This is a genomic window from Halomonas sp. 3F2F (assembly GCF_014897805.1).
GTDB lineage: Bacteria > Pseudomonadota > Gammaproteobacteria > Pseudomonadales > Halomonadaceae > Vreelandella.
In genome coordinates this window covers 1-57,671 of sequence record NZ_JABUZE010000158.1, presented here as the reverse complement: position 1 = coordinate 57,671, position 57,671 = coordinate 1, and the positions used below count along the sequence as shown (strand labels likewise).

Below are 57,671 nucleotides of genomic sequence, written 5' to 3'. Positions count from 1 at the left end.
TTCATCCAGACCACACCAGTGTGCTCGCCGCCCTTGGCGTAAACAGGGAAGGCGGCGGAGCAGCCAGTGAGTGGCTGGGTCCCAACGGCGTGGTGCGTAAGAATCCTCGCGCCATCGGTTTTATCGGCCCCAATGGCGTCAAACGGATTGATCGTAGCGGCCTCCAGCAAGGTGGACAGGCCGCCGCGACCACTACGGCGGCCCGTGATAGCCGCCGCAGGGTGATCATTGATCAGCCCGCCTTTCTGGTAGCAGTAGTACCCGACCTGACCGGTGGCCGCCTTTCAAGCCATGATAAGGATCTGTTGGGATTAGCCAGACGCGTGGCGGATGCCGATGCCGAACAGCCTGGCGCTGTGGTGGCGGTCTTATTCGGCGAGCATAAGGAAGAAGCGCTTGGTGAAGCCGGGATCGATCGCGTCGTGCATCTTGATGATGAACTTTACGCAGGGTTTGCTCCCGAGGCACGGCTGGCGGTGTTAAGTGCCGTCGAACGGGAGATGACGCCGCGTTTCTGGCTGTTGCCGGACTCCCCCCTAGGCGGAGCTGATCTGGGGCGGCGGCTTGCCTTACGCCTGGGTGAACGCGCTGCCACGGGGGTGTGGCAGGTGGAAGTTGATAATGAGGCCTCCTTGGGTTGGCGCTGCACTGCCCGTGGCGCCGCTGGAAGCCTGGATATCCAGCGCCCTCTGCCGCGGGTTGCCCTGGCACTGGCCGAGTGCGCTGAGCCGGTGGATGAGACGCGGCATGCGGCTGAGCGCCAGACCTTGGCGGCGCCTATTCCCACCACTCTATCGCGCATTGAAGACCTGGGGCAGGTGGCAGTGGATCCCGCTGGTGTGGCGCTGGCCGAGGCTGAGTTCATCCTCTCTGCTGGCAATGGTGTTAAACAGTGGGACGCCTTCCACCATGCTGCGAAAGTGCTCGGTGCTACCGAAGGGGCCTCGCGTGTCGCGGTGGATGACGGCTTTATGGCTCGTGATCGGCAGGTAGGTGCAACCGGAACCTGGGTAACCGCCCGCGTCTATATGGCGGTGGGTATTTCAGGCGCTATCCAGCACCTACAGGGCATTCAACGCTGCGACAAGGTGGTGGCCATCAATCTCGATCCGGGGTGCGACATGATCAAACGCGCAGACCTGGCGGTGATAGGCGACAGCACGCAAATTCTTGCTGCGTTAGTGGCGATGGTGGAACAGCAGCGAGGAGGGCAGCGCGATGCGGCCTGAACAACAGCAAAAACAACAAAAAACGGGTATCGACGTAGCGGTGCTGGTCTCCATAGGCCGTCACCCCACAACCGGTCGTGCGAGGCGCGCCGAGCAGGATGCACGGGGTCTGGAGCTTGCCCTAGCCATGGAAGCAGAACTGCCGGGTAGTCGGATTGACGTACTGCACGCTGGTTCTCAGGATGTCGACAGCGAGGCAGCTCTGCGCAGTTACTTAGGTATGGCCACAGGCGTTGGTATGGGGCTTGAGTCCATGACTTTGCTGGAGCAGCCTGAAGGCAGCGATGCTATTCTGCCGCTGGTGGAACATTTAGCCGCTACCTCACCTCAGCTAGTGATCACCGGTACCCGGGCCGAGCGCGGAGAAGGTTCTGGGCTTTTGCCCTATGCGTTGGCGGAGCATCTCGGTTGGCCGTTAGTGAATAGCTTGGCGTCCATAGAGACAGTGGAAAATGGTGTGGTAACGCTGCTTCAGGCGCTGCCGCGGGGACAGCGTCGCCGTCTCAAGGTGCGCTTGCCCGCCATCATCAGCGTGGATGAAGCAGCGCCGGCGGCGCGTCAGAGCGCCTTCGGCCCGGCTCGTCGAGCCACCCTCTCGGTGGCGCCCACTACCTCTGAAGCCGACAGTGAGTTGGCCCAGTGGCACTTGAGCCCCGCACGTAAACGGCCTAAGCGTCTGAAAATCATCAAAGCCGCCTCTGCAAGAGACCGCTTCAAGGCGGCGGCTTCCAAAGCCGAGGGCAAGGGCGGGCAAGTGCTTACCGACGTTACCCCTGAGCAGGGCGCCGAGGCGATCTACAAGTTGCTCAAGGAAGAGGACGTGCTGCGCTGAAGTCTTTTGATCACGGCATGTTAGCACTCTTAAAGCCCGCCCTTTATTGGCGGGCTTCTTGTTATCTATTATTTAATCTCTGAGTCTTTATTTTCGAAGCCTTTACGTTTTAAGTCTTTACGTTCTCTGTCGTTATCTTCTTCTATGTTGTTATGACCTATTTGCCAGCAAAGCCAGGGTAAAGCCGCAGGCGCTGTCTTTCTAGATGTAACCCCATCCAGGCGTGTAGTACTAGCACCGTGATGACGATGACCCCGCCCAATAGTGTTGATGCCGTTGGCGTCTCGCCTAATAGCCACCACACCCATAGTGTGCCCAATGCGGTTTCCACCAGGTAAAACAGTGCCACCTCGGTAGACGGCAGGTAACGGGTGGCGCTATTGATCAGCACCGTGGCCAGAGGCATCTGCACTAGCCCCATCAGTGCCAGCACGCCATAACGCTCGGCATCAAGCGCCAGCGGCGAGGCCATGGGCAGAGCAATTGCTGCTGAGAGCAGTCCGCCACCAGCAATCACCGTCATGGGGTCAATGGCGGGATAGCGGCGTAGCAAGGTCAGGTTACCGCCGATGGCCGCCGCAGCCGTTAAGGCATACAGGTTACCCGCCAGCATTCCCATGGCGCCTTCGCCCAAGAACACCAAACCCATACCCAGCATGCAGACGGCAATGGCTACCAAGGTTCTTAGCGGCACCTTTTCATGTAGGAAAACCCGTGAAAACAGTGCGGCAAACAGTGGCGCTGTGCTCAGTATTACTACCACGTTGGCCACATTGGCGTTCATTACTGCGAGGACGAAGAGGCTCGACATTAGACCCAGCAGCAGCGCTGAGGCGAGTGACGAAAACGGATGGCTTCTCAGTGCCCCTAATCGATTACCCACACAGCACAGGACTCCCAGCACGCAGAACATCAAGAAACCGCGCCAGAATACGATGGTCCAGCCATCGGTGTTAGCTAGGCGGATCAGCAGACCGTCGAAACTGAGGAACACCACGCCCAGTATCACCATGGCCAGACCGCGCTGGTAAGAATTTGACTGCATTGTCTTGGTTCCTGGTCGGTAAAAGAGAGCAACCGCCCGCTGGTTGGGCGGGCGGTTGCGGGGGAGATTACTTGGCGGTTTTGGGTATTGCGTTAAGTTGTTGCCACTCCTTATTAAGGCCTATGTAAAGGCTGACGCACATCATTAATAGTACCAGTGTGAAGGGCAGCCCCGTGGCTACCGCGCCTGCCTGAAGCGCACTGAGCGCGGTGCTACCGCCGCCATACAGCAGCACTCCAGCAATGACGCCTTCAAGTGCGGCCCAGAAAACACGCTGGCCCTTAGGTGCATCGGTTTTGCCACCGGCGGTGATGTTATCGATTACCAACGAGCCGGAGTCTGATGAAGTGATGAAGAAAACCAGCACCAGGATAATGGCTAGTGTTGACGTTATGCTGGTGAGAGGCAACTGTTCCAGCATATGGAACATGGCGAGTGAGACATCACCAATGCCGTTGGCCAGTTCGCCTAATGCCGTTAGTCGCCTGAAAAAGAGCTGTACCGCCGAAGGCGCTCATCCAAACCAGCGTGACTAGCGTTGGTACCAGCAGTACGGCAATTAGAAACTCCCGAACGGTACGTCCACGCGAGACGCGAGCGATAAACATGCCGACAAACGGAGACCAGGAGATCCACCACGCCCAGTAAAAGATGGTCCAGCCGTGGTACCAGGTGTCGTCCTCGCGTCCGATCCAGTTCGACAGCGGCAAAAGGTGGCTTACATAGTCTAGCGTTGTGGTGCCAATCCCTGTCAATATCATCAGGGTCGGGCCTGCTATCACAACGAATAGCAGCAGTATCGCCGCGATGATCATATTAATGTTTGAGAATAGCTTTACGCCACCGTCGATACCCCGCCATACCGAGAATAGTGCAATCACCGTGACCACTAGGATGATCGCCAGCTGAGTGCCAATAGTGTTGGGGATGCCGAACAGATAGGCGAGCCCACCTGCCGCTTGGGTAGCGCCAAAGCCAAGCGAGGTGGCGAGGCCGAAAATGGTGGCGAGTACGGCAAGAATATCGATGATATGACCTGCCCAGCCGCGGGTATGCTCACCTAGAAGTGGATAAAAGGCGGAGCGAAGCGTGAGTGGCAAGCCCTTATTATAGGCAAAGAACGCCAGCGAGAGTGCGACAACTGCGTAGATTGCCCACGGGTGCAGCCCCCAATGAAACATGGTCGCGCCCATGGCAGCACTAGCGCCTTCCGGCGTGCCTGCGGGGGCGTTGAGGGGCGTACCGTACCAGTCGGTGTAATAGGCCACTGGCTCAGCAACGCTCCAGAACATTAGGCCGATACCCATACCCGCCGCAAAAAGCATGGCGAACCAGGACGTGCGCGAGTACTCCGGCTTGGCATCGCTGCCGCCCAAACGAATTCGCCCGAGGGGCAAGCAGATCAGTACGAGGCAGAACACCACAAAGGTATTGCCTGCAATCATAAACAGCCAGTCAAAGTGTTCAATTGACCAGTTCTTGGCAAGCCCTAGGTGCGTGTTAGCGGCATCCGGGTAAACCAGTGCGTAAAGAATGAATAGCAGAATGGCGAGAGCAGAGAGTGGGAATACGGGGTTATGAAAATCTAACCCCATTATCTGAGTATTGTCCTGTCCGGGCGACAGGACAGGATCGTCATTGTTCTTCATTAGATGTCCTTGGTGGCTATTGTTAGATATCGGCTATGCGCCCGCATCGCCGACACAACGGATTGTTGGGCCTGTTTCAGGGTAAGAGTGTCGTGAAAGCGACCTCTAGCTATTCGTCTTGGCTAGGATGTCTTGAATAGATATGTGAGTGCCTTTGTGGGGTAAGTCCTTAGGCACGGAGGGGATAGGGTGGGAAAGCGCAATCCACCATCAAGCGCACAACAATAAACAACAGGAGCTAGCCATGAATGCAGCCAACCGCGGAGTGGTCTATAAAGGGCCGGGTGAAGTCGCCGTCGAATCTATTGCCTATCCTGAGCTCGCCATCGGTAATCGAAAGTGTGAGCACGGCGTCATTCTTAAAGTCGTCACCACCAATATCTGTGGCAGCGACCAGCATATGGTGCGCGGCCGCACCACTGCGCCATCCGGCTTGGTGCTGGGTCACGAAATCACTGGTTTGGTGGTCGAGTGTGGTCGCGACGTCGAGTTTATCCAGCCCGGCGATCTCGTCTCGGTGCCGTTTAATATTGCCTGCGGTCGCTGCCGTAACTGTAAAGAAGGCCGTACCGGCATCTGTCTAAATGTGAACCCCTCTCGTCCAGGGGCTGCTTACGGCTATGTCGATATGGGTGGCTGGGTGGGTGGCCAGACCGAATATGTCATGGTTCCCTACGCGGACTTTAATCTGCTGAAGTTCCCGGACACCGATCAAGCGATGGAGAAAATCAAAGATTTAACCCTGCTGTCCGATATCTTCCCCACCGGCTTCCACGGTTGCGTTACTGCTGGTGTCGGCCCCGGTAGCACTGTTTACATTGCCGGTGCTGGCCCTGTGGGTCTGGCGGCGGCAGTTTCTGCGCAGTTGCTTGGCGCGGCTTGTGTGATTGTCGGCGATATGGTCGAAGACCGTTTAGCTCAAGCGCGAAGCTTTGGCTGCGAGACCATTGACCTGACCCAGGACGGCGACATGGCCGACAAGATTGAGGTGATTCTCGGCGAGCGTGAAGTCGATGCCTTTGTCGATTGTGTTGGTTTCGAGGCCCACGCCTGCGGCTGCAACCATGGTAAAGAAGCACCTGCGACCGTGCTGAACTCGGCGATGTCGCTAACTCGCGCGGGCGGCCAAATCGGTATTCCTGGCCTGTATGTGACCGAAGACCCAGGTGCCGCTGATGATGCCGCTAAGCAGGGTGCTTTGAGCATGCGCTTTGGCCTCGGCTGGGCCAAATCCCACAGTTTTCATACCGGACAGTGCCCGGTAATGAAGTACCACCGCCCGCTGATGCAGGCTATTCTATTCGGTAAAGTTAAGATCGCCGATGCGGTAAATGTACAGATGATCACTCTGGATCAGGCGCCCCAAGGATATGCCGACTTCGATGGCGGAGCCGCCAAGAAATTTGTCATCGATCCCCACGGCAGCGTGCCTGCATAAGCCGGAAGTAATTGCCCGTCCGTAGAGGAGACGAGATAGATAGTTCGAGGTAGATAGTTCGGTATAGATAGTTCAAGATTGATAGTAAGACCCTAGACGGCACCCCGCGGGGTGCCGTCTTCGTTCATTCGGCATCACGCCGATCAAAATAATAATGAGTGACCCATGACCGTCCAGACCGTGACCCCCAAGCGCCGCTTTCGCGGCAAGCCCCGCGGCCGTGAACTCGATCCCATTCGTCTTGAGGGATTGCGTGAACTGCTGGGCGATGAACGCAACGATGCCGCATTGCGCCGCCGCGATTTATTGATCGAGCATCTGCATGCTCTTCAGGATGCCCGAGGGCATTTGTTGTTGGCAGACCTGCGTGCCCTGGCAACTTATATGAACCTGCCTATGGCAGCGATCTATGAGACAGCAACCTTTTATGCTCACTTCGATGTCATCCATGAAGACCAGGAAGTGCCCCCGGCGTTGACCATCCGCGTTTGTGACTCTCTGGCTTGCCAGTTAGCTGGCGCTGAGGCGCTTAAAGCGCAGTTGGAAGCAAACGTCGATATCGAGCAAGTGCGGGTGTTGCGCGCGCCATGCATGGGGCGCTGCGACACAGCGCCCGTCGTGGAGGTCGGCCATCACCACTTGGGTCGAGCCGATGCGGCTCAAGTTCAGGCAGCTATCGATGGCGACGACACTCACCCTGCACCTATCGATTGGCAACGACTTGATAGCTATCGCGGCGAGGGTGGTTTTGCATTGCTCCAGGCCTGCCGCAACGGGGAAGTAACGGTCGAAGCACTGATGGAAGCGGTGCAGCAGGCCAACCTTCGCGGTTTAGGGGGCGCGGGTTTTCCTACTTTTAAGAAATGGCACTTTGTGCGTCAGGAGGCTGGTCCCCGCTACTGTGCCATCAATGCCGACGAGGGCGAACCCGGTACCTTTAAGGACCGTTATTATCTGGAGCGTTCGCCGCACCAGTTTCTTGAAGGTGCCTTGGTCAGTGCTTGGGCGGTAGACGCCGAGGCGCTGTATATCTACCTACGCGATGAGTATCCAGCGTTACATGTCGTGCTGCGCGAGGCAATTGGCGAGCTTGAAGGCGCTGGCCTAGTGGCGCCGGGATATATCGTGCTGCGCCGCGGAGCGGGTGCTTACATCTGCGGCGAAGAGTCGGCGATGATTGAGTCCCTGGAAGGCAAGCCGGGCAAGCCCCGCCATCGTCCTCCGTTTGTGGCTCAGAAAGGACTCTTTGACCGCCCAACGCTGGTCAATAACGTCGAGACCGTCTACTGGATTCCGATGATCTGGCAGCGCGGCGCTGAGTCTTTCTCCAGTCAGGGCCGCCATGGCCGCGTGGGGCTGCGCAGTTTCTCGGTTTCGGGGCGCGTTAAGCAGCCTGGCGTTTATCTGGCGCCTGCTGGCATCACGCTAAGCGAGTTAATTGACGAGTATTGTGGCGGCATGGCGGAAGGTCACCGCTTGGCGGCTTATCTGCCTGGTGGCGCCTCTGGCGGCATTCTGCCCGCCACTAAAGCCAATATTCCTCTCGACTTTGACACTCTCCAGGAGCACGGCTGTTTTATCGGTTCCGCTGCGGTGATCGTGCTTTCTGATCAGGACAATCTGCGCGGGGTTGCTACCAACCTACTAGCTTTCTTTGCCGATGAGTCCTGTGGCCAATGCACGCCGTGTCGGGTGGGAACCGAAAAAATGCTCACCCTGCTTGAGCGTAATGAATGGGATGCTGGGCTTATGACGCAGCTTTCCCAAGTGATGATAGATGCCTCTATTTGCGGGCTGGGACAGGCGGCACCTAACCCAGTATTGGGCTTGCTCAAGGATTTTCGCAGTGAACTGGCTGCCCAGAACGTTATCGTCAAGGGATAAGGGAGATCAGCATGAGTGAACAGAGCTTAAACCAAAGCTTTACCCTGACCCTGGATGGCGTTGACGTCAGCGCTTACCCCGGTGAAACCCTCTGGCAAGTCGCCAAGCGTGCCGGCGAGACCATTCCGCATCTGTGTTTCAAGGATGCCAGCGGCTATCGCGCCGACGGCAACTGCCGTGCTTGTATGGTGGAAATCGAGGGCGAGCGCACCTTGGCCGCAAGCTGTCTGCGCGAAGCGGCGCCCGGTATGGTGGTTAATAGTGCCAGCTCTGAACGCGCGCGCACGGCCCGCAAGATGGTCATGGAAATGCTGCTGGTCGACCAGCCTGAGCGCGAAGAGAGCCCCGACAGCTCAAGCCATTTCTGGGCCATGGCTGACCAGTTGGCCATTGATGCTACGGCGGTGCGCCGCAAGCTGCCCAAGCGCGAAGAGCGTGAGACGGCTACCGTGCACCATGTGTCGCCTAGGGTGGGTAGCCTGGAGCAAGACAGCAGCCACTCTGCCATGCGCGTTAACCTTGATGCCTGCATTGAGTGCAATCTGTGTGTGCGCGCCTGTCGTGAAGTACAGGTTAACGATGTTATTGGTATGGCTCACCGTGGGGCGGCGTCTAAGATCGTATTTGATTTCGACGACCCCATGGGAGACAGCACCTGTGTTGCTTGTGGCGAGTGTGTTCAAGCCTGCCCCACGGGGGCTTTAATGCCTGCCACCCTAGTGGATGAGCAAGGGCACGGAGACTCTGCTGTGGCTGACCGTAAGGTTGACTCAGTATGTCCCTACTGCGGGGTTGGCTGTCAGCTTACCTACCATATCAAAGACGATAAGATCCTTTATGTGGAGGGGCGCGACGGTCCTTCAAACGAGAACCGACTCTGTGTTAAAGGTCGCTTCGGCTATGACTATCCGCGCCATCCATCTCGGCTTGTTACCCCGCTGATTCGTCGTGAGGGTATCGCAAAGGGAATCGATCCAGATTTCGACCCCGCCCAGCCCCTGACACATTTCCGCAAGGCGAGCTGGGACGAAGCCCTTGAGGTGGCTGCCAGCGGGCTTGTGAACCTTAAAGTGAATCATGGCCCTGATGCCTTGGCGGGGTTCGGCAGTGCCAAGTGCTCCAACGAAGAGGCGTGGCTGTTCCAGAAGCTGGTGCGTACCGGATTTGGCTCCAACCATGTGGATCACTGTACCCGCTTGTGCCACGCCAGTTCGGTAGCAGCGCTCATGGAGTGTATCGGCTCCGGTTCGGTAACCGCTTCCTTTATGCAGGCCAGTCAGGCCGATGTAGTGATTCTTACCGGCTGTAATCCCGCGGTAAACCATCCGGTGGCGGCCACCTTCTTTAAACAGGCCGCCAAGCGCGGTACCAAGATAGTGATACTCGATCCCCGTGGTCAGGCGTTGGATGCCTACGCCCATCGCAGCGTTCGCTTTTCACTGGGTACGGATGTGGCGCTGTTTAATGCCATGCTCAATGTGATCATCAGCGAAGAACTTTATGACACGGCCTATATCGCCGAGCATACCGAAGGCTTTGAGGCGCTCAAAACGCATACGGTGGACATGACCCCAGAAGCGATGAGTGGTTTGTGCGGTGTTGAGCCAGAGACCATTCGCGAAGTGGCTAGGCTTTATGCCAACGCCGAGCGGGCAATGATTTTCTGGGGCATGGGCATTTCTCAGCATACCCATGGGACCGACAACGCCCGTTGTTTGATCTCGCTGGCGCTGGCTTGCGGCCAGACAGGTCGACCTGGGACTGGCTTGCACCCTCTGCGGGGGCAGAACAATGTTCAAGGGGCATCTGATGCCGGCCTGATTCCCATGGTGATGCCGGACTACCAGCCGGTTAGCGATGCGCAGGTACGCAGTGCTTTCGAAGAGCTGTGGAATACCAAGCTGGATCCCACGCCGGGTCTCACCGTGGTGGAAATTATGGATGCTATCGCTGCGGGCACCATTCGCGGCATGTATATCCAGGGTGAAAATCCGGCGATGTCCGATCCAGATCTGGCCCATGCCCGGGCCGCGTTGGCCAAGCTGGAACATCTGGTGGTACAGGATCTTTTTGTCACTGAAACCGCTCAGTTCGCCGATGTCATTCTGCCTGCCTCTGCTTGGCCTGAGAAGGACGGCACCGTCACCAACACCAATCGGCAAGTGCAGATGGGGCGTGCGGCGTTGCCGCTGCCGGGCCAGGCCAAGCCGGACTGGTGGATTATCCAGGAAATGGCTAAACGCTTCGGTCTCGACTGGAAATACCAGCACCCGCAGGACGTGTTCGCCGAGATGAAGCAAGGTATGGCCTCTCTCGACCATATTTCTTGGGAGCGTTTGGAGCGTGAGCAGTCAGTGACCTACCCATGCCCAGCGGAGGACGCACCGGGGCAAGACGTAGTCTTCAGCGAGGTCTTCCCTACGGCCAGTGGCCGGGCGAAGTTCGCGCCTACGCGTCCGCTGCCACCGGATGAGCCGGTAGATAACGACTATCCGACGGTGCTGACCACTGGTCGTCAGTTAGAACACTGGCATACCGGATCCATGACCCGCCGCGCCAAAGTGCTCGATGACCTGGAGCCAGAAGCCGTGGCGAGCTTGGCGCCCGCTGAGCTTATCCGGCTGGGGTTGGCGCCAGGCGATGACCTAACGATCACCACCCGGCGAGGGGCCATTACCCTCAAGGTCAGGACGGATCCGGGCATGCCCGAGGGGATGGTTTTCGTGCCTTTCTGCTACGAGGAAGCGGCGGCGAATCTACTCACTAACCCAGCGCTGGATCCATATGGAAAGATTCCAGAGTTCAAGTACGCCACTTGCCGGTTGAGCCGCCCGGAAACCCATATAAAGCGAGTTAGCCAGTAAGCTTTGACTGAAGGCAGTAGCGATTGATCAGGCGCTCAATAAAGGGCGCCTATCAACCAGCTACTCGGAATGATCGGTTGGGTCAGGTTGTAGCGTTGTCTGCCTCGAAATTGTAGAGCCAGTAAAGGTCTACGAGCGCTTAAATATGGTGTGAAAAGCCATTGATATGACGGCTAGATCAGCTTCAATAGTGGAAAGGGAGGCCGTCTTAGTTGACGGTCTCTTTTTATAATATCGTCATAGTTAGCATGTCAGAAGGGTGGAAATAAATTGTCTGGAGTATCAATGTCATAGCATACACCAGGATCATTGAGTGAAATTTTTACAATATGATTACTATACCGCTGGAGAATAGCGGATGCGCCGTTGGGGTGGCTTAAGTCAGCGATATGTTCCCAAAATCTTCTACCAAAAATAACCGGGTGGCCTGGGATCTGTAGGTGTGTTGGCTGAACGATATTTTCTGCGCTAGACATGTCTGCTAATAACTTACACGTTTTTTGAGTCACCCAAGGGAGATCGGCAAGCCAAATCGCCGCGGATCGGTAATTATTAAATTTTTCGTCTGAGCATAGATATTTGAAAGCATCGCTAATGCTGTATCCAAGTCCTAAATGACTGCGCGGGCTAACCAGCGTTGGCGTGATTGGAGAAAGACCGAGTGATTGAGCCTTATCATCTTCTCTAAGCACAACGATAATGTTTGGAAAGTGCTTCTGAATAGTTAACAACGTGGAGGTCAGTAGTGTCTTTCCATTGCTTAATTTAGCAATTCTTTTATCGCTACCAAAACGACGAGACTGGCCAGCCGCCATGACAATCACGATGATATCACTACAGCTCATGACGTGTTTTTCCACGATAAATGCGGTGAATATTGGCCATGACGGCTAACGCAATTTCAGCAGGTGTTTTGCTGCCTAAATTAAGCCCAATGGGCATGTTAATTCGTGCTACTTGGGCACTTGTTAGGCCGCCAGAGCGCAGCAGCCGCTCTGCACGTTGTTGTGAGGTCTGATGAGAACCCATGACCCCAATGTAAAATGCATTCGTACGGACGGCTTCGATCATGGCTAAATCATCAATACGCGGGTCATGGGTCAAGGCAACAATGGCGGTATTGGCATGGCAGCCACCTGATGAAATAAACACCGAAGGTAGAACGGCCTGCACTTCTATGCCGGGTACATCGAAATTTTTTCGGACTTCGTCCCTGGGTTCACAGACAATCACTTCAAAACCAAGCGTTTGGGCAAACAGCGCACAGGGCGCAGAGACGGAGGAGATCCCCGCGATAATCAGCCGTAGCGCAGGGCCTATGCGAATATTGACGCTAGCGGTATCAAAAATAACGGTGGGCTCGGTGTTCTTCGAGGGGTTAAAGCGCTTGCCGCTGCCATCCAATTTGATACAGCGGGTTAGCGGTTGGCGACCCAGTAGCGTGGCATGCACCACTTCTAGGTGAGTGAGGTTTTCGGTGTTGGGCGCTAGCCGTTCAACCAGCACTTCAAGGCTACCACCGCAGGGTAAACGAATATTCGCTGAACCAGCGTCACCGCCATAGCGCACCCGCTGAACCGGTTCGTTGAACGCTCCCGTTTGAAGCCTGGTGATAAAGTCCTCTTCGACACAGCCGCCCGACAGTGACCCCAGATAGTCGCCTGTCGAACATGCTACTAGCATGGCACCCGGCTCCCGGGGTGCCGAGCCAAAGGTTTTTAGCACCGTACACAACCAAATAGTCAGCCCCTGGTTGGCCCATTTCAATGCGCGTTCGATAACCTGTAGATCAAGGTGTTGCATTAACTAGCCGCCTCCATCGGGAATCGATGGGATGCTTTCAGCGCGTCGCGAATGGTGTCAGGGGTAAAAGGAGGATGGGTAAAGCGCACCCCCGTGGCATCAAAAAGCGCGTTGGCAATCGCAGGAGCGCCGGGCAGTGAGGCGGACTCGCCTACGCCGAGTGGCGGCAGTTCTGGACGATCAAGCAGCATGACGTTGATGGGGGGGAGCTCCGAGAAACGCAGAATAGGGTAGCCGCCCCACTCTTTGCTGGTCGGTAAACCATCCTCAAAGGTCACCCGCTCCTTTAACGTGCGGCTGAGCATTTGGATCACATTGCCATGCACCTGATGGCGAACGCCTGCGGGGTTCACCATTAAGCCCGCATCCTGACCTACATATAAATTCTCGACGACAATCCGTCCACTCTTCACATTGACTTTAAGCTCAATTACCCAGGCGGCGAGCGCGGCGCCAAAGCCGGGGAATTTGCTATGCACGTACTGGGCGTAAGCGAAGCCTCGGCCGTAGCGCCACTCACCCTCGCTTCTTGGGTTGGTGTTAGCGATGCTGGGCTTCCAGTTCGCACGTTCGGCTAACGCTTCGACAAGTTCGCAAGCGCGATTATCGGCTAAATAGCGCAACCGGTAGGTGACTGGATCTTCATTTGCTAAATAGGCAAGCTCATCAATATAGCTTTCGTGGGCGAAGGTGCTGGGCAATGCCGAGACGCCACGTAGCCAGGAGGCGCGCACCAGAGTCGGGACGTCGTCGCAGACTATTTGGCGATGAGGGTAGCGGTAGGGTGGCACCGACGTTCTATCTCCCATCTCAAAGGGGATATCAATAGGCGAGGCAGCACCGGTTAGCAGTAGTGCCAGGGTGGGCGCACTGTTAGAGGGGTAGCGCGTATTAAAGCGATAGCCTGCCGGGCTGCCATCTGCATTTAAACCGCCCTGGATCGCCATATACTGAGCAGCTCCTTTAGGCTCCCAGGTGTGCTCCTGCTCACGGGTGAGTTGCACACGGACGGGGCGGCCAACCGCCTGAGAGAGTAGTACAGCATCCGCGCCAACATCGTCGGCGCAATTGCGCCCATAGCAGCCCGAGGTTTCCATGCGGGTAATGGTGATAACGCCTTCGTCTAAACCGGTAAGGCGGGCGAGATCGGCGCGCAGGCTGTGTGGATTTTGGGTGCCCGACCATACGTGCAGGCCATCTTCATTGGCATCGGCGACGGAGCACGAAGGGCCAATGGAGCCGTGCAGCTGGAAAGGCCACACATAGTGACGATTGAGCGGATATTGCGCGGCGGCTAGCGCATTGTCGAGATCACCCTCATCGAGGAGTATGCGCTGCTTGTTGGGTAAGTCGAGCAGTGCTTGCTCTATGTTGTCCAACTGAGGCAAGCCTTCGATGGGGCGCCACTGGATCTTGAGCTGTTTGGCTGCGGCAGCAGCCTGTTCTTCACGTTCGGCCACCACACCAACAAAGTCACCGACCACCACGACACTGACCACGCCTGGCAAATGTGCCACGGAGCTTTCATCAACCGCGATTAAACTGTTGCCAATAAAGTCGCCGTTATCATGGCCTACATAAGGCGGGCGAATCACTCGCCCATGCAGCATATCGGGCAGGCGTAGGTCGTGGATAAAGGTCAATTGCCCGGTGGCCTTGGCGGGTATATCCACGCGAGAGGTCGATTGGCCGACCAGGGTATAGTGGCTGACCGGCTTAAGCGGCACCTCATCGGTAAGCTTTAATGCATGACGGGTCCCCCGCAGCAACTCTCCAAAGCTCACGGATGAGTGGTTATCATCACTGGGCATAATAGCGCCGTTTTGGCAGCTAAGTAGTGAGCGCTCAGTGTCAAAGTGCTTTGCTGCCAGTGTTAATAGATACTCCCGCGCTTGAGCCGCCGCGCGGCGTAGAGGTTCGGCAGTGATTTGAATCGACGCACTAGCAATAGTGGGGCCTTGGTTGGGGGCTTCAACAGAGTTGCCCAGCACCATGGTAACGCTGTCGAACGCGACGCTAAGCTCTTCCGCAACAATTTGAGCGAGCGCCGTGCGTATACCGGTGCCCAAGTCTACGTGGCCGTTGAAAGCCACGATGTGGCTATCGCTCAGCACGGCAATAAATATCTCAGGCTCATGGGGAGTGAAGTTTGAGTGTGTACCTGGCTGTCCGGGCGCGGGCTTAGGGGGTGTAACCGGGTCGCGATAGATCACCAGAACATCAGATCCATACAGCAGTGACTCTCTTGTATAGTCTGATTTATCGGCCATGCTTGCCTCCCACGCTAGCGTTTTAAGTAATCAGTGCAGATGAATTTGAGGTGATCAACGAGCAATAACTAAGGTAAAATTGTAGCGTGTACGCCATAAAAGCATGGTGAATTGATCCAGCGCAAGCCGTATTTAATACGTTGATGCATCATTTTGTTAACCAGTGCCATACTCGATACACGTCGTCGCTAATAGATTAAGGAGATGGAATGACAACGGATAGTGCGCTCAAACACTCGTCTTCCGGCGAGCACCCCACGCCTTCAGAGCAGGGGTATGATTTTTCTGAGCAAGTAGGCCATCTACTGCGTAAAGCCTACCAGCGGCATACGGCTATTTTTCAGCGCTACAGCAGTGATAAACAGCTTACGGCCATTCAGTTTGTCACGCTGTGTACGGTGATGGAGCGAGGTCCCAGCTCGTTAACCGACATCGTTAACGCCACGGCGATTGATCCAGCCACCATCCGTGGCGTCATTAAACGCCTTAAAGCACGTGAGTGGATCTCGCTCACCACCGACCCCAATGATCAACGCAAAGTCATGGTAGTGATCACCGAGCCTGGGGAGACATTAGTCGAGGGCATGGTGCCCAGTGCCAAGCAAATTAGCGATCAGACCATGAAAAATCTCAATCCGGCAGAGCGGGTTGCTTTAATGCACCTGCTGGAAAAAATGAACGCGGACGGATGACACAGCTGAGGTGCCCGCTTCACTTGCGTTTTCGGGCACTCCTAACGCTTCATTAAGTAACCCAGTGTTTCATCCAGTCTAATTACATCCCCATATTTGCTATCGATATCAAACAGGTTGGCTTCATGGGGCGCGGGGTGGCGATCGCCCACGCAATCACGTACCACCATCACCCGAAAGCCGTGCTGTACGCCGTCAACGGCGGTGGCGCGAATGCAGCCGCTGGTGGAACAGCCGGTAATGATCAGCGTATCGACGCCCATGGCGACCAGCGTGAAGGCAAGCGAAGTACCAAAGAAGGCGCTGGCGTACTGCTTGGTCATTATCAGCTCATCTTGATGGGGGGCCACCTCGGGGCAGAACTCGGCGTAAGGGTTGCCCGCCACCATCGCCCGCATTACCGGCGACTTCTTGACCCAAATGCCACCATCAATTTGATCCGGGGCGTGATAAAGGATGTTGGTGTGGATGACTGGCGTGCCAGTGCGCCGTGCGGTATTGAGTAGCGGTGGCATATTGGCCACCGCATCCACCACGCCCTGGGCAAATAGCGGCGAGCCTGGCGTGGTGTAGCCTTGCATAAAATCAACCACCAGCAGTGCGGGCCTTTTGCCAAAGCCAATGCGTCCATCCCACACGCCCTTGTAGTTGTCCGAGGCCGTATTATCAGTATTGTGCTGCGACATGGTCGTCTCCTTAATCAGCACTCTAGATCGTTAATCAGCACCTGATCTCGTTAGTAAGCCCCTGACAAGAGAGCACCCGCGCCCGGTACGATGGGTTCCAGGTCGAGTGCCTTGAGCATGGCGTAGGTGGTCGCGATAGCTGCGGTCACCACTGGCTTACCGGTCAGGGCTTCAACCTTGGCAACGGCCGGTAGCGATGGCATTTGTACACAGGCCGACAAGACGATCGCATCCACGTTACTTAAATCGAGGCTGGCGACGATTTCGGGGAGATTGGCGGGATCGTGGCGAGCGACATCCAGGTTATTGGGGATCTCAAGCGCCCGGTAGTCGAGCACCTCAATGCCTTCCTGACGGATGTAGTCGACCACCATTTCGGTCAGCGGCTTCATGTAAGGCGCCACTACCACCACACGTTTGGCTTTCATCACACCCAGGGCATCAACCAGCGCACCGGCGCTGGTGACCACCGGCGTGTCGCAGCCATTCTCTTCGGTGCGGCTGCGCAAACGCTTTTGCGACGCTCGGTGGTAGCCGGGCCCCATCGCCATAATGGCAACCAGGCAGGCATACCCCATCACATCCACTGCTGCATCGGAGAGCTCCAAGGCACAGCGGTCAGACTCCGCATCCATCGCGGCCAGCTCGTCCTTGCTGACGGTTTTCATACGCATGCGGCTGGAGTGGAAGGTAAAGCGCTCCGGGCGGATTAACTGCCGCGCCGTAAGCATGGCGGGTATTTCGGTCTCCATGGTGATATTGGAGCTGGGGACGATTTGGCCGATGCGGTAGGTCTTGGTGCTCTGAGTCATGATTATTGGCCTTGGTTAGAGTTGTGTGCCCAGGAAGTCTTCAAACGCGGCAAAAAAGCCGTCGAAGTCATCCCAAGGAATCATATGGCCCGCCTGTACCGCGGTTGTGATGCGAATGGTCGGCAACAGGTCGAGAATCTCAGCGCGGTCTTCATCCTGGATAACCCCGCCCTTGCCTGCACACATCAGTAGCGTGGGCACTTTGATAGCGGGGAAGTCCTGGTGGATATCGACGCTGTGGAACTCTTCAAACGCCTGAACAATGGCGGGCTCAAAGCAAGTGTGTAACCACTCGGCGCGTAACCGCAGCTGCTCGTCGCTCCAGGTGGGGCAGTAGTGGCGCATGGTTTCGATGTCTGCGCCCCGGGTGCAGTCGCGAATCGAGTCTACATACCAGGGCAGCTTGCTGGGGTACTCACGGCGCCCTGGCCCTGAAACCGGTGGGTCGATAAGTACCAGTTTGTCGATGCCCTTGGCGCCGCGATTCATGGCGCGCAGCGCAAAGCGCGCCCCCATGGAGTGGCCCGCCAGAATGACGTTGCTTAAACCGAGCGCATCAATAAAGGCGATCACATCGTTGGCACAGGTGTCGGTGTCATAAGCAAGTTCAGGCCCGGTGGACGACAAGCCACGCCCACGGACATCCAGCACATAAGTGTCGAAGTGCTGGCCCAGGCGCTCGGCCACAAAGCCCCAGGTAATCGCCGGGCTGGTGATGCCGGGGATTAGCACCAGCGGCTGGCGCGCTGTCTCGGCGCTGTCACCAAAGCGCAGGTAGTGCTGACGAATTCCATTGGCGTGTACGTTGGCGCCATAGAGATAGGTGCTGCTCATGCTGGGCTCCCTTGACTGGTGGGTTGCTTCAGCGGTACTTCAAAGGGGTCATAGGCGAATACCCAGGCCGGGTCTTCGTCTTCCCGTAACCAGGTATTGTCGTGGGAAACCTGCTGAACCCGCGAAGCGCGTTCAAAACGGTTGGTGCGGTAAAGTTCGAATGCTTGCTGGTAGTTTTTGGCGCCCACTTCTTCCAGGCAGCGTACCAGCATGGCGGCGTCTTCAATGGCCATGGCCGCGCCCTGGGCCATATGAGGCTTCATCGGGTGGCAGGCATCGCCCAGCAGCACCAGTCGATTTTCATGCCACAGTGGCAGCGGGTTGCGCTCCAGCAAGGGCCATTTGGTAACGGTTTCAGTGCAGTCAATTAGTGCTTGTACGGTGGGATGGTAACCCTCGAATGCTTTGCGCATCTCTTCCCGGGAGCTGTCGACGAAGGAAGTGCCGTGGCTCCAGTCGGGTTCAGGCACGCCAGTCACGTAGTAATACTCCTTCTCGTCGCCGGTCACGAAGTAGACCATCATGTGGCGGTCTTCCGACCACCACTTCACGCAGGCTTCGAAATCCAGGTCGTATGCCTTGAGTTTTTCGGCAGAGATAATGGCTCGGTGAGCAACCCAGCCGCTATAGATTGGCGCCTCCGGACCCAGCAGCTTCTCGCGCAGTCGCGAATTGACCCCATCGGCGCCGATCACCAGGTCGGCCTCTTCTGTCGTACCGTCAGCGAAGGTCATGACGACCTTGTCGCCGCTGTCGTCGACATCGACCAGGCGCTTATCGAAATAAAGATTGTCCTGGTCGAGCGTGCTGACCATTAATTCGTGCAGATCGCCACGGTGTACGGTGATATAGGCTGCGCCATAGTTTTCGCGCGCAAACTCGCCTAGCGGGATACGAGACTGGTACTCGCCGGTCATGCCGTTGCGGCTGAACCAGTAATCGGGGTGTGAGCCCATGGTATTGAGCTTCTCTTCAATGCCAATGCGGCGCATTACTTTCATCACGTTGGGGCCAAGGTGAATGCCTGCCCCAAGGCGCGCAAACGCGGGTGCCTGTTCGTACACCTTGGTGGGGTAACCCGCTTTCTGCAGTAGCGCGCCTGCAGCGGCGCCGCCAAGGCCCGCGCCAATAACGGCTATGGTGGGTTTATTGTTCATATTCTGGTTTCCTCGCTGTTTTATTCGCCTATCACTCGTTTCTGCATGCGTTCGCGAATGCTATAAAACAACGTATACACCATTTATTTTTTGGTCAAGAATTAGTTTTGAAATTATTTTTAAACGAAAAAAAAGCGGTGTTTTTATTTAAATATATGAATTTAATGTATTTACAGCTGTTTTTTTGGTTTTATGCAAAAACTTGAAAAACGCATCCATTGAGTGCTATACGTTTATTAGGCTTGTTTTTATAGCGTACACACCTTTAGTGCTCGGTGGGTGTTAGCTCTGCACTTAGCTGGTGCAAGTCGATTGGCCGTATATGAAAGGGAGATGAAAATAGGCTGGATGAAGGTGCTACGAAGCGTGTTTGGCAGGCAGTACTTATTAGTAATATCTAAGTCATATCCAAGCCCTATTCAGAGCAAGAGGGCGGGCTTAACAATAACGATGATGATCCCCTATGACGCTAAAGCTAACTATCAATGGGCACGAACACGAGTTGGCCGTGCCGCCACAGACACCATTGCTCAATGTGCTGCGTAACGACCTAGCGCTCAATGGGCCTAAGTATGGCTGTGGTTTGGGTGAGTGTGGGGCATGCAGCGTATTGATTGATGGCATGGCCGCACGCACCTGCGTGCTGCCCGTGTCTGCTGCTGTTGGTCATGAGGTAACCACCCTTGATGGTCTTTCCCATGGCGATGAGCTTGATCCTGTACAGCAAGCCTTTATCGATGCTCAGGCAGCCCAGTGTGGCTACTGTTTGAACGGTATGATCATCACTATTCGTGCGTTGCTAAATCATAATGCCCACCCCTCTGCGCATCAGATTCGCACCGCTTTAGAGCATAACCTCTGCCGATGTGGCACCCATGTTGAAATTCTCCAGGCAGCGGAGCGTGCCGTGGTTATTAACGCGGCCGCGTTGCAGGAGGCTTCTCATGAGTGAAGGGGCGGTGCTCCATGGCCAGCAAAAACAGGCCGACATCCCCGCGCTGCTAGAGAAGGCACGTTTTGGTGTCGTGGTGCGTCCACCTTACTACCGGTGGAATGGCGAGCGTTTTGAGAGTGATCGCTTGGTTGGCGTCGATCGCAGTAGCATTGCCTCACTCTCTGGCTCTATTGAAGTCGTGGTGGACGGGAATTTTGTGGCGGTGGTTGCCGATAGTTTGGCCTTGGCGACCGACGCCGCTAAACAGTTGAAGATTGAGTGGCAGGCCGTTCACCAGGCATCCGAAAAAGTGCCTGAAGGAGGTCAAGGGCCCTCTGAGTCGCCTCTTGTAAAGCCTAACCAGTCGTCCATGCATTCGAACCATGCGTATGGCTGGCCGAGTCGCATGCGCTGGGGCAATCACCCCAGTTGGGTAATTGCCGATTGTCGCGACCAACAATTGAGCGTGTGGGGGCAAACCGTCACCCCTGCGGCGCTGAAACAGGATTTAAGCCGGTTAACCGCGCTGGATATTAGCCAGATTGAGCTTTACAGCGCCGACGGTAAGCACGCATCAAATCAGGCCTCAGGGCTGGGTCGCCACAGCGGTGACGATGCCGCCGTGGATGCGGCGCTGATGTCGCGGACGGTGGGCGGCCCGGTAGCCGTTTGGCTCGATGCCCACTACGCCAAGGACGCTCAGGCATTAGGCCAAGCGCAGCGAATTAGCCTAAACGCAGACATTGCCAGTAGTGGTGAGATAGCCCGTTATCACTATCAGCAGGCCAACCTCACGGGGGAGGTGGCTGGCGTAGGGTTGCTGTTAAGCGGTAGGGCCGCGATAACCACCGCTAGCGCTGAGGCCACCACCGGTGAGCAAGACACAACGCCATTCTCGCCCTATGTATTTCGCGACCAATACCTTGCCGCACGCTCCCAGCCAGCGTCACTCTCCACTAATGCCACCTTGATGGGGATACAGCAGACGTTTGCGCGGGAGTCTTTTTTAGATGAGGTTGCCCGCGAGAGCGACCAAGACCCTGTCGCGCTGCGGCTTCGCCATCTTGACGATGCCCGTGGCATAGAGTTGATAGAGTCCGTGGCTAAACGGGCCGAATGGCCAAGGGCATCCAATCCATCAGCGGACGCTTTACCCCAGGATCTACTGCGCGGGCGGGGCTTTGCCTACTCGCAGTTGCCCGATCGGAATCAGCGCGTGGAATCGGGAGTGCGCTCTGCCTGGATTGCCGATGTTGAGGTCAATCGTGTTACCGGTGATGTTCAGCTTACCCGTTTGGTGGTGGGGCAGGACGCTGGCCCTGATGTGGATACTGATCGCCTTCAGCAAACGCTACAGGCCCGGGTATTGGGCGAAGCGCGCCCCCTTTTGGGGCAAGCGCCCAGTTTCGACGAGTGGGGTGACGGCAGTCGTACGCTAACGAAAAGTGACTATTCAGCGGGCTTACCAACCAGCGCTTCTTCGTCAAGCCCTGCTGAGGAGGGTGTTAATCACAGCGTCAGTAAAGATGTATTAAGCGGTGCGGAGCTATCGCCGGGTGTTGCGGTAATCGCCAATGCGCTTTTTGATGCCACCGGCCTGCGTTTTCGCCAACCACCGTTTACCGCCAAACGTGTGCGCCAGGCACTCGAAGCTTCGTCCATCGAGGAGGCAGGGCGCCCATCTACATTGAAACCGACGCGGTCAGTGAAACGTCGCTGGTTAGCCGCTGCAGCGTTTACCACCATTGCGGGCACTGCGGCCGTGGCGTGGCCGTGGAAAGGGGCCATTGCGCCTGTCTCACGGCCAGCCGCCAACCTTTATTCCGCCGAGACCATTGAACGCGGGCGACTCGTGGCGGCTGCAGGCGACTGCGCGGCGTGTCATACCACAGAGGGTGGCGTGACCAATGCCGGTGGGCGTGAATTTGAAACCCCTTTCGGGACGCTCTACAGCACTAACATTACTCCGGATGAGGCGACGGGGATTGGTCAGTGGTCTTACGCAGCCTTTGAACGCGCCATGCGCCATGGCATTAGCCGTGATGGCAGCCACCTGTATCCCGCGTTTCCCTATACGGCGTTTGCCAAGACCAGTGATGCCGATTTACAGGCGCTTTACGCCTACTTAATGGCTCAACCTCCTGTCGCGACTGAAAAAAACGCCAATGCGCTCACGTTCCCCTTCAGCGTGCGTAGCTTAATGGCAGGCTGGAATACGCTTTATCACGATGCAACCCCTTTCCAGCCTGACCCCATGCAAAGCGAACTGTATAACCGGGGAGCCTATCTCGCCGAAGGGTTGGGCCACTGCAGCGCCTGCCATAGTCCCCGCAATGCCATGGGGGCTGAGAAAAACGGCGAGGCGTATTTTGCCGGTGCCTTTGTAGATGGTTGGGAAGCACCACCGCTTAATACGCTGTCGCGTGCGCCCATCCCGTGGAGTGAAGCATCGCTCTACGACTATCTGCGCCACGGTGAATCTGAGTTTCACGGCGTTGCCTCTGGCCCTATGGCCCCGGTGGTAGCGGGGTTGGCGGAGCTACCTGAATACGATGTGCGGGCGATTGCTCACTATGTGGCCGCCCAAATGCAGGCACCAACCGGGAATAGCGATGCGGCGATGGCGGACGCTACGCAGCGCGTAACCAGTACAGCCGTTAGCTCAACAGGGCTGGAGGCAGGGGAGCGGCTCTTCGAGGGCGCCTGTGCGGCGTGCCATGTCGATTCTGGCGTTCCTACCTTTTCGAGGGCGAGCACTAATCTGGCGCTGAATACCAATTTGCACAGCGACCATCCCGATAACGTTATTCAGTCAATTTTGGGCGGTGTTCATGCCGAACACGTCCCCGGTATCGGCAGCATGCCAGGCTTTGCCGACAGCTTTAGTAATACCCAGGTCGCTGATTTGACGACCTATCTCCGAGCGCGCTTTGCTCCTGAGAAAGCACCTTGGCAACAAGTAAAACAACGCATCACAGAGTTACGCCAGCCTCACTACAACAACACTCACTCTACTCCCTGACGTAATAAAACGAGGTGGATTATGAAACGCAGTAAATGGATATGGCTAGTATGGGCAGTTGTCCTGCTGAGCTACCTAGTGCCTTACACCCTCCTAAGCGGGGTCGCGTTCTGGTACGGCAGCTTCCTGTTTTGGATGTTGGCAGGGCTGATCATCATTGCGCTGAATGTGTTTATCACTAAAGATTTTGAGGAGCACAGCAATGACTGAGTCACTCATCTGGTGGTCCATTGCCATCTATTTATTGATCGCTATTGGCATTGCGATCATGTCTCGCCAAGGCCCTTCCGAAAGTATGTCGGGATACTTCCTGGGTAACCGACAAATGAACGGCTTTGTCTCGGCGCTGAGTTACAGTGCCACTACCTACAGTGCTTTTATGATGGTGGGCTTGGCAGGTCTTACCTATGCCGGCGGCGTGGGAGCGCTCGGTTTTGAAATCATCTATTTTGCCGGTGTATCGCTTGTGGCTATCTTCGGGCCAAAATTCTGGGCGGTGGGCAAGAAGTTTGGCTTTGTCACCCCCAGCGAAATGTTGGGCCACCGCTACAACAGCAAACATGTGGCCATGGCTGTCTCGATTGCCAGTTGTATCTTCCTGATTCCCTATTCAGCCGTTCAGCTCGCAGGTGTCGGTTACCTGTTACAGGGGATTACTGATGGCGCGATTACTTTTACGACTGGGGTGGTACTGGCCACTGCCATTGCCATCTTCTTCTCCTATATCGCGGGCATTCGTTCGGTGATGTGGACCGACTCGCTCCAGGCCATCATGATGATTGTTGCCTCAACCCTGGTGGCCTTCTTGGTGATCCAAGGCCTGGGTGGTTTCGGCGCACTATTCGATACGCTGGCAACGGAACATCCACAGTCGCTGACGGTGCCCGGCCCTGGCTTGTTCAGCTTTGTCACTTTCCTGGGGCTTACTATTCCCTGGTTCTTCTTTAGCATTTCCAACCCGCAGGTCAGTCAACGCCTGTTTATGCCTTCCTCGCTGCGCTCCATGCGCCACATGCTGATTGGCTTCCTGGTATTTGGTTTTATCTACACCATGGTCTCTGTGCTTTGGGGCTTCTCTGCTTTAGCCGCATTCCCAAGTCTTGCAAGTGCAGATTTAGCCACGCCTACGCTGCTGGCCTCGGAGTTTGTACCGCCAGTATTAGGGGTGATCGTGATGATCGGCATCATGGCGGCTGCGGTCTCTACTATCGATTCGATCATGCTGACCTTGGCCTCTATGGTTTCCCGCGACGTCTATGCCAACGTCAAACCGAACGTCAGTGAAAAGCGCCAACTGCTGGTGGGCAAGTTCGTGGTGCCAGTGATCGCACTAATGGCGCTGGCCTTTGCCGAGCTGCAGCTTGACCTTATTGCAGTGCTGTCGGTGGCCGCTTCCTCCGGTCTGGTAGCGATGGTGCCGGCACTTACCGGTGCCTTCTATTGGAAGCGCGGTACTGGCGTCGGTGCACTGGTAAGCGTAGTGGGCACCAGCGCCTTTGTGCTGTTGATGTATGCCACTGGCAATTCTCTATTGGGCCTACCCGCTGGCGTTTGGGGCATTGTGGTCGCTAGTGTGCTGTTTGTTGGCGTTAGCCTTATGACCAAACCTCATCAAGCCTCTTCGGACGCCTTCTTTACCGCCATCTCGGAAGAGCTGAGTAAAAAGAGCCGTACTACCACCGATCAAGCGACGAAAGAAGCGGCTGCCTAATTGACGTTCAGCTTTGAACCGATAACACCACAGAGCGCTTGGTGTGCCCAAAGGTGAGCACGAGCGCTCTCAGCTAACACTCCCCAGTATGCTATAGCTGTGCTTTCGCCTGGGGAGTTAGGAGTATGTATGGATCACGCAAGCTTTGCCGAAATTTGCCTCCATCAGCTAAAAATGTCCGGCGTACATGAAGGCGAAAAACTCGTCGTACTGACCCAGGGTAGCGAACGCCTTAATTATGCGGATGCCTTTATGGCGGCGGGACAGCGTTTAGGCGCCAATATGTACCACATGCGGTTACCCGCGCCGTTACCTACCGGTGGCTGGGCCGTGGGAACAACGGGGCTTGCTAGCATGCCCGATGCGGTGGAAGCGCTGAAAAACTGCGACATGTTGATCGATTGTATTTTCCTGCTGTTCTCTCCCGAGCAAATGGCGATCCAAGCCGCGGGTACGCGCATCTTGACGGCGGTTGAACCGCCAGAATTACTGGCCAGAATGTTGCCCACCAAGGAACTAAGGGAAAAGGTTGAACTGGCCGCCGCGCTGCTGGAAAAAGCCAAAGTGATGCGCATCACCTCGCGCCATGGCACTGATGTCACCTATCAACTGAATACTTATGAGACGGTTGCTGAATATGCCTGTACTGACGAACCGGGGCGTTGGGATCACTGGCCCTCTGGCTTTGTGTTTACCGGAGGGGATGACGATGGCGTTGATGGCACCATTGTGGTGGCGCCGGGCGATATTCTGCTACCCCAGAACATATATGTCAGAGAGCCCATTACCTACACCATTGAAAAGGGCTGGATTACCGGCATACGCGGTGGGCTCGATGCGGAGCTAGTGAAATCCTATATGGATAGCTTTAACGACCCGCGCGGCATGGGCATGAGCCATGTTGGCTGGGGCATGAACCCGAACGCCAAATGGCACCGCATGGTGCCGGGGGAGTTCCCGGGGGGCATGGGGATGGAGCCGCGCAGCTTTTATGGCAACGTGATGTTCTCCACCGGCCCGAACAGCGAGCTAGGTGGCACAAATGATACCGCCTGCCACTTGGATATCCCGATGCGTAATTGCTCATTGTTTCTTGATGATGAACCCATCGTGATTGATGGTGATATTGTCGTAAAAGAGCTGCAGATGGACAGAAACTGACAGGCAAGCAATACATAGTGCGAAGAATGGTGCGAAGATGAACGCAACGATGCCATTGTACGTTTAAGTATGCCGCTTGCCGCTTGCCGCTTGCCGCTTGCCGCTTGCCGCTTGAATATGACCTAACCGATAGCGCCGCTCCTGTCCATGGGGGAATCCTCCATGGGCATTGCTGTGTCTCGATGCCAAAAGATATCTCCCATAGTTGACTTTGCTATGCCTATGTTAGGTTGATATTCAACGCTAATTGTCCTCCCCGGAAATTGTAATGCGCTACAAACTCACCTTATGGTCATTAATAAGTATTAGGAAAAAAATATAAACCAATAGGGGGCCCGGGGATGTGTGGAGGTATGTGTTGAATCGAGCACTTACCTTGGCGCAACGGGACTTTTACCGGGGAATGTGTATGAATGAGACCCTTGCAGATGCTGGGGGCACGACGGCGGCAGCGGCAGAAGTGCCGTCGAGTTTTGCCCGCTTCGTCAATGTCCAAAAGAGCTATGACGGTGTTGAACTGGTCGTCAAGGACTTCAATCTTGATATCCGCAAGGGTGAATTCGTCACCCTGCTAGGCCCTTCGGGCTCTGGAAAGACCACCTGTCTGATGATGATGGCAGGCTTCGAAACCCCCACCCATGGTGAGATTCTACTCAACGACGAGCCAATTAGTGGCTTGCCGCCGCACAAGCGTGGCATTGGCATGGTCTTCCAGAACTATGCGTTATTCCCGCACATGACGGTGGCCGAGAATCTTGCTTTCCCGCTTGAGGTGCGCCATCTCAGCAAAGCGGAGATCAAGGAGAAAGTGGCTAAGGCACTGGCCATGGTACGCCTGGAAGAGTTTGGTGATCGCCGCCCGGCGCAGCTCTCTGGCGGCCAGCAGCAACGGGTGGCATTGGCTCGTGCGCTGGTCTTTGAGCCTGATCTGGTGCTGATGGACGAACCGCTGGGCGCGCTGGACAAGAATCTTCGCGAAGAGATGCAGTACGAGATTAAGCGCATTCACGCCCGTCTTGGGGTAACCATGATTTACGTCACCCACGACCAGACCGAAGCACTGACCATGTCTGACCGGATTGCGGTCTTCAACGATGGCATTGTGCAGCAGTTGGCCTCTCCGGACGAACTCTACGAACGACCGGAAAATGCCTTTGTGGCGTATTTCATCGGCGAGAACAACCGCTTGGTGGGTGACGTTATCGAGCACCTCGGTAGTGACTGCAAGGTGCGCCTGGATAGCGGCGACATGGTGATTGCCAAAGCGGTGGCGTCGGGCGACGTAGGCTCGCGTACGACGCTATCACTGAGACCCGAGCGGGTCAGCATCCTGCCGGATGATACCGACGGCGCGCAGTTCGACAACCAGTTCACTGCTACGGTGCAGGAGGTTATCTACCTTGGCGACCATCTACGCACGCGGGTGTCGGTGTGCGGTAACGAGGACTTTATTTTGAAAACGCCCAATGCCCAAGGGTGTGGGGTGATGCGCCCCGGCCAGCAAATTCAGGTTGGTTGGTCGAGTGCCGATTGCCGCGCGTTGGATGCATGAGCCGGACGGCAGTCAAGTGCGCCGTTTCTCGGTACCTGATGGTGCCGGCGGCGATGACAACAGCAAACGGAGAATCTCTATGAAAATCAGCAATCGCGTTGTTAAGACAAGTATCGCTGCCGTGGGGATGTCGGCACTTGCCGTGGCGGTTAGTGCCCATGCTCAGCAGACGCTGAATATTGTTTCTTGGGGCGGTGCTTACAGCATGAGCCAGCACGAGGCTTACGATAAGCCGTGGATAGAGAAGACGGGTGACGAGATTGTCAATATCGACCGCAGTGGTAACGCTTTGGCCGGTCTGCGTGCTCAATCTCAGGCTGGCAACGTGACCTGGGATTTAGTCGACATGCTCCCCGCCGATGCCATGATCGCTTGTGACGAAGGGCTTATCGAGCCCCTCGACCACGATGAGCTGCTGGCCGACGCCCCGGATGGCACGCCGCCAAGTGAGGACTTCGTCGAGGGGGGCTTGGGGGACTGCTTTGTGGCGTCCATCGTCTATTCCAATATTGTCGCCTTCAATAGCGAGATGTTCCCAGAGGACGCTCAGCCCAGCACCATCGAGGATGTCTTCGACCTGGAGAACTACCCCGGCAAGCGGGCTCTGCTGCGCAAGCCAATTAACAATATGGAATGGGCCTTGATTGCCGATGGTGTCGAGCGTGATGAGGTCTACGCCATGCTTGAGACCGAAGAAGGCGTGCAGCGTGCCTTCGACAAGCTGGATACCATCAAGGATGAAGTCATCTGGTGGGAAGAGGGTGCCCAGCCGCCTCAGCTGTTGGCCGATCAGGAAGTCGCCTTTGCCTCCGCCTACAATGGTCGGATCTTCAATGCCATGGTCACTGAAGACCAACCCTTCGAGATCATTTGGGATGCGCAGGTGTTCGAGCTAGATGGCTGGGTTGTGCCCACCGGCAAGCTCGACAAGGTGAAGGATTATCTCCATTTCGCCACCGATACCCAGCGACTCGCCGATCAGGCTCAGTACATTTCCTATGGCCCGGCACGTCTTTCTTCCTCTGAGCTGGTGTCCACCCATGCCGAAACCGGTATCGATATGACGCCGCACATGCCAACCCACGAACCTAACTTCGCAACGGCACTGCAAAAAGATGACCTGTTTTGGGCTGACTACAACGATGAGCTGACCCAGCGCTTTAACGCCTGGCTATCCCAGTAAGGCGCTGCCGCCGTCCGTCGACAATCGGGCGGCGGCATAACCGATAGCCGATCGTTGCTGATCGCTTTTCTTGCCTGACGGAGAGATCTACGTGTCCGAACCGCTTGCAGCTCCTCTGACAACGGCCGATGGCGTGCCGCTCAAGGTTAGCCTGCGTCGCACCGTACGACGCTCGAAAATCAAGGCGCTGCTGCTGGTTGCGCCGCTACTGGCATTCCTGTTTATCGCCTTTCTGATGCCCTTGTTCGAAATGCTGTGGCGCAGTGTCGATAACCCTGAAGTGTCTACCCATCTATCACGAACCGTTTCAGCGCTGGAAGGCTGGAATGGGGAGTCATTACCCGATGAAGCCGCCTTTGCCGCCTTGGCTGAGGACCTTCGTGTCGGACAGCAGGAACGCAACCTGGGGTTGTTGTCCAGCCGGCTGAACTATGAAAAGTCGGGCATGCGTTCGACCATTAGCCGCACGGCGCGACGTGTTGGTAGGCTGGAACCGCCGTATCGCGAGTCTCTGATCGAGGTCAACGATACCTGGGGAGAACTCGATACCTGGAAGCTGATCCAGCGTGAGGCGTCGCCCTACACCATTTCGTATTATCTGGCAGCGGTCGACCGTCAGTTGAACGCGGACGGCGAGATCGCCAAAGTGCCGGAACATATGCAGATCCACGCCACCCTGTTTTGGCGAACGCTATGGATGAGCGCTGTCATCACGGGCCTGACGCTAGCGCTCGGTTTTCCGGTGGCCTTTCTGCTGGCGAACCTGCCGACGCGTCACTCCAATCTGCTGATGATCCTGGTACTGCTACCGTTCTGGACCTCGCTGCTGGTGCGCACCACTACCTGGATTGCCATCCTGCAGTCGCAGGGGGTGCTCAATGACGTGATGGTAGCCCTCGGCGTGATCGCCGATGAGGCGAGGTGGCAGATGATCCACAACAAGATGGGCACGATCATCGCCATGACGCATATTCTGCTGCCTTTCATGATTCTACCGCTTTACTCGGTGATGAAGACCATTCCACCCAGCTATATGCGCGCCGCGCGCTCGTTGGGCGGCAAGCCGTTTCTCAGTTTTCGTCGAGTCTATTTTCCGCTGACCATCCCAGGCATCGCCGCTGGTGGCATCTTGGTATTCATACTGTCGATTGGCTACTACATCACACCGGCGTTGGTGGGTGGGCAGTCGGGTCGCTTCATCACTAATTACATCGCCTACCATATGCAGACATCGCTCAACTGGGGACTGGCGGCTGCGATTGCCTCCATCCTGCTGTTCGTGGTGATTATCTGTTATTTGGTATTCAATCGTCTGATCGGCGTCGACAAGGTCAAGCTGGGGTAAACGATGGCTATTCCTTCCTACGCCACCCGTGGCGAGCGCATTTGGCATTACATCTTTCTGGCTATCTGCGGCCTGGTGTTCCTATTCCTGATCGGGCCGCTATTGGTGATCATACCGCTGTCATTCAACGCGCAGCCCTACTTCACCTTCAGTAAGGAAATGCTGACTTTCGACCCAGCCGGTTATTCGTTGCGCTGGTATCAGGACTTCTTTACATCGAGTGAGTGGCTCAATGCCATCAAGAACAGCTTTATCATCGGTATTGCGTCCACGCTGCTAGCCACAGTGCTAGGGACGGTGGCGGCGTTAGGGTTGTCGAGTCGGCATATGCCAGCGCGTGGCGCGATCATGGCGCTGTTGATCTCGCCGATGATCGTGCCGTTGATCATCTCAGCGGCGGCGATGTTTTTCTTTTTTTCCAAGGTCAATCTCGCCCAGACCTACGTAGGCGTGATCCTGGCCCACACGGCGCTCGGCATTCCCTTCGTGGTCATCACCGTAACCGCTACGCTATCGAGCTTCGACACCACGCTGATCCGCGCGGCGCATAGCCTCGGCGCTAACCCGACACGGACCTTCTTTAAGGTGGTGCTGCCACTGGTAACACCAGGGGTGGTATCAGGAGCGTTGTTTGCTTTCATTACGTCCTTCGACGAGGTGGTGGTGGTGCTGTTCATTGCCGGGCCCGAGCAACGTACCATGCCGATTCAGATGTGGTCGGGCATTCGCGAGCAGATCAGCCCAACGATTCTCGCTGTGGCGACCCTGCTGGTGCTGCTCTCGATGCTGCTGCTTACCACACTTGAGCTGCTACGCCGTCGCAGTGAGCGTCTGCGGGGGCTCTCTCCCGACTAAGCCCAAGCAGCGTTTTTACCGCGCCGGTTTGATGCGAAAACTAAAGGTCTTTGACCAACCTAAGCGCGTCGTAGATGGCCGCGTGAGTATTGCGGGACTCGACGGCATCACCGATACGGAACAGTTGGAAGCTGCCATCCGGATTGCGCGTTATGCTCTGGGGGGCGCCCACGATTAGGTCATCGTAATTCACCTCGCCGCGGTTGCTGGAGTGCGGCTTTAGCTCAAAATAGAGTTCGGCCATCGGTGTAATGCCGTAGTTGACCACCACTTGGTCGATGCGCCGCTCATACCCCTTATCCTGCTGGCCGTGAACAACATAATCGCTGGTGATTTCGGCGAGCAGTTGGTTGCCGTCGCGCTGCACGGACTTCAGTCGGTAAGTCGGTGTGAATATGACGTTGGCGCGCTGTAGGGAGCGCATGTAGGGCACCAGGTTCATGGCCATGATCTCTGCGGAGAAGGTGCGGTCCGGCGTCATAATCTCAAGCTCTGCTCCCGTGGCGGCAATGATCTCTGCCGCCTGCAAGGCGGCATGGTCGCCTGCATCGTCGAACAGTAATACCCGCTTGCCCGGCGGCACGTGCCCGGAAAGAATGTCCCAGGTGTTGATCACTAAGTCGTGGCCGACGGTGGGTTGGTCTTCCATGGGGTAGCCGCCGGTGGCCACGATCACCACATCAGGTTTTTCGGCGAGCACGTCCTCGGCTTCGGCCCAGACGTTGTAGCGGATCTCGACACCGAGTGCCTCGCAGCGCGACAGACGCCAATCGATGATGCCCAGCATCTCGCGACGTCGCTCACTCTGCGCCGTGAGCCGTATCTGCCCTCCAGCATCGCTGGCAGCTTCTAATATCACCACCGAATGGCCACGCTCGCCGGCAACACGAGCGGCTTCTAATCCCGCTGGACCTGCGCCGATAATGACGACTCGCCGTTGCTGTGCCGCTTTGGAAATGGTGTGGGGCATGCTGGTTTCACGCCCGGTGGCCGCGTTATGGATGCAGTAGGCGGCACCGCCTTGATAGATGCGGTCAAGGCAGTAGTTGGCGCCAACGCAGGGGCGGATCTCTTCCTCTCGCCCCTCTACGATTTTGCGCACGATGTGCGGGTCGGCCATGTGGGCACGGGTCATGCCGATGATGTCGACCTTGCCGGAGGCGATGGCATAACGGGCAGTGGCGACATCCTGGATCTTGGCGCCATGAAAAGTGGGGAAATCGGTCTCACGACGTATTTCTCCGGCAAAATCCAGGTGCGGGGCGCTGGGCATGCCTTGGATGGGAATCACGTCGGTGAGCCCCGCGTCGGTGTCGATGTGGCCGCGAACCACGTTGAGGAAGTCTATCAGGCCGCTACTCTTCAAGCGTCGTGAGATCTCCAGCCCATCACTGGATGTCAGTCCACCCGATAGCATTTCGTCGCCGGTATAGCGAACGCCGACGATGAACGCCTCACCAACTCGCTGGCGAATGGCGCGCAGCACGTCAAAGGTGAAACGCAGTCGGTTATCGAGATCCCCACCATAAGGTTCCTCTAAGGTATTGGTCAGTGGCGACCAAAACTGATCCATCAGGTGGCCGTAGGCCTGCAGCTCGATGCCATCGAGACCGGCAGCGTGCATGCGTTCGGCAGCATCGGCGTAGTCACGGATCAAACGTTCGATATCCCAGTCCTCGACCTGTTTGGGAAAGGCGCGGTGGGATGCCTCGCGGCGATGCGAAGGCGACACTGCTGGCAACCAGTCACCTTTGTCCCAGCGGGTACGTCGGCCCAAGTGAGTCAGTTGGATCATTACCGCGGTACCGTGCTCGTGGCAGGCATCGGTCAGCTCACGCATCCAAGGTACGACTTCATCCTTATAGGCGAGAATATTGTTGAACACCGGCGGGCTGTCTTTTGCTACCGCCGCGGATCCTGCCGTCATGGTCAGGCCAAGACCTGCCTTGGCCCGTTCGACGTGGTAGGCACGGTAGAGTGCTTTGGGCATCCCATCCTCAGGATAAGCGGGCTCATGAGCTGTCATCATAAGCCTGTTTTTTAGGGTCAGGTGTTTGAGTTGGAAGGGCTGCAACAGCGGATCGTTAGCCATGGGTAGCACTCTATTTTGTTGTGTATTTAACAAAGTTAGGTGCCGATGTTCATATCTGTCAATTTAATGTTCATTGGTGTACGTTGGCGGGGCGGTAACTGACATAAACCCGTCGCTTATCGTATCGGCCGACTACTCTTCTATGTACCCATGGCGGGCATGGAAGCGTTGCAGCTCCCTTGCGTCAGGAGACTGGCCGGTGAATATTGCGACATAGGCGGGGATGCGCTGCATGCGTACTTTGATCGGCTCCTGCGTCTTCATCGAGATATAGCCGATCTGGGTTAGGTAGATCGTGCGGCCACGAACGTTGGCCGCCAGTGAATCATAACCGTAGCGCTGGAACATGCGTGTCAGGGCTTCGATACGTGTGGCATCGGCAGTCTCGATTTCACTCACCACCGGCGCCGACTGCAGTGCCCAACTGCGCATGGCGAACTCTAGCGGGGAGTCGAATAAGTTAGGGTCTAACCAGCAGTCGAAGACATTAAGCATCGCCTCGACGATATTCTCGGCATAAGCTTCAGTCTGATGCACTAGTCCCTGGGTGTTCTTTTCACGCCAGCGTGCGATCAGTGCTTCCAGCAGTGACTCACGGTCCTTAAAGAACCAGTAGAAACTGGTCCGAGAAAGCTTTAGGCGCTTGGCCAGGGGCAGAATGCGGACGCTATCGATGCCCGATTCCAGTAGCGTCTCAAACGCTGCATCAAGCCAGACGTCTTGGGAGCCCTTGGTGGCGGACGTATTGGGGGAGGGCATGGGGCTAACCTTTAGGAGTGTTGCGATGCAGTGTACACATGTGTCTTTTATGTGTACACGTGGTTAGCGTTCTCGGCTGAGTTCTGGTGAAGGTGACAATCAATCTCTATGCACGCCGCTAAACAAGTCTGGCCCGCATAAGCGGGCCAGATGGATGGGGAAATTACTCTGCAAACGTCAGCCTTGCGCTAACTGTAACACGGGAGCCTCGTGGCCTAGATTCTCAAGCATGCGGGCGGCGTACCAATTGACAAAGTCGATAACACCGAACTCATAGGTTTCGGAATAAGGCCCAGGCTGATAAGCCTTTGAGTTGATGCCGCGCTGGTTCTCTTCGGCGAGCTGGCGATCCTGGTCGTTGGTGGCATCCCATACTCGGCGAAGCTGCTCGGGATCGTAGTCGACGCCTTCTACGGCATCCTTGTGAACCAGCCATTTGGTGGTTACCACGGTTTGCTGCGGACCAATTGGCAATACGCGAAATACCACCGCGTGATCGCCCATGAAATGGTTCCATGAGTTGGGCAGGTGAAGGATACGCAGTGAGCCCATATCGGGGCTTGATAAACGTCCCATCAGTTTCTTGCTGCCGGGCTTACCATCCATTGTCATGGAGACAATGCCATCCAGCAGTGGCGTACGCGTCAGGCGGTTGCGTTTACCAAGCCGCTTTAACTGGTAGGGCACCTGCTCGGCATCCCAATCTGCTTGTTTACGTGCCACCAGCGCTTTATAAGCGGGTGTTGCGCGGGGGTCGTCGGTATCATCAAACTCCTGCAACGAATTAAGCAGTTCAGGGTGGGCGCCGTTACAGTGGTAGCACTCGCGGTTGTTTTCGATCACGAGTTTCCAGTTGGCTTGCTCGACGATGCTGGATTCGGTGGCAACCTTGACGTTGTCCATCTGGTACGGCTCGAGATAGTGCTCAAGCGTTGTCAGAAAATCGTCAATGGCAGGTGGTTCATCGCTCAGGTTGATAAAGATGAAGCCGCCAGCTGTTTGGACGTTGACCGGCTTGAGGCCAAACTGGTTGAGGTCGAAGTCAGTGCCCATGTCGCTACCGGCAAACAGCAATCGGCCATCAAGCTCGTAAGTCCACTGATGATACGGGCAGACGAGTTTTGCTACCTTGCCCTTATCTTTAACGCACAGACGCGAACCGCGATGGCGGCACACATTGTGAAACGCATGAATAACGCCTTCACTACCGCGCACAATAACAATGGGGTTGTCGCCAATATCCAAGGTGATGAAGTTACCCTTGGTGGGGATCTCGCATGTCATGCCTGCGAACAACCACTCTTTTTCGAAAATCTCTTGCATATCAAGAGCAAACAGTCGGGCATCGTTATAAAACGGTTGCGGAAGAGAAAAGGTACGCGCCCTTTCCTGCAGCATATGGGCCGTTGACTCACGAGCCGCAGTGAGTGGGTCGTCCATCATATTAGAAACACTTTTTTCCATACCAGTATCCTCGTAAACCTCCGCTTTCCCCTCAAGGGCTGCGTGGCGGCCGTTAGTCAAGATTGTTTATCTTGTTGTTCTGTTGCGTAACCTGGCGTTTTATTCGAATGGGGCCTGATGTCAGTGTCTGATTGTGTTGCAGGCTAACCCCTACCAGTTATCTGCCCGCGACATCAGGTGGCGTAACGGCGACTAAAGAAGAGCTTTCTAAGCAATAAAGAGTGGCACGAGGTAAGTGCGCGTCGTTGTCAGGTAAGTCGGCTAAGAGGAGCGTCCCCAAAATGCACATCAACGGTGCTGGGCTATAGCGAATATGGTTCGGTAATGCATAGCGATGAAGGCTGGTCAGGCAGAGGCGATAATGACAACTAATTTCTTTAACCCGGTCACGACCCAAACCTGGACTAACGGCCGCCACCAGGTACGTTGCGTTAAGGTGATCCAAGAAACCCAAGATGTACGCACGTTCTGTTTTATGGCGGAGCAACCCGTACTGTTCTTCTTCAAGCCTGGCCAGTTTGTGACCCTTGAGCTTGAGATCGATAATCAGCCGATCATGCGCTCCTATACAATCTCAAGCTCACCCTCTATTCCTTACAGCTTTTCGATCACTGTTAAGCAGGTGCCGGGAGGCAAGGTTTCCAATTGGCTGCATGCCAATTTAAAAATAGGCGACGAGCTGGTGGTGCATGGGCCAGTCGGTAACTTTAACTCGATCGACTTTCCCGCCGAGAAAGTGTTGTTCCTCTCTGGCGGTGTTGGCATTACCCCTTTAATGTCCATGACACGTTGGCTTTTTGATACTAATGCCGCTGTGGATGTTGAATTTATACATAGTGCTCGAGCTCCCCGCGATGTCATTTATCATCGTGAATTGGTGCATATGTTTTCGCGTATCCCCGAATTCAAACTGCATATTATCTGTGAGAGTAAAGAGGATATTGGTGAGGCATGGGCTGGCTACCGGGGGTATCTCACCGAGCCGCTGTTTGAATTAATGGTGCCGGACTTTATGGAGAGGGAGATCTTTTGTTGCGGCCCGACTCCCTACATGAACGCCATCAAGCGTATTTTGCAGCACCATAACTTTGATATGAGCCATTATCACGAAGAGTCGTTTGGCGCCATGCCTGTCGACGTTCGTGATGATGTGCGTGAGCTGGCCGAGCAAGCAGAAGTCGATGCTGAAAATGTTGATAGCAATGACTTGCACTGCATTGAGTTCGCATCGACCGGCAAAAGTGTGCGCATTCAGCCTGGCGAAACAGTGCATGCAGCCGCGGCGAAGTTGGGTCTGCATATCCCCAAAGCATGTGGTATGGGGATATGCGGTACTTGCCGTGTAGAGCTCAAGTCGGGGGAGGTAGATATGGAGCATAACGGGGGCATTACGGATGAGGATGTCGCAGAAGGATACATTCTATCTTGCTGCAGTCGTCCTAAAGGGGACCTCGTCGTCGATTTTTAACGCAGTCATTTTTTAATACTTCAGTAAAGCGCCCTTTATGGCTTTTGCCGTTTAGGGCGCTTTTTTATGGGTAATCAATGACGATCTATCTGCGCAGCCTGGCTAATTGATGTCGATGTCGCAAATGCATCGAGTGGTGACGTCAACAAGTATCTTGGGCTAGGAAACCAACGATAGTATCGCGGTAAGAAAACGTTGATAGGAACCTTGGTTGATAGAAACTCTGGTTGATAGAAAGCTTGGTTTGTCAGCGTTAAAGAGAACGTCCAGCACTTAATAAAAAAGTCACTCATCAGGAGGCGATAATGCTTCAAAGTAATTTTTCCCCAAAAGCACGTTTGGCCAGTTACGACAGTTTGCTTGCAGAAGCAATTGCTGAAGAAACGGTACGCCAAGAAGCGCATATTGAGCTGATCGCCTCCGAAAATTACACCAGTCAACTTGTCATGGAAGCGCAGGGTACCCAACTGACTAACAAGTATGCGGAAGGCTATCCAGGCCGTCGCTACTACGGTGGTTGTGAATTCGTCGACAAGGTTGAGGCCTTAGCCATTGAACGTGCCTGCAACTTATTTAGTGCCAATTATGCCAATGTGCAGCCGCATTCCGGTGCTCAGGCAAATGCCGCTGTGTTTATGGCGCTGGTCAAACCTGGCGATACTATTCTAGGTATGAGCCTTGCCCACGGCGGCCATTTAACCCACGGCGCCGCCCCGAACTTCTCGGGCAAACACTACAACGCTGTTCAGTACGGCCTCAAGCCGGAAACCGGTGAGATCGATTACGAAGAAGTTGAGCGTTTGGCCCGTGAGCATCAGCCGAAAATGATCATTGCCGGTTTCTCTGCCTACTCTCGCGTGGTGGATTGGCGTCGTTTCCGCACTATCGCTGATGAAGTGGGTGCTTACTTAATGGTCGACATGGCCCACGTTGCAGGTTTAGTGGCAGCTAACCTTTATCCGAGCCCGCTGCCTCATGCCCACGTCGTCACCACGACTACCCACAAAACGCTGCGTGGCCCCCGCGGTGGTCTGATTCTGTCTGCGGATGGCGACGAGGCGCTCTACAAAAAGCTTAATGGTGCGGTCTTCCCAGGCCAACAAGGTGGCCCATTGATGCATGTTATCGCGGCGAAAGCGGTGGCGTTCAAGGAAGCCATGAGCCAGGAGTTTGTGCGTTACCAGCAGCAGGTGATTGACAACGCCCAAGCCATGGCCAACGTATTCATGGAGCGCGGCTATGATGTCGTGTCGGGTGGTACCGAAGATCATCTTTTCTTAGTCTCGCTTATCCAGCAGGGCGTCACGGGTAAGGATGCGGATGCCGCATTGGGCCGCGCGCATATCACCGTTAATAAGAACACGGTGCCCAACGACCCGCAGAGCCCCTTCGTGACATCGGGTCTACGTATTGGTACCCCCGCGGTCACCACGCGTGGCTTCAATGCCCAAGAGTGTGGCGAACTAGCTGGCTGGAGTTGCGACATCCTAGACGTATTAGCTGCTGGGAGTGATACCGCTGCCATCGAGGCCGAGGTGCTGGCTAAAGTGAGTGACGTGTGTGCCCGGCACCCTGTCTATGCTGAAGCTGTCGCTGAAGCCGTCGAATCTATTGCTTGAATCGGCTTGCCGGCAAGGCCCGGCGCGGCTGAACTAAGGAGACCACTATGCAACGCTATTCCGGCTTCGGCCTGGTCAAGCACGCGCTGAGCCACCATGAAAACTGGGAGCGCCAATGGCGCAATCCCACGCCTAAAAAGCAGTACGATGTGATCATCGTCGGTGGTGGTGGCCACGGTTTGGCCACGGCTTACTACTTGGCCAAAGAATTCGGTGTCAAGAATGTCGCGGTGATCGAGAAGGGCTGGTTGGGCGGTGGTAATACCGCCCGTAATACGACTATCGTGCGTTCGAACTACTTATGGGACGAATCGGCTGCCCTTTACGAACATGCCATGAAGCTGTGGGAAGGGCTTTCCCAAGACCTTAACTACAACGTCATGTTCTCCCAGCGAGGGGTGCTCAACCTGGGGCATACCCTGCAAGATATGCGCGATATCCAGCGCCGGGTTAACGCGAATCGCCTAAACGGCATTGATGGCGAAGTGCTGGACACCAGGGGTGTGCAGGCGCTGGTGCCAATCATGGATTGTTCCAAGAATGCTCGCTATCCAGTGATGGGCGCTTCCTGGCAGCCGCGTGCTGGGGTAGCGCGGCATGATGCTGTGGCCTGGGGCTATGCGCGCGGTGCTGATGCTCACGGGGTGGACATCCTCCAGCAGACCGAAGTTACCGGCTTCAAAATCCGTGACGGTAGGATCTACGGTGTGCACACCAACCGTGGCGATATCGAAGCCAAGACAGTGGGCTGTGTGACCGCCGGTAATTCTGGTGTGTTGGCCAATATGGGCGGCTTTCAGTTGCCTTTGGAATCTCACCCGCTACAAGCCCTGGTCTCCGAGCCGATCAAACCGATTCTCGATACCGTGGTGATGTCTAATCACGTACATGGCTATATCAGTCAGTCTGATAAAGGCGACCTAGTCATCGGCGCTGGCATTGACGGCTATAACGGCTATGGTCAGCGCGGTAGCTATCCTACCGTGGAACACACCCTTCAGGCGATCGTCGAGATGTTCCCGATCTTCTCTAGGGTGCGTATGAATCGTCAGTGGGGCGGTATTGTCGATACCTGTCCGGATGCCTGTCCGATTATCTCTAAAACACCGGTGAAGGGGTTGTTCTTCAACTGTGGTTGGGGCACGGGTGGCTTCAAAGCTACTCCAGGATCGGGTCACGTGTTCGCTGCCAGCTTGGCTAAGGGTGAGATGCACCCCATTGCTGAGCCGTTCTCCATGTTCCGCTTCCATAGCGGTGCGCTGATTGATGAGCACGGCGCCGCCGGCGTGGCCCACTAGGGTTCATACGAGAGGAGTATTCGTCATGTTTTATATCTATTGCCCCTACTGCGGCGAGCACCGTGAGGAAGAGGAGTTTCACCCCAAGGGCCAGGCGCATATTGAGCGACCCAAAGAGCCCGAGGCGTGTAGCGATGAAGAGTGGGGGAACTACCTTTTCTTCCGCAACAACCCCAGAGGGGTGCATCACGAAATGTGGGTGCATGCGGTAGGTTGCCGCAAGTTCTTCAACGTGACGCGTCATACGGTGAGCTACGAGATTCTCGAGACCTACAAAATGGGCGAGCAGCCGACGATAACTGCCGACAGCCAAAAGCAGCCTCGCGAGGCGGCAGCGGTAAGCCATCAGGAAGGAGTGCGGGCATGAGTCAGTCTAAGCAACAAGTGTTCCGCCTAAAGGCAGGCGGCCGAATCGATCGCTCTCGCACGTTGAGCTTTACCTTTAACGGTCAGCGTTACCAAGGGCATCCTGGAGATACCCTGGCTTCGGCGCTGCTGGCTAACGGTGTGGATATCGTTAACCGCAGCTTTAAGTATTCCCGCCCCAGAGGCATCGTCGCCGCAGGCGCTGAAGAACCCAATGGCATTGTTCAATTAGGCAGTACCGAAGCGGCACAGGTGCCCAATGTTCGCGCTACCCAGCAAGCACTGTTTGATGGATTAGCCGCCTGTAGCACCAACGGTTGGCCTAATGTACAGCGCGACTTGATGGGCTTGATAGGCAAGTTAGGTGGGCAATTTATGCCGCCGGGCTTCTACTACAAGACGTTTATGGCACCAGCGTCGATGTGGCTGACCTACGAAAAGTACATTCGCAAAGCGGCAGGTCTGGGCCGTAGCCCTATGGAAGCCGATCCAGACAGCTATGACCACCTTCATCAACACTGCGATGTGCTGGTCGTTGGCGCTGGCGCGGCTGGCTTGTCTGCAGCATTGGCTGCTGCCCGTGGCGGTGCGCGGGTGATCGTTGCCGATGAGCAAGAAGAGATGGGCGGCTCACTGTTGGGTAGCCGCGAAACTCTGGATGGCAAGTCGGCAGACCAGTGGGTTGCTCGAGTGCTTGAAGAGCTAGCCGGATGTGACAACGTCACACTGCTGCCACGCACCACGGCTAACGGTTATCACGATCACAATTTTGTGACACTGTACGAGCGGCGTACTGAGCATCTGGGCGAAACGGCGCCTGTCGTCAATGGCCGCCGCCCGGTACGCTCCCGCATGCATCGAGTTCGCGCTGGTCAGGTGATCTTAGCCACAGGCGCTCACGAGCGGCCATTGGTGTATGCGGGAAATGACGTTCCAGGCAACCTACTGGCAAGCGCTGTTTCTACCTACATTCGACGCTATGGTGTCGTGCCAGGTCGCCAACTGGTGCTCTCTACCAGCAACGATGATGGCTATCGCGCCGCCTTAGACTGGAAGGAAGCAGGCTGCGAGGTGGTGGCGGTTGTTGATGCCCGCGAAGCACCTGCAGGGGATTGGGTCGATGCCGCCCGCGCCCAAGGTATCAAGATCATCACCGGCAGTGCCGTTATCGAGGCGAAAGGCAGCAATCGAGTCACTGCCGCACGGGTGGCCAAGATCGATATTGGCGCTTACCGAGTCAGCGGCCCAGTCCAGGAATTGGCCTGCGACACTATTGCTAGCTCAGGTGGCTATAGTCCGGTCATCCACTTGGCTTCCCATACCGGCGCGCGGCCTACTTGGCGTGACGATATCCTCGGCTTTGTACCAGGGCTAGTGAAGGGCGTTCATGCCTGCGGTGGCGCTAATGGCACCTATGCGTTGGGAGACGTACTTGCTGAGGGGGTTGAGGCTGGTATTAAAGCAGCGGCAGCCACAGGCCACGCGGCTCAGCCGGTTAACCTGCCTAGCGTTGAACGTCTCCAGCAGGGGCCTGCGGTGGCACTTTTCCAGGTTCCCCATGAGAAACCCACGCTGCGCGGGCCGAAGCAATTCGTTGACCTGCAGAACGACGTCACTGCGGCGGGCATCGAACTGGCTACCCGGGAGGGCTTTGAGTCTATCGAGCATATTAAGCGCTATACCGCGATGGGTTTCGGTACCGACCAAGGCAAGTTGGGCAATATTAACGGTATGGCCATTGCAGCTCGCTGCCTGAATCGCTCCATCCCCGAGGTGGGCACCACGGTATTTCGGCCAAATTATACGCCGGTGACCTTTGGCGCCATTGTGGGTCGCCACTGCCGTGATCTGTTCGATCCCGAGCGCTATACCGCTCTTCATCAGTGGCACGTTGAGCGCGGCGCCGAGTTTGAGGATGTCGGTCAGTGGAAGCGTCCCTGGTACTACCCACAGAAGGTGAATGGCAAGACCGAGACCATGCACGAAGCGGTCGCCCGGGAATGTTTAGCGGTGCGCGAGAAAGTGGGTATTCTCGATGCTTCGACGCTTGGCAAGATCGACATTCAAGGGCCGGATGCACGTGAATTCCTGGCGCGTGTCTATACCAACAAGTGGGAGAAGTTGGCAGTTGGTAAGTGCCGTTATGGCTTGATGTGCAAAGATGATGGCATGGTCACCGATGACGGTGTGACTAGCTGTCTTGCTGAAAATCACTTTTTGATGACCACCACCACCGGTGGTGCAGCAGCGATATTGGAATGGTTGGAGTTATGGCATCAGACCGAGTGGCCAGAACTGGATGTCTACTTCTCTTCAGTGACTGACCACTGGGCCACCATGACGATCACTGGCCCCGAAGCACGCAAACTGCTGGCTGAGATGACGGATATCGATCTCGACCGCGATAGCTTTAAGTTTATGGAGTGGCGTGCTGGAAAAGTGGCCGGGGTGCCTGCGCGTGTTTATCGGATCTCCTTTACCGGTGAGTTGACCTTTGAGATTAACGTTCAAGCCAACTACGCCATGCACGTGTGGCAGACCCTGTTCAAGCATGGCGAAAAGTATGGCTTGACGCCCTACGGCACAGAGACCATGCACGTCCTGCGTGCTGAAAAAGGCTTTATTATCGTTGGCCAGGAAACCGACGGCTCGGTAACGCCGGAAGACCTGGGCATGCAGTGGTGCGTAGGTTACGACAAGCCTTTCTCATGGATTGGTAAGCGAGCCCTGACGCGAACGGATACCAAGCGCGAAAACCGCAAGCAGCTAGTGGGGCTCAAACCGAAGGACCCTACGGTGGTGCTGGAAGAGGGCGCCCAGATTGTGTTTGATCCCAAGCATGCGATCCCAATGCCGATGGCAGGGCATGTGACCTCAAGCTACTACAGCCCAATTCTGGACTCTGGATTTGCCTTAGCGGTGGTTAAGGGCGGCCTCAAGAAAATGGGCGAAACCGTCTATCTGCCCATGGCAGACGGCCAAGTTCACGAAGCCGAAATTGTCAGCACCATTTTTTATGATCCCAAGGGAGAGCGCCAAAATGTCTAATGCGGCCACTTTCGATACCCGTACTGATACCGCTATCCCGGTAGAGTCTCCGTTAGCCTTTAGCTACCGTCATAGCGGCGCTCCTCGTGCTGGTAGTTCAAGTCGGGTTCAGCTACGCGAGCGGGCAATGCTTGGGCATCTGATCTTACGAGGCGGTGCTATCGTTCTCGATGAGGCGGTGCGCGATGTGCTGGGGATTAGTCTGCCTGGCAAGCCCCAGGCGCTAGTGCAGGATGCCAGCGGCGAGCGGTCCATTCAGTGGCTTTCCCCTGACGAGTGGCTGGTGATTGTGCCTAGCGGTGAGGAATTCCCGCTAGAGACGCAGCTGCGGGAGCGTTTGGGGGATTCCCATTACGCCATCAGCGATGTCAGCGGTGGGCAGACGGTGTTAGAGATTACCGGAGAGGCGGCCCGCGAGCTGTTGATGAAAGCGGTGATCTACGACGTTCATCCCCGCCATTTTCCCGTGGGCAAAGGTGTTACTACCGTTTTCGCCAAGGCCACGACCATCCTTCGTCGGCCCAGTGAGGAGCGTTGGGAGTTAGTCGTGCGGCGCAGTTTTGCCGACTACTGCTACCGCTGGCTACTGGATGCAGCAGCAGAGTATGGCGTGAACGTAGAACAATAAGCAGGCAGGCCGAAACGCTGTTTCGGCCGCTATCTTCTGCCGCTAACAGAGATACATGCATTATGAGCCGAATGAGTGATACCTGGATACTTGCCGCCCAATGCCCAAGCCGTTTGGGAACGGTGGACGTCGTCACGCGCTTTTTAAAAGAGCAGCAGTGCTATATCACTGAGCTTAACTCTTTCGATGACCGGCTTGGCGGACGCTTTTTCATTCGTGCCGAGTTTCGTCCAGAGCGAGACGACTTCCATGAAGAGCGCTTCCACGCCGATTTTACAGCGCGGGCAGGCGAATTCGATATGCAGTTTGAGCTGACGGCGCCGGGCAAACGCACAGGCGCCGTGATTATGGTCTCCAAGGCCGATCACTGCTTGAATGATCTGCTCTACCGTTATCGGACGGGCCAGCTTCCGCTGGATATCAAAGCGGTGATTTCCAACCATCCTGATCTGGAGCCGTTGGCAGCATGGCACGATTTGCCCTATCACTACCTGCCGATCACGCCCGAGACGAAATTGCAGCAGGAAGCGCAGATACGCGAAATCATCGCGGATACTGACGCTGAGCTGGTGGTGCTGGCAAGGTATATGCAGGTACTCTCCCCCTCAATGTGTGAACTATTAGCCGGGCGCGCTATCAATATTCATCACTCGCTACTGCCCGGTTTTAAAGGCGCTAAGCCTTATCATCAGGCGTACGAAAAAGGCGTCAAGCTAGTGGGGGCAACGGCACATTATATTAATAATGACCTTGATGAAGGGCCAATTATTGCTCAAGGGGTCGAGCCAGTGGATCACACCCACTACCCAGAGGATCTGGTTGCCAAGGGAAGGGATATCGAGTGCCTGACGCTGGCTAGAGCGATTAGCTATCACTTGGAACGTCGTGTGTTCTTTTATTCTGGGCGTACAGTGGTGTTTGGTAACTAAGGTTTTTTGCTTATAGCTATTAACGATAAATACACACAGTTATAGCGCGCTTTTATAACGGGGCTACTGTCAGCACCAAGCGTTTTTTAGTTCGCTAGGTAGCCCTTAGTTATGTATAAGCATGCTAATGCGTGCTTAAGAATTTCGGTTTATAAAAATAAAAACTTATCCATAAAAGATAGTTTCGTTTTATTTTTCATCACATCAATAACTTATTAAAACTTTCAGGCGCCGCCTGAGTTTCCCCTGTTTATACGTCAAGAGGTGCTCCAATGCCTATCAGTGTTTTCGACCTTTTTAAGATTGGAGTAGGCCCCTCCAGTTCCCATACCGTAGGGCCCATGCAGGCCGCTTTTAAGTATGTTACATCACTACGCGAAGCCGACCTTCTTGATGAAGTGGCCCGTCTAGACGTTCATCTTTATGGCTCACTGTCAGCGACGGGTATAGGGCACGCAACGGATCACGCGATTATTATGGGGCTAATGGGTGAGCGCCCCGACACGATTGATCCTTTGATTATTGGGCCATCTATTGCGTCGCTTAAAGAGAGTCAGTTATTAGAACTTGGACGCCAAAAAAAAATTGCTTTTGATTGGAATCGCGATATTTATTTCCATGAAGAGAGTTTGCCTCATCATCCTAATGCCATGCGGCTTGCTGCCTTTACACATCAAGGTGAGTTGCTGCATGAAAATATCTACTACTCGGTAGGGGGCGGTTTTGTTGTTGAACAAGCCCAGGTGGATATGCCGTTAGAGGACTTTGATGGGGCAACTATTCCCTACAACTTCGATACAGCTGAAGAACTGCTAGCATTATGTAAAAAAGAGCAGCTGAGTATTAGCCGCTTAATGCTAGAGAATGAGAAAGTATGGCGGACGGAAGACGAGGTCAGAAATGAGCTATGGCGAATCTGGCAAGTCATGTGTGAATGCATTGACAACGGGTTAGCCCATGAAGGGATATTGCCGGGTGGGTTAAACGTGAAGCGCAGAGCTAAGCTATTGCATCAGCGGCTTTTAGCCGCTGAGCAGAATGATTGCCTAATCGCATCGACATTTTCAGCAATGGAGTGGGTCAATATTTTTGCCCTCGCGGTTAATGAAGAGAATGCCGCAGGAGGGCGCATGGTAACGGCGCCCACTAACGGCGCTGCAGGCATTATTCCCGCCGTTCTGCACTACTATATGAAATTTCAGCCCAACGCCTGCGAGAAAAACGTCGTGGATTTTCTGCTAGCGGCAGGTGCCATTGGCATTCTCTGTAAGAAGAACGCGTCGATATCAGGGGCAGAGGTGGGCTGCCAGGGGGAAGTGGGCTCGGCGTGCGCCATGGCGGCAGCTGGCTTAGCGGATGTGATGGGAGGAACGCCCGAGCAAGTAGAGCATGCGGCCGAAATCGGCCTGGAACACAATTTAGGATTAACCTGCGACCCGGTGGGAGGGCTGGTTCAGGTGCCGTGTATCGAGCGCAACGCTATTGCCACCGTAAAAGCCATTAATGCAGCGCAAATGGCATTGCACGGTGATGGTACTCACTTTATATCGTTGGATAAGGTCATTCGCACTATGCGCGACACGGGGAGGGATATGCTTGATAAATATAAGGAAACATCCAAAGGTGGACTGGCCGTCAATGCTATTGAATGCTGATCGCTAATGTATTCGGCAGGGTAGTTAAATTATCAGTCGTTTGGGTGCGCTTCATTGTCGGCATGCCTAACACCGATGACTCCCAAGAAGATTTACTTGATGGCGTTGGTGTTGCGGCGTCAGGACCAATGGCAGAGATGATGCGAGCCCCGGCTATTACGGTATTCAGCTTCTGAAACGTTAGTGCCATGCTGGCAGTATGAAGCCGCTACTTTTTAGTAGCGGCTTTTCTATGTTGGAGTGTTGCAGCATGAGCTTTTCCAACAATACTTGAGAAATTATTGATACTCATACCATTAGTAGGGTGTACTTACGGTTATCCACTTTTCGAGTGGTTGCTCCATGGAAATGTGACTGGCTCTAACGCTGGCAGCGTTGTTTTGCACGGCATGACCATGTTCCCTGGAGGTTTACTTGTCTCAAGATTACCAACCACTCGGTATGCCATAAAGCTATGAAATACACAGATTCCTCTATTACGCGTAAGTTAAAATTTCATCAGCTAATGGTCTTTGAGCAGGTCGTTTTAAGCGGCTCAATGCTACGAGCTTCCCAGGTGCTCAATCTGACACAGCCAGCCGTTAGCAAAGTGATACATGATTTAGAAGTGTATTTTGACAGCCCGCTTCTCGTCAGGGGAAACCGAGGGGTAGTTCCCACTGAGCTAGGTGAGCTTGTTTTGAAACGTGCAAAGCTGCTGATGGCAGAGCTGCGTAGTCTGACAGACGAAGTGAATGCTTTTCAGGAGGGAACTAGCGGTCATGTCGTCGTCGGCACGTTGATTTCGGCTTCAGTTTCCTTACTTCCAAAAGCAATTCAGTTGCTTAAGCAAAGAGCACCCAACGTCATGGTATCTTTGCGTGTCGGCCAGATGGATCAACTGTTTCCGGCAGTGGAAGTGGGCGACGTTGACTTAGTGGTTGGACGTGTCCCTGATGATTGGCGTTGGCGAGATGAGGCTAATAGCCTTACGGTGGACACTCTCTACAGTGAAGAGTTATGCATAGTCGCTGGCTCGAAACATCCCCTACACGAAAGCCAATCGCTGACCCTTGAGAAGTTACATTCTTTTCCATGGGTTCTGCCTACTCGAGAGTCATTACTAAGACGTACTGCCGATAAGCTTTTTGCTGAAGAGGGTTTGTCTGTTCCCAGCAATGTGGTGGAGTCTTTATCCATTCTGACGAATTTAACCTTGATGCAAGATCAAGAAACCGTTGCGTTGATGCCTTACGAGGCGGCTTCGCCTTTCGCAGAGGCGGGGCTACTCAAGGTTTTTAAGCTTGGAAAGTCGCTGGCTTTTGGCGATATCGGTTGCTTTTCCGCTTCTGGTCGAGAGTTAGGCCCTGCTGCAAAACTGTTTCGTGAGTGCCTCAAGGAAGCGTGACTTCAGTGAATTTCTGCGCTCAGAGTTCTATGGCTATGAGTTTACAACGCTTATATAACCAGATGCCCTTTTGGATTAGCGGTTTGATGGGGGCTGGGCGCTGGTAATGCCAGGTATTCCTTTTTTAAATATCTAATGGGTTTTTATTGATTATGAAATGATATCTGCTCTGCCTACACTCTTTCCGAAATGAATTAAAACAACGTTTCGGAGACAACCGTGTCGACCACAGCTCCCCAGCTTCTCAATTATGTCGGCGGTGAATTTCTTGCCACCGAACAGACTTTCCCCAATATCTCACCCATTGATGGCCGTTTGCTGAGTCAGGTCTGTGAAGCCGACGAAGCCTTAGTGGGGCGCGCCGTTAGTGCCGCCAAAGCCGCCCAAACCGGCCCTTGGGGCCGCACCAGTGCCAGTGAACGAGCCGATGTGCTGATGCGCATCGCCGCGGGTATCGAGAGCCGTTTTGATGAATTTGTGGCCGCTGAAGTGGCCGACACCGGTCGTCCGGTAGAGCAGGCCCGTCGTCTGGATATCGCGCGTGGTGTGCACAACTTCCGTACCTTTGCTGAGCTTATCCGCCAGTCTGGCGGCGACTACTTCGAGATGCGTGCTCCCGACGGCAGCGATGTTTTCAGCTACTCGGTGCGTAAACCCCACGGTGTGGTTGCGATTATCTCCCCCTGGAACCTACCAATGCTGTTGCTCACCTGGAAGGTGGCACCCGCACTGGCTTGCGGTAACTCGGTAGTGGTTAAGCCCTCTGAAGAGTCTCCCTCCACAGCTACTCTGTTGGCCGAAGTGATTCATGACGCGGGGCTGCCTGAAGGCGTATTCAACCTGGTCCACGGCTTCGGTCCAGGCTCTGCCGGTGAGTTTTTGACCAAACATCCCGACGTAGACGCTATCACCTTTACCGGTGAATCTCGCACCGGCAGTGAAATCATGAAGGTGGCCGCCGAGGGTGTTCGTGACGTTTCCTTCGAATTGGGCGGCAAGAATGCCGCCGTGGTCTTCGCTGACTGCGACTTTGAGGCGGCGGTGGCTGGCGTGGCCCGCTCCAGTTTCACCAATGCCGGTCAGGTGTGCCTCTGCTCCGAGCGAGTCTATGTAGAGCGTCCTATTTTTGAGCGTTTCGTGGCCGCTCTCAAGGAGAAAGCCGAAGGGCTCAAAATCGGCTATCCGGACGAGCCCGGTGTTGATATGGGTTCAATGATCTCTCGCCAGCATCGCGAGAAGGTACTCAGCTACTTTGAATTAGCTCGGGAAGAGGGCGCCACAGTGGTGACTGGCGGCGAAGTGCCAACGTTTGGCGATGCTCGCGATCAGGGGGCTTATGTACGACCAACTATCTGGACCGGCCTGTCAGACGATGCTCGTTGTGTCCAGGAGGAGGTCTTTGGCCCTGTCTGCCATATCGCCCCCTTCGACCGTGAGGATGAGGTGATCGAGCGGGTTAACAATACCGTTTATGGCCTGGCAACAGCCCTCTGGACCCAGGATCTGGGCCGTGCCCACCGAGTTTCCCGTCAGTTCCATGTGGGCATGGTGTGGATCAATACCTGGTTCCTGCGCGACTTGCGCACGCCCTTCGGAGGAGCGCGGCTTTCTGGCCTTGGCCGCGAGGGTGGCCGCCATTCCCTCGATTTTTATTCCGAACTGACCACCATCTGCGTTAACCCGTGAGCGAGGAGATTGCTATGCATACTGCCCTGATCGAGGCCGCAGAGTGCCTCAGCCAAGCCCAGGCGACGGGACAACCCTGTAAGCCGGTGCGTGAGCTGATTGCCCGTGCCCAGGTGGAGGAGAACGCCGCTGACCCGGTGGCCTTAGCCTATACCGTCCAGCAGCACAACACTCGCCTAGCCCGGAAGCAGGGGCGTCGCCAAGTGGGCTTCAAGGTAGGGCTTACTTCCCGCTCCGTTCAGCAGCAGTTAGGGGTGAATCAGCCTGATTTCGGAGTGCTTTTCGCCGATATGGCGGTGGGGGACGGTCAGCCTATCGCAGTGGATGCCGTGCTTCAGCCCAAAGTGGAAGCGGAGATCGCTCTGGTGCTGGCGCATGACTTGGATCACGAGCGCCATACCTTAGCGGATCTGATTCGGGCTACCGCCTTCGTTTTACCTGCCATTGAAGTGGTGGGGAGTCGCATTGCTAACTGGGATATCCGCCTTGAGGACACCATCGCCGACAACGCCTCATCGGGCTGTTTTGTACTCGGCAGCCGTCCAGTGACGCTGGAAGCCCTCGACTTAGTGCGTTGCGGTATGAAGATGACCTTGCGCGGTGAGCCAGTGTCAGTGGGTGCGGGTGCTGCCTGTCTCGACAATCCCTTGAATGCCGCCGTATGGCTGGCCGATACCATGGCCCGCTTTGGGGAGCCGTTGCGCGCTGGTGACATCCTGCTTACCGGTGCTCTCGGCCCCATGGTGCCCGCAGCTGCAGGCGATATCTTTCACGCCGAAATACAAGGCCTGGGTGGTGTGACCGCTGCTTTCGCCAAGCCACAATGAGAGAAAAGATCATGAGCAAAAAAGTCAAAGTGGCCATCATTGGCTCCGGCAATATCGGCACCGATCTGATGATTAAAATTCTGCGGCACGGCCAGTATCTTGAAATGGGAGCCATGGTGGGAATTGATCCGGCCTCGGACGGTTTGGCGCGCGCCCAGCGCTTCGGCGTCCCTACGACTGCCGAGGGAATTGATGGTCTGCTGGCTATGGAGAATGTTGACGACATCAAAATCGTCTTTGACGCCACTTCTGCTGGCGCCCATAAGCGTCACAACGAGATGCTACAAGATCGCGGCATCAACGTCATCGACCTGACTCCGGCAGCCATTGGTCCCTATGTGATTCCGTCGATCAATATGGATGAGCATCTGGACGCCCCGAATATCAATATGGTTACGTGTGGCGGCCAAGCCACCATCCCCATGGTAGCAGCAGTTGCCCAGGTTGCTAGGGTGCACTATGGCGAGATAGTCGCCTCTATTTCCAGTAAGTCTGCTGGCCCGGGTACCCGCGCCAAGACCGGATTTGAACCGATGACCTTCGGGTTATGAGCTGGATTGATTTGATTTTCTTAGCGCTGCTTTATTTGTTGTTAATTTGTCTAAATAGCCTGCTATATAAGGGTTTCCGTCGGTTTTTGAAATGCTGTCTAGGTAATTTAAGGTCAATCTAGCACGCTAAAGAGTGTCACAAAATAAAATGTAAAATTTACAGCATAAATGACCGTTAGGCTGCTGCTGAGGTCGGCAGCGGGTTAGCCGGACTCTGAAACCGGCGAGACTGGCATCATAGGTTTTGTCAGAACGGATTGTTTGGTATGCCAGTTCCCGTGAGATGGCGCTGGGCGGATGTTCCAATTGTCGGGCGATGGTTCGGATTTAGTAGTGAACCCGCATCTGCATGATGGCGGCTCGGTCTTCAGTAGAGAGGTCGCAATAGCAATGAGTCGTGGCAAAACCATACCGGAGGGTCAGATATTGCATTTGGTCATTGAGACCGCCAACCCAAGTGCGAATAGTCAACGGCATCTTATTGGTGATACGGCTACAGTGGAAGCAGCTTGAAGCATTCGATTGATGAGTTTATTATATCTGAACTGATATAAATTTATGGCAGTTAAGGAGCCAGCGTGGCGCGCAAGAAACCTGTTGCATTCGTTGGAGACTCGAAGGATCGGCTGCGCGACTTCTCTCTGGACGCCAAGCGAGAAGCGGGGTTTCAGATAGACAAGATTCAGGCTGGAGGCCAGCCGGACGATTTCCGCCCAATGCCAAGCGTTGGCCCTGGTGTCATGGAAATCCGCATTCGGGAACACAACGGCGCCTTTCGGGTCTTCTACGTGGCCAACCGGGGCGACGCGGTATTTGTGCTCCACTGCTTCCAGAAGAAAACCCAGCAGACCGCCAAAAAAGACATCGACTTGGGCAAGCAGCGATACAAGGAGCTGCCCTGAGCCCAACCACCAAGCGAGGTTAGAAAATGGCCATCGAGTATTACGACAGTGTGTGGGACGCCATCGAGGACACTCCTGAAGAGGCGCTGAACATGCGGCTGCGCTCCGAGCTCATGGCGAGGATTGCTGGCCGTGTAAGGGAGTGGGATATTACTCAGAAAGAGGCTGCACATCGGCTGGGAATCACCCAACCCCGCCTCAACGACTTGCTGAACGGCCAGATTAATAAGTTCAGTCTCGATGCTTTGGTCAACCTGACGGGGCCAGCTAACTTCCATCTCGAACTGGAGATTGAAGACGAGAAGGAAGTAGCCGCCTGAGAGTGACCAGATAAACTGGGTTCAGCTAGACAAGTGAAGAAATTCTTGGCCTCAGTTCACTTGATGAGCTTTTAACGACTGACTGCCTCTCAAAGGCTAAAGCAATCTGGTTTGCCCGGAAGCGATAAACTTATACCCCATAGCCTTATAGCCTTTCTCACGCTTTCGGAACATTCGCTCAAGCATAGGCAGGCCAGTATCCAAGTAATCATAGACAGTGACTTCTAGTTTGCCTTCGGTGTCTCGATGGAGTCTGCCTGCATACTGTGACAGCGTTCCTTTCCATGCGATGGGCAGAGCTAAAAACAGGGTGTCCAGTCGAGGCAAGTCAAAGCCTTCTCCAATGTATTTCCCAGTTGCAACGATGACTTGAACCCTATGCAACTCTTTTTCTGCCAACTGGCGCTCTTTGACGCGCATCCCACCACGTAAGATAACTGACGATATGGATTCAGCATCCAGCAGTGTCGCCAAGGTCTCGGCATGTTCTCGTCGTTCCGTCAGCACAAGGCAATTTGCTTGGTTGTGCGCACAGCTTGCAACATCCTGAACAATGGCCTCATTTCGGGCGCTGCTCTGGGCAAGCCAATGGTAAACCGATGCGATATGGGGCCGCACACTAGGCTGGCAGATGTGGGTGGGTGGCGTTTCGTGATGCTCTCGAACAATGACGTGTTGGATAAATCGGTTACTGTGGTGCGCCTGGGCTTTGTGACGAATGGGCCCTGCAACCATCAACATGATTTTTTGGTGGCCATCCTGACGATCAGGCGTTGCTGTCAAACCAATGACGTATCGAGCGCTGACCTCATTAAGCAACATCTCGTAACGTGGCGCTGAGATATGATGGCATTCATCGATGATGACTTGCCCGTACTCCTTGACCTGCTTCGAGACTGTATTGTCTTTCTTATTGATCAAGCTTTGGTAAGTGGCAACGTCGACCTGCCCAGTAGGTTTCTTTTTACCGCCGCCAATTACACCGATGAGCGCACCCTCAAGGAAGGTGTCGAGTCGCTCCTTCCATTGATCAAGTAGCTGACGACTGTGCGTGAGGATCAGTGTGTTGACTTGCCGCCTGGTTATCACGCCAATAGCCGTTACGGTTTTACCGAAAGCGGTCGGTGCATGAAGTATTCCGGTATCGTGTTGGATAAGTGCCTGCACCGCCTTGTCCTGGTCGCTACGCAGCGTTGCTTTTAGGCTGACTCCAGGTAAAAACTGGCCTGATATTCTACGGTCATCAATGTCCACCGTGATTCCCTGTTTCAGCAGCAGATCTTGAAGCTCATCCAAGCAGCCTCTGGGAATAGAAAGATAACCTTGCTCAATATGGGCGCATGATATGTAGCGAGGGATGCCATGCGTCGAGAAACGAAGCGACTGTGTTTTGAAAAATACAGGATTAGCAAAGCTGGCCATTCGCTTTATTCGTGTCGCCAATGTTCCTGGAATGCCTGATAACTTTATATAAATGTGACTGGTCAGGATGAGCGTGATGCTTTCAGGACATCCAGAAAGCTTCCCTGTATCAACCGGTAACGTTGACTCCCACGGCAACACAGTATCTACAGTCACACCGGAATTAGCCTCATTGCCGATCAGCTCTTCAAGTTGAGCTGATGCAAGTGTCTGTTGCTGACTGAGCAGTGCCCATTGATCCGGGTATGGCGCAAAGTTGTCGTCGACGAAGACGGTGCATCCGCGACTTCGCGCCTCGTGTTGAAGCGGCAGGGCAATCAGATTGCCAAACCCACCATCAGGCATGGTGTCTTGGTTGGGAAATAGCCGGTCATAGGAGTCGAAGGATAAGCCTGGATGAAGCTCCATGGCCTTATCCAACAATTTGAATCCCAACCTCCTCGCTGACGAAGCTTGAACAGCTTCTGAAAAGAAAACCCATAGATGGGCACCCGCACCGGACCGAGAAACCTCCATAAGATAGGGTACGCCTTCACCACGACAGGCCTGGGCTAGTGCACGAACATTCGCTTTCCAGTCCCCCTTATCAAAATCCGCCGCCAGCAAGTAACAAGAGCTATCCGGCAGTAAAGGGTAAAGGCCGGTCACATGTTTGCCAGACAGGTGGTCATAAACTGCATCAAAATCGAGGGGCTTGAAATTTTTGTGTCGACATTCTCCGCACTTGATCCTTGGTTTCTGACAGATGACCGGCATCCACTCGTTCGCACAAGCGACAGCATAGCCGGAACGACCGCCGGAACTCTGCCAGCGAACCGCATAAACATCCTGCCTGCCTCGAAAGAGTTTTCGGTATACTTCAACTTTCTGGCCAGGGGTGAGTAGCGGTAAATCATGTCGGTTTGCAGAGCGATACAGCTCTTGCTTTCGAGAAAGGAGAGCAGCCTTTTCTTGTTCAAGCTCTGATAGTCTCAGCTCAATAGTGACGAGTTCTTGATCTGTACGGATACCTACCTCGTGCCCAGTAAAGCTATAGGGGTCTACGGTTTAACAGGTTAGAGACGCTTATTTGTAGTCTAGCTTATCGTCAGCACTCGGCTGACAGACCACACTCGTCACCATAAAAATTTACGGCGATCTATTTTGATATAATAGTAATGCATTGGACTGACAACACTGAGGCATGGTGTGACAAAGTTGGTAATATCGAAGATCAAACCCCCTTCCGGAGCGCTCGCTGAGATCGAGCGAGTCAACATTAACATTGCCAATCAATTGCCCGTGTCGTCATGGCTGGATGCTGAATTAGCCGATACCTTACTTGCCTACCATCCCGTTTCTGTGCAAAAGGTATCGAGGCATTACGAAGTGGTCAGTGGATTTCGCGCGTTTCATGCCGTTAGTGCCTTGCTGGATCCAGAGGCTTCCATCTCGGTAGGCATCACAGATGCTCACGAATCTGATCTGGTCAGAGGAGCGTTGTTTGAGCTTATTAGCCATAGCCTGATGCACTGTCCTGAGGCTGTGGATGCGAAAGAGCGCGTCTATCGACAGTTAAAAGAGCTCTCCATTACGCTGCGTAAGACGCACGGCATCAAGGTGCCTAAGAGTCTGTCCACACGCAATCTAAAGGCATTAATGGGACTAGAAGAGCGCCGCATCACGCATTCAAGGAAGCGAAAATCAGAACTCCAGCGGATCATGGAGTCCCAGTGACATGGTGATGCAAGCAGATTTGGAGAAATTGGCAACTTTGAGTAGCGTGGAGCTTTCCAGAATAGAAAAGCTGCTTGCGCTGCTGAAAGCGCCGGATGATCTAACCCACCTTCTCCTAGTTATGGAAAACTTGAACCGTGCTTTACAAGCAGTTCAAAGAAGCCAAAAAATTCGGGAGGATCTTGATGATGCGACCGAGAAAAAGGAGGAGAAAGGCCTCTTTCATTACCTTCCTGTCATTACCCAGATTATCGCCGTGCTGAAGGGATTTGATCGCGAAAGCTGCCCAGAGACGTGGTTAGATCAGTCGGGGAAGCAGCGCGGCATTATCAATGACCACCCTGAATGGGCGATGCTGATTCTTACCCCCGATGCTGAGTGCTATGGCAATGATGCGTATTGGCAGCATACCGGTGTAGTTATGGCGTGCTCAGCCGTTCAGCGAAAGCGGCACCAAGCGCATATTGGTTCCGAAATCACCGCTGCTTGTCGTGATATCCGGACGATTGGCAATGGCAAGAAGTCTCTCGGGCTGTTGGTAGAGATTGAGATGGACGCCACGCTCAAAAGCTACCGTCAACAATATTTGCTAAAGAGCGACGAGATCCTCGAGCCGCTGTCGGGTATCGAGCTGCTCGTTCGAAAAGTACTCGACCATAAGGGAAAGACGAGAGACGGTGGAGGTGGGGGTGGCCACCCGGCCCGAACGATCGAGCGGCGCGTTGATGTGTCGGATTCGGATGACGAGGAAAATGAGGGGCCAGAAAAGTCGATGCAACTGTTGGAATCGGCCGGTGACGAGCAGGCGCAGGGCCGTCAGCGTGCCGCCGGTTTGCACCCCAAAGAATCCCAGACACTGCGTGCTGTTTCCTTCACGGAAAGTAAAGCATCACCGACATTAGGGTTTGATCTAAGGGACTTGATCCGGCGCCAGAGCAGCCGTATCCAACATATCAGCCAGTCCAACCAGAGGCTTCCTTTTCGCTACGCCAGCTTAAGTCGGGTCGAGCTATCGCTGGCAGCGAAAGCAGCTTTCGAGCTATTTACGGGCCGAGGCCGCTTTGAAAAGCGTGATGACGAAGATGTCTATGCCGGTCTACTGCTGCTGTTGATGATCTGGCTTGGACGTCCCGTCGAGCAGATTCTGGGGATGCGGGTCTATAACCATCGACATGAGCTACCGAAACACCGCAAGGACGTACTCGCTTTTTTGATTGAAGAGCACGCCTTTGTGCTCCTCATTCCGTCGCCGGAGTGGCGTAACAGTCTCCAGGACGACGCAAAGAAACTGCTCTTTACAGCCGGTGGGAGCACGCCTGCATTGGTGGATGAGGTGGTAGTGGTCGCCAGTCCCGTGCGGATGGGGAAGTTTATCTCGCGTCTCAGCTTGGTGCGGAAAAGTCGGACAAAATATCGCGAATTGTTTCCCGAATGGCGTCATGGCGGCATTGAGGAGGCAATGCGGGTGGCGGTTTCAAAGATCAACCGCACCCACCGTATGCGGCTGACACCCCGTCGGATCAGTCAAGCGCTATTCGATGAGATCGTCGGCCACTCCAGCGATTGGGTTGATGCTTACCTGTTGACCGGGCACCGTTTCACCGTCGCTGATGTGGCCGCACATTATTACAGCGTGCCGGCTGGCTATCTTGAGACACTCTATCATGCTGCTGCTGTTTCGCTGCGTAACAGCATCTATCAGTACCTTAGCGTGGAAGAGAAGCATTACTACGCCTTCAAACAAGTCGTTCAAAACAAGGGTGACCATGGCAGTAAGCTGAACCTCAAACCGATATTGCTGACACGCCTGGTCAAACACTTGAAAGGCGAACTGCGGGCAGCTAGGCGTCTTCAGCCTGGGGAGGAGAGTTGGCGACAAACGCATAATCACTACGTGGCTTATATCGCTTTCTGGATACTGTTCGCGACGGGCTACCGTGCTGTCAATGACTTGGTTTTTCGCTGGCGGGAAATCGACTTTGCGTCCGGTTTTCTGGCCATTTCCGACAAGGACGACGAAGCGATGAGTCAGGCACGGGTGGTTTGGCTGTTGCCGGAGTTGCGTGATCAAATACGCCAGTATGCGAGCCACTTGGAAGTGCTACAGGCCCGGTTTTATCAACGTGCGTCTCTTTACGAGCACCTCGAAGCAGTGTTGAGTGAGCCTCAGCCAGACGTGCCGCTGATGTTTTTTATCAGTGACAGCTGGCAGATGGTTCAGCTTTCTCCAGAGAATCTGCGGCGCCACGTACCGCTCTTTACGCTGCCAGTCAACGCAAGTCGGCACTATCTTCGCAGTGCTTTGCGTGCTGAAGGGGTTCGTGGCGAACTGGTTAATGCCTTTATGGGGCACGCTCAACAAGGGCAGGAGCCGTTTGGCGCTTTCTCTACCTTGACCCCCGTGGAAATGTTTCGGGAGCTAGCGCCTGTCCTCAGTAAAATGCGCCGGGAAGCGGGATGGACAGTGCAGCAGGGGCTAGCGGATGACTGATCATGTCGAGGAAGTTTGGAGCGGCTGGAAGCTAATACAAGGTAAGCGTTCATTCCAAGGCGTTCTGCCACTCCGGTAAATTTCT

Annotated in this window: 44 protein-coding genes and 1 pseudogene (1 of these 45 running past the window's edge); 31 read left to right on the top strand and 14 right to left on the bottom strand. The window is 55.0% G+C overall.

Annotated features, from left to right (window positions below; translation table 11 throughout):
- A protein-coding gene (etfA, locus tag INT21_RS16670; protein WP_193061724.1) for an electron transfer flavoprotein subunit alpha crosses the window boundary here: on the top strand, nucleotides 1-1,229 show its 3' portion. It extends 55 nt beyond the left edge of the window; only the last 1,229 of its 1,284 coding nucleotides appear in the window; the start codon falls outside the window, past its left edge; its stop codon occupies nucleotides 1,227-1,229.
- Nucleotides 1,219-2,061, top strand: coding sequence for an electron transfer flavoprotein subunit beta (gene etfB, locus INT21_RS16665; RefSeq protein ID WP_193061723.1), 843 nt, complete (start codon nucleotides 1,219-1,221; stop codon nucleotides 2,059-2,061). The genes etfA and etfB overlap by 11 nt, the downstream gene beginning before the upstream one ends.
- A gap of 157 nt (nucleotides 2,062-2,218) precedes the next feature.
- Here etfB and INT21_RS16660 read toward each other — a convergent pair whose 3' ends face one another.
- Complete coding sequence (locus tag INT21_RS16660) at nucleotides 2,219-3,106, bottom strand: DMT family transporter (protein WP_089039336.1); 888 nt, start codon at nucleotides 3,104-3,106, stop codon at nucleotides 2,219-2,221.
- A gap of 67 nt (nucleotides 3,107-3,173) precedes the next feature.
- Nucleotides 3,174-4,755 (bottom strand): annotated as a pseudogene (locus tag INT21_RS16655) (BCCT family transporter).
- A 244-nt stretch (nucleotides 4,756-4,999) separates the two neighbouring features.
- Here INT21_RS16655 and fdhA point away from each other — a divergent pair.
- The 3 genes from fdhA (at nucleotide 5,000) to fdhF (ending at nucleotide 10,941) form a co-directional block, all read left to right on the top strand.
- A complete protein-coding gene (fdhA, locus tag INT21_RS16650; RefSeq protein ID WP_009724036.1) occupies nucleotides 5,000-6,193 on the top strand; it encodes a formaldehyde dehydrogenase, glutathione-independent in 1,194 nt (397 codons plus the stop codon).
- Between the two features lie 165 nt (nucleotides 6,194-6,358).
- Nucleotides 6,359-8,077, top strand: a complete 1,719-nt coding sequence (locus tag INT21_RS16645) for an NADH-ubiquinone oxidoreductase-F iron-sulfur binding region domain-containing protein (RefSeq protein WP_193061722.1) — start codon at nucleotides 6,359-6,361, stop codon at nucleotides 8,075-8,077.
- Nucleotides 8,078-8,088: 11 nt separating this feature from the next.
- The gene (gene fdhF / locus INT21_RS16640; RefSeq protein ID WP_193085490.1) at nucleotides 8,089-10,941 is read left to right on the top strand and encodes a formate dehydrogenase subunit alpha; all 2,853 of its coding nucleotides are present in this window, start codon (nucleotides 8,089-8,091) and stop codon (nucleotides 10,939-10,941) included.
- Between the two features lie 251 nt (nucleotides 10,942-11,192).
- Here fdhF and INT21_RS16635 read toward each other — a convergent pair whose 3' ends face one another.
- The 3 genes from INT21_RS16635 to INT21_RS16625 are packed head-to-tail and all read right to left on the bottom strand — an operon-like array spanning nucleotide 11,193 to nucleotide 15,014.
- A complete protein-coding gene (locus tag INT21_RS16635; protein ID WP_193061720.1) occupies nucleotides 11,193-11,786 on the bottom strand; it encodes a nucleotidyltransferase family protein in 594 nt (197 codons plus the stop codon).
- On the bottom strand, nucleotides 11,776-12,744 hold the full coding sequence (locus tag INT21_RS16630; RefSeq protein WP_193061719.1) for an XdhC family protein: 969 nt from the start codon (nucleotides 12,742-12,744) through the stop codon (nucleotides 11,776-11,778). The genes INT21_RS16635 and INT21_RS16630 overlap by 11 nt, the downstream gene beginning before the upstream one ends.
- A complete protein-coding gene (locus INT21_RS16625; RefSeq protein ID WP_193061718.1) occupies nucleotides 12,744-15,014 on the bottom strand; it encodes a xanthine dehydrogenase family protein molybdopterin-binding subunit in 2,271 nt (756 codons plus the stop codon). The genes INT21_RS16630 and INT21_RS16625 overlap by 1 nt, the downstream gene beginning before the upstream one ends.
- Nucleotides 15,015-15,223: 209 nt before the next feature.
- Between INT21_RS16625 and INT21_RS16620 the strand changes: the two genes are divergently transcribed.
- Nucleotides 15,224-15,706: a MarR family winged helix-turn-helix transcriptional regulator gene (locus INT21_RS16620; RefSeq protein WP_089039328.1), complete on the top strand. Its 483-nt coding sequence runs from the start codon at nucleotides 15,224-15,226 to the stop codon at nucleotides 15,704-15,706.
- Between the two features lie 41 nt (nucleotides 15,707-15,747).
- On the opposite strand, the gene INT21_RS16615 is transcribed toward INT21_RS16620, so the two are convergent.
- Genes INT21_RS16615 through INT21_RS16600 form a run of 4 tightly spaced genes read right to left on the bottom strand, consistent with a single transcriptional unit; the run spans nucleotide 15,748 to nucleotide 19,195 of the window.
- On the bottom strand, nucleotides 15,748-16,392 hold the full coding sequence (locus tag INT21_RS16615) for an N-carbamoylsarcosine amidohydrolase (RefSeq protein WP_193061717.1): 645 nt from the start codon (nucleotides 16,390-16,392) through the stop codon (nucleotides 15,748-15,750).
- A gap of 50 nt (nucleotides 16,393-16,442) precedes the next feature.
- A complete protein-coding gene (locus INT21_RS16610) occupies nucleotides 16,443-17,204 on the bottom strand; it encodes a maleate cis-trans isomerase family protein (protein WP_319022110.1) in 762 nt (253 codons plus the stop codon).
- Between the two features lie 15 nt (nucleotides 17,205-17,219).
- On the bottom strand, nucleotides 17,220-18,038 hold the full coding sequence (locus tag INT21_RS16605) for an alpha/beta fold hydrolase (RefSeq protein WP_193061716.1): 819 nt from the start codon (nucleotides 18,036-18,038) through the stop codon (nucleotides 17,220-17,222).
- The gene (locus INT21_RS16600; protein WP_193061715.1) at nucleotides 18,035-19,195 is read right to left on the bottom strand and encodes an FAD-dependent monooxygenase; all 1,161 of its coding nucleotides are present in this window, start codon (nucleotides 19,193-19,195) and stop codon (nucleotides 18,035-18,037) included. Before INT21_RS16600 ends, INT21_RS16605 begins: the two co-directional genes overlap by 4 nt.
- 463 nt (nucleotides 19,196-19,658) lie before the next feature.
- Here INT21_RS16600 and INT21_RS16595 point away from each other — a divergent pair, with 463 nt between their 5' ends.
- The 5 genes from INT21_RS16595 (at nucleotide 19,659) to INT21_RS16575 (ending at nucleotide 26,023) form a co-directional block, all read left to right on the top strand.
- Entirely contained in the window at nucleotides 19,659-20,147 is a 489-nt protein-coding gene (locus INT21_RS16595) for a (2Fe-2S)-binding protein (protein ID WP_193061714.1), read from the top strand.
- The gene (locus INT21_RS16590) at nucleotides 20,140-23,151 is read left to right on the top strand and encodes a c-type cytochrome (protein ID WP_226912909.1); all 3,012 of its coding nucleotides are present in this window, start codon (nucleotides 20,140-20,142) and stop codon (nucleotides 23,149-23,151) included. The genes INT21_RS16595 and INT21_RS16590 overlap by 8 nt, the downstream gene beginning before the upstream one ends.
- Before the next feature lie 21 nt (nucleotides 23,152-23,172).
- Nucleotides 23,173-23,361: a hypothetical protein gene (locus INT21_RS16585; protein ID WP_089039321.1), complete on the top strand. Its 189-nt coding sequence runs from the start codon at nucleotides 23,173-23,175 to the stop codon at nucleotides 23,359-23,361.
- Entirely contained in the window at nucleotides 23,354-24,862 is a 1,509-nt protein-coding gene (locus INT21_RS16580; protein ID WP_193061712.1) for a sodium:solute symporter family protein, read from the top strand. Before INT21_RS16585 ends, INT21_RS16580 begins: the two co-directional genes overlap by 8 nt.
- Nucleotides 24,863-24,991: 129 nt before the next feature.
- Entirely contained in the window at nucleotides 24,992-26,023 is a 1,032-nt protein-coding gene (locus INT21_RS16575; RefSeq protein ID WP_193061711.1) for a leucyl aminopeptidase, read from the top strand.
- 63 nt (nucleotides 26,024-26,086) lie between these two features.
- Here the strand turns inward: INT21_RS16575 and INT21_RS20615 are convergent, their stop codons facing one another.
- Nucleotides 26,087-26,212 carry a hypothetical protein gene (locus INT21_RS20615; RefSeq protein WP_264299638.1) on the bottom strand — a complete coding sequence of 42 codons (126 nt, stop codon included), beginning with the start codon at nucleotides 26,210-26,212 and terminating at the stop codon, nucleotides 26,087-26,089.
- A 220-nt stretch (nucleotides 26,213-26,432) separates the two neighbouring features.
- On the opposite strand from INT21_RS20615, the gene INT21_RS16570 reads away from it, so the two are divergent.
- The 4 genes from INT21_RS16570 (at nucleotide 26,433) to INT21_RS16555 (ending at nucleotide 30,958) form a co-directional block, all read left to right on the top strand.
- Entirely contained in the window at nucleotides 26,433-27,575 is a 1,143-nt protein-coding gene (locus INT21_RS16570) for an ABC transporter ATP-binding protein (RefSeq protein WP_193061710.1), read from the top strand.
- Nucleotides 27,576-27,654: 79 nt separating this feature from the next.
- Nucleotides 27,655-28,758 carry an extracellular solute-binding protein gene (locus INT21_RS16565; RefSeq protein ID WP_193061709.1) on the top strand — a complete coding sequence of 368 codons (1,104 nt, stop codon included), beginning with the start codon at nucleotides 27,655-27,657 and terminating at the stop codon, nucleotides 28,756-28,758.
- A gap of 91 nt (nucleotides 28,759-28,849) precedes the next feature.
- A complete protein-coding gene (locus INT21_RS16560) occupies nucleotides 28,850-30,103 on the top strand; it encodes an ABC transporter permease (protein WP_232471383.1) in 1,254 nt (417 codons plus the stop codon).
- A 3-nt stretch (nucleotides 30,104-30,106) separates the two neighbouring features.
- Complete coding sequence (locus tag INT21_RS16555; protein ID WP_089039316.1) at nucleotides 30,107-30,958, top strand: ABC transporter permease; 852 nt, start codon at nucleotides 30,107-30,109, stop codon at nucleotides 30,956-30,958.
- Between the two features lie 40 nt (nucleotides 30,959-30,998).
- Here INT21_RS16555 and INT21_RS16550 read toward each other — a convergent pair whose 3' ends face one another.
- From INT21_RS16550 to INT21_RS16540, 3 genes are all read right to left on the bottom strand, one after another.
- On the bottom strand, nucleotides 30,999-33,050 hold the full coding sequence (locus INT21_RS16550; RefSeq protein WP_193061708.1) for an oxidoreductase: 2,052 nt from the start codon (nucleotides 33,048-33,050) through the stop codon (nucleotides 30,999-31,001).
- A 132-nt stretch (nucleotides 33,051-33,182) separates the two neighbouring features.
- Nucleotides 33,183-33,809, bottom strand: a complete 627-nt coding sequence (locus tag INT21_RS16545) for a TetR/AcrR family transcriptional regulator (protein ID WP_193061707.1) — start codon at nucleotides 33,807-33,809, stop codon at nucleotides 33,183-33,185.
- 177 nt (nucleotides 33,810-33,986) lie between these two features.
- Nucleotides 33,987-35,273, bottom strand: a complete 1,287-nt coding sequence (locus tag INT21_RS16540) for an aromatic ring-hydroxylating oxygenase subunit alpha (RefSeq protein WP_193061706.1) — start codon at nucleotides 35,271-35,273, stop codon at nucleotides 33,987-33,989.
- Nucleotides 35,274-35,634: 361 nt separating this feature from the next.
- Here INT21_RS16540 and INT21_RS16535 point away from each other — a divergent pair, with 361 nt between their 5' ends.
- The 14 genes from INT21_RS16535 (at nucleotide 35,635) to INT21_RS16470 (ending at nucleotide 51,957) form a co-directional block, all read left to right on the top strand.
- Nucleotides 35,635-36,741 (top strand): hybrid-cluster NAD(P)-dependent oxidoreductase, encoded by a 1,107-nt coding sequence (locus INT21_RS16535; RefSeq protein ID WP_193085489.1) that lies wholly within the window; start codon nucleotides 35,635-35,637, stop codon nucleotides 36,739-36,741.
- Nucleotides 36,742-37,046: 305 nt separating this feature from the next.
- Nucleotides 37,047-38,360, top strand: a complete 1,314-nt coding sequence (glyA, locus tag INT21_RS16530; RefSeq protein WP_193061704.1) for a serine hydroxymethyltransferase — start codon at nucleotides 37,047-37,049, stop codon at nucleotides 38,358-38,360.
- A 47-nt stretch (nucleotides 38,361-38,407) separates the two neighbouring features.
- Nucleotides 38,408-39,658 carry a sarcosine oxidase subunit beta family protein gene (locus INT21_RS16525; protein ID WP_193061703.1) on the top strand — a complete coding sequence of 417 codons (1,251 nt, stop codon included), beginning with the start codon at nucleotides 38,408-38,410 and terminating at the stop codon, nucleotides 39,656-39,658.
- Between the two features lie 25 nt (nucleotides 39,659-39,683).
- Nucleotides 39,684-40,025: a sarcosine oxidase subunit delta gene (locus INT21_RS16520; RefSeq protein ID WP_038480866.1), complete on the top strand. Its 342-nt coding sequence runs from the start codon at nucleotides 39,684-39,686 to the stop codon at nucleotides 40,023-40,025.
- A complete protein-coding gene (locus INT21_RS16515; protein ID WP_193061702.1) occupies nucleotides 40,022-43,072 on the top strand; it encodes a sarcosine oxidase subunit alpha family protein in 3,051 nt (1,016 codons plus the stop codon). Before INT21_RS16520 ends, INT21_RS16515 begins: the two co-directional genes overlap by 4 nt.
- Nucleotides 43,065-43,700: a sarcosine oxidase subunit gamma gene (locus INT21_RS16510; RefSeq protein WP_193061701.1), complete on the top strand. Its 636-nt coding sequence runs from the start codon at nucleotides 43,065-43,067 to the stop codon at nucleotides 43,698-43,700. Before INT21_RS16515 ends, INT21_RS16510 begins: the two co-directional genes overlap by 8 nt.
- Before the next feature lie 62 nt (nucleotides 43,701-43,762).
- Nucleotides 43,763-44,629 carry a formyltetrahydrofolate deformylase gene (gene purU / locus INT21_RS16505; protein WP_089039309.1) on the top strand — a complete coding sequence of 289 codons (867 nt, stop codon included), beginning with the start codon at nucleotides 43,763-43,765 and terminating at the stop codon, nucleotides 44,627-44,629.
- A gap of 272 nt (nucleotides 44,630-44,901) precedes the next feature.
- Nucleotides 44,902-46,284 (top strand): L-serine ammonia-lyase, encoded by a 1,383-nt coding sequence (locus INT21_RS16500; RefSeq protein ID WP_193061700.1) that lies wholly within the window; start codon nucleotides 44,902-44,904, stop codon nucleotides 46,282-46,284.
- Nucleotides 46,285-46,738: 454 nt separating this feature from the next.
- On the top strand, nucleotides 46,739-47,671 hold the full coding sequence (locus INT21_RS16495) for a LysR family transcriptional regulator (protein ID WP_193061699.1): 933 nt from the start codon (nucleotides 46,739-46,741) through the stop codon (nucleotides 47,669-47,671).
- 219 nt (nucleotides 47,672-47,890) lie between these two features.
- Nucleotides 47,891-49,357, top strand: coding sequence for a 2-hydroxymuconic semialdehyde dehydrogenase (locus tag INT21_RS16490; protein ID WP_193061698.1), 1,467 nt, complete (start codon nucleotides 47,891-47,893; stop codon nucleotides 49,355-49,357).
- Between the two features lie 14 nt (nucleotides 49,358-49,371).
- Complete coding sequence (locus INT21_RS16485; RefSeq protein WP_226912910.1) at nucleotides 49,372-50,184, top strand: 2-keto-4-pentenoate hydratase; 813 nt, start codon at nucleotides 49,372-49,374, stop codon at nucleotides 50,182-50,184.
- An 11-nt stretch (nucleotides 50,185-50,195) separates the two neighbouring features.
- Nucleotides 50,196-50,735 carry a Gfo/Idh/MocA family oxidoreductase gene (locus INT21_RS16480; RefSeq protein WP_442311229.1) on the top strand — a complete coding sequence of 180 codons (540 nt, stop codon included), beginning with the start codon at nucleotides 50,196-50,198 and terminating at the stop codon, nucleotides 50,733-50,735.
- A 578-nt stretch (nucleotides 50,736-51,313) separates the two neighbouring features.
- On the top strand, nucleotides 51,314-51,637 hold the full coding sequence (locus INT21_RS16475) for a type II toxin-antitoxin system RelE/ParE family toxin (protein ID WP_035565904.1): 324 nt from the start codon (nucleotides 51,314-51,316) through the stop codon (nucleotides 51,635-51,637).
- Nucleotides 51,638-51,663: 26 nt separating this feature from the next.
- On the top strand, nucleotides 51,664-51,957 hold the full coding sequence (locus INT21_RS16470) for a helix-turn-helix domain-containing protein (protein ID WP_039860777.1): 294 nt from the start codon (nucleotides 51,664-51,666) through the stop codon (nucleotides 51,955-51,957).
- Nucleotides 51,958-52,053: 96 nt separating this feature from the next.
- Here the strand turns inward: INT21_RS16470 and INT21_RS16465 are convergent, their stop codons facing one another.
- Entirely contained in the window at nucleotides 52,054-54,354 is a 2,301-nt protein-coding gene (locus tag INT21_RS16465) for a TOTE conflict system archaeo-eukaryotic primase domain-containing protein (RefSeq protein WP_442311560.1), read from the bottom strand.
- A gap of 213 nt (nucleotides 54,355-54,567) precedes the next feature.
- On the opposite strand from INT21_RS16465, the gene INT21_RS16460 reads away from it, so the two are divergent.
- Both INT21_RS16460 and INT21_RS16455 read left to right on the top strand, forming a co-directional pair.
- Nucleotides 54,568-55,095 (top strand): hypothetical protein, encoded by a 528-nt coding sequence (locus INT21_RS16460; RefSeq protein ID WP_193061696.1) that lies wholly within the window; start codon nucleotides 54,568-54,570, stop codon nucleotides 55,093-55,095.
- Between the two features lies 1 nt (nucleotide 55,096).
- Entirely contained in the window at nucleotides 55,097-57,586 is a 2,490-nt protein-coding gene (locus tag INT21_RS16455) for a hypothetical protein (RefSeq protein ID WP_193085488.1), read from the top strand.
- Nucleotides 57,587-57,671 lie beyond the last annotated feature (85 nt).

Bases quoted from the DNA above. Each gene is read 5' to 3' on its own strand.
- INT21_RS16580 (WP_193061712.1), top strand. From the start codon at position 23,354: ATGACTGAGTCACTCATCTGGTGGTCCATTGCCATCTATTTATTGATC.
- INT21_RS16510 (WP_193061701.1), top strand. From the start codon at position 43,065: ATGTCTAATGCGGCCACTTTCGATACCCGTACTGATACCGCTATCCCG.
- INT21_RS16610 (WP_319022110.1), bottom strand. From the start codon at position 17,204: ATGACTCAGAGCACCAAGACCTACCGCATCGGCCAAATCGTCCCCAGC.
- INT21_RS16520 (WP_038480866.1), top strand. From the start codon at position 39,684: ATGTTTTATATCTATTGCCCCTACTGCGGCGAGCACCGTGAGGAAGAG.
- INT21_RS16500 (WP_193061700.1), top strand. From the start codon at position 44,902: ATGCCTATCAGTGTTTTCGACCTTTTTAAGATTGGAGTAGGCCCCTCC.
- INT21_RS16515 (WP_193061702.1), top strand. From the start codon at position 40,022: ATGAGTCAGTCTAAGCAACAAGTGTTCCGCCTAAAGGCAGGCGGCCGA.
- INT21_RS16600 (WP_193061715.1), bottom strand. From the start codon at position 19,195: ATGAACAATAAACCCACCATAGCCGTTATTGGCGCGGGCCTTGGCGGC.
- INT21_RS16545 (WP_193061707.1), bottom strand. From the start codon at position 33,809: ATGCCCTCCCCCAATACGTCCGCCACCAAGGGCTCCCAAGACGTCTGG.
- fdhF (WP_193085490.1), top strand. From the start codon at position 8,089: ATGAGTGAACAGAGCTTAAACCAAAGCTTTACCCTGACCCTGGATGGC.
- INT21_RS16630 (WP_193061719.1), bottom strand. From the start codon at position 12,744: ATGCAACACCTTGATCTACAGGTTATCGAACGCGCATTGAAATGGGCC.
- INT21_RS16615 (WP_193061717.1), bottom strand. From the start codon at position 16,392: ATGTCGCAGCACAATACTGATAATACGGCCTCGGACAACTACAAGGGC.
- INT21_RS16555 (WP_089039316.1), top strand. From the start codon at position 30,107: ATGGCTATTCCTTCCTACGCCACCCGTGGCGAGCGCATTTGGCATTAC.
- purU (WP_089039309.1), top strand. From the start codon at position 43,763: ATGAGCCGAATGAGTGATACCTGGATACTTGCCGCCCAATGCCCAAGC.
- INT21_RS16605 (WP_193061716.1), bottom strand. From the start codon at position 18,038: ATGAGCAGCACCTATCTCTATGGCGCCAACGTACACGCCAATGGAATT.
- INT21_RS16470 (WP_039860777.1), top strand. From the start codon at position 51,664: ATGGCCATCGAGTATTACGACAGTGTGTGGGACGCCATCGAGGACACT.
- INT21_RS16595 (WP_193061714.1), top strand. From the start codon at position 19,659: ATGACGCTAAAGCTAACTATCAATGGGCACGAACACGAGTTGGCCGTG.
- INT21_RS16550 (WP_193061708.1), bottom strand. From the start codon at position 33,050: ATGGCTAACGATCCGCTGTTGCAGCCCTTCCAACTCAAACACCTGACC.
- INT21_RS16645 (WP_193061722.1), top strand. From the start codon at position 6,359: ATGACCGTCCAGACCGTGACCCCCAAGCGCCGCTTTCGCGGCAAGCCC.
- glyA (WP_193061704.1), top strand. From the start codon at position 37,047: ATGCTTCAAAGTAATTTTTCCCCAAAAGCACGTTTGGCCAGTTACGAC.
- INT21_RS16455 (WP_193085488.1), top strand. From the start codon at position 55,097: ATGGTGATGCAAGCAGATTTGGAGAAATTGGCAACTTTGAGTAGCGTG.
- INT21_RS16565 (WP_193061709.1), top strand. From the start codon at position 27,655: ATGAAAATCAGCAATCGCGTTGTTAAGACAAGTATCGCTGCCGTGGGG.
- INT21_RS16575 (WP_193061711.1), top strand. From the start codon at position 24,992: ATGGATCACGCAAGCTTTGCCGAAATTTGCCTCCATCAGCTAAAAATG.
- INT21_RS16485 (WP_226912910.1), top strand. From the start codon at position 49,372: ATGCATACTGCCCTGATCGAGGCCGCAGAGTGCCTCAGCCAAGCCCAG.
- INT21_RS16540 (WP_193061706.1), bottom strand. From the start codon at position 35,273: ATGGAAAAAAGTGTTTCTAATATGATGGACGACCCACTCACTGCGGCT.
- INT21_RS16625 (WP_193061718.1), bottom strand. From the start codon at position 15,014: ATGGCCGATAAATCAGACTATACAAGAGAGTCACTGCTGTATGGATCT.
- INT21_RS16590 (WP_226912909.1), top strand. From the start codon at position 20,140: ATGAGTGAAGGGGCGGTGCTCCATGGCCAGCAAAAACAGGCCGACATC.
- etfB (WP_193061723.1), top strand. From the start codon at position 1,219: ATGCGGCCTGAACAACAGCAAAAACAACAAAAAACGGGTATCGACGTA.
- INT21_RS16480 (WP_442311229.1), top strand. From the start codon at position 50,196: ATGAGCAAAAAAGTCAAAGTGGCCATCATTGGCTCCGGCAATATCGGC.
- INT21_RS16570 (WP_193061710.1), top strand. From the start codon at position 26,433: ATGAATGAGACCCTTGCAGATGCTGGGGGCACGACGGCGGCAGCGGCA.
- INT21_RS16620 (WP_089039328.1), top strand. From the start codon at position 15,224: ATGACAACGGATAGTGCGCTCAAACACTCGTCTTCCGGCGAGCACCCC.
- INT21_RS16635 (WP_193061720.1), bottom strand. From the start codon at position 11,786: ATGAGCTGTAGTGATATCATCGTGATTGTCATGGCGGCTGGCCAGTCT.
- INT21_RS16660 (WP_089039336.1), bottom strand. From the start codon at position 3,106: ATGCAGTCAAATTCTTACCAGCGCGGTCTGGCCATGGTGATACTGGGC.
- INT21_RS16535 (WP_193085489.1), top strand. From the start codon at position 35,635: ATGACAACTAATTTCTTTAACCCGGTCACGACCCAAACCTGGACTAAC.
- fdhA (WP_009724036.1), top strand. From the start codon at position 5,000: ATGAATGCAGCCAACCGCGGAGTGGTCTATAAAGGGCCGGGTGAAGTC.
- INT21_RS16495 (WP_193061699.1), top strand. From the start codon at position 46,739: ATGAAATACACAGATTCCTCTATTACGCGTAAGTTAAAATTTCATCAG.
- INT21_RS16585 (WP_089039321.1), top strand. From the start codon at position 23,173: ATGAAACGCAGTAAATGGATATGGCTAGTATGGGCAGTTGTCCTGCTG.
- INT21_RS16525 (WP_193061703.1), top strand. From the start codon at position 38,408: ATGCAACGCTATTCCGGCTTCGGCCTGGTCAAGCACGCGCTGAGCCAC.